Source organism: Pseudomonas sp. TR47 (assembly GCF_044143025.1).
Classification (GTDB): domain Bacteria; phylum Pseudomonadota; class Gammaproteobacteria; order Pseudomonadales; family Pseudomonadaceae; genus Aquipseudomonas; species Aquipseudomonas putida_E.
Genome location: NZ_JBHFCS010000003.1, coordinates 1 through 57671, shown reverse-complemented (window position 1 = coordinate 57671; position 57671 = coordinate 1). Strand labels below are relative to the sequence as shown.

Sequence of the window (57671 nt, the reverse complement as noted above, 5' to 3'; positions counted from 1 at the left end):
GAACGCGGCACCATGATGTCGCGTACCTGCAGGTCGGCGACCTGGATGGCGCCTTCGACGATGGTCAGCGCTTCGCTGTCGAGCAGCTTGTTCTGATGGGCTTCGCGCAGCAGCTCGAGGAGCTCCTGGCGGTTTTTCGGCTCATGGGCAAAAGCCTGGGTCAGTTTACCCAGCCAGGACTTCTGCCCGTTGCTCGATCGATCTTCGCTCATGGCGTTTCTCGTGATCCTTGCAGTATCAGTGTGTGATTGAATCGTTTTCATCATCGGCATACGGGTCGGGGTGACCCAGTTCTGCCAGCAATTCCCGTTCCAGCGCTTCCATTTCCTCGGCCTCATCGTCTTCGATGTGGTCGTAGCCAAGCAGGTGCAGGCAGCCGTGGATGACCAGGTGCGCCCAATGCGCTTGCAGCGATTTGCCCTGTTCGGCAGCCTCGCGCTCGACCACCGGCACGCAGATCACCAGGTCGCCCAGCAGCGGGATATCGAGCAGTTCATCGGGCACATCGGCCGGGAACGACAGCACGTTGGTCGCGTAGTCTTTGTGCCGGTAGGTGTGGTTGAGCTCGCGGCCTTCGGCTTCGTCGACCAGACGGATGGTCATTTCCGAGTCGGCGCTGCGCTGGCGCAAGGCCAGTTCGCACCAGGCGCGCAAAGCGGCATCGTCAGGGGTGGCGGCATCCGTGGCGCGCTGCAGGTCAAGTTCAAGCATCTTTGCCGGGCGCCTCGGGCTTGGCCTGGCGGGCATCGAAGCGGTCATAGGCCTCGACAATGCGCTGCACCAGTGGGTGACGAACCACATCTTTGGGTTGGAAGTGGGTAAAACTGATACCCGGAACGTCCTTGAGCACCTCGATCACATGAGCCAGGCCCGACTTGGTGCCACGCGGCAGGTCGACCTGGGTGATGTCGCCGGTGATCACCGCAGTGGAGCCGAAGCCGATACGGGTCAGGAACATTTTCATCTGCTCGAGCGTGGTGTTCTGGCTCTCGTCGAGGATGATGAAACTGTTGTTCAAGGTACGGCCGCGCATGTAGGCCAGCGGGGCGATCTCGATCACCTGGCGCTCGATCAGCTTGGCCACGTGCTCGAAGCCGAGCATTTCGTACAGGGCGTCGTACAGCGGGCGCAGGTACGGGTCGATCTTCTGGGCCAGGTCGCCAGGCAGGAAGCCAAGCTTTTCGCCGGCCTCGACCGCCGGGCGCACCAGCAGGATGCGTCGCACCTGCTCGCGCTCCAGGGCATCGACGGCGCAGGCCACGGCCAGGTAAGTCTTGCCGGTACCGGCCGGGCCTACGCCGAAGTTGATGTCGTTGGCCAGGATTTCCTTGACGTAGCGCTGCTGGTTGACGCCGCGTGGGCGAATGTTGCCCTTGCGCGTGCGCAGGGAAACGCTGACCTCGTTGACTGCCGGGTTTTCGATGTTCTCGACGGTCGACTCCTGCAGGTACAGGTGCACGGTTTCCGGCGACAGCTCGGTGGCCTTGGCCTCGCGATAGAGGCGGCGCAGCAGTTGCTCGGCAGCAGAGGTTGTCTTGGGTTCGCCGATCAGCTCGAATTGATTGCCGCGGTTGCGGATTTCGATAGCCAGGCGTTGTTCGATCAGGCGCAAGTGCTCGTCGAACTGGCCGCACAGGTTGGCGAAGCGGTGGGCCTCGAAGGGTTCGAGGATGAAGCGATGAGGTTGTATGGGTGCGTTCAAGGTCGTTTTTAGCCGCTCGACGGCAATAATGGTGAACTCAAGAATAACCCTTGAAGGGCAGGGGCGAAAGCACTGAAACGTTCAACGGTATCGGCGGCACAGATCAACGGGCCTGTCTGTTATGATGCGCGCCTTTTCTTACGCATGTGTTATCCCGGCAAACATGAGCAAACGCGAACCCGCCATCTATAAAGTGATCTTCCTCAATCAGGGGCAGGTCTTCGAGATGTATGCCAAACAGATCTATCAGAGCGACCTGTGGGGCTTCCTGGAAATCGAGGAATTCGTTTTTGGGGAGCGCACCCAGATCGTGGTCGACCCGAGCGAAGAGAAGCTCAAGAACCAGTTCGAAGGTGTGATCCGCAGCTTCGTGCCGATGCACTCGATCGTGCGTATCGACGAGGTCGAGCGCCTGGGCACGGCCAAGATCAGCGAGGCCAAGGGAAGTGGCAATGTGATGCCGTTCCCTATGCCGATGCCAGAGAAGTAAAGCGAATCAGGGGAGCGGCGAGAACGGCGTGCGCCCTTCGGCGCTTTGCAGTTCCAGCAGGTATTTGCGGAAGATCTGGCCGAGCACCTGGGTGGCATGCTCCAGTTCATCGCGGGGCATCTGCTCGGTGACTTCGTCGGCCATGTCCAGCGCATCTTCGGCGCCGTTGACCGCCGCCATTTTCAGCAGGATATAGGCCTGTACGTTGTTGGCCGTGACCCCTTCACCATGAAAGAACATGCCGCCAAGGCGATACTGGGCTTGTGCATGGCCTTGCAGCGAGGCTTTTTCGAACCAGTCCAAGGCCATTTTCAGGTCTTTGGGGGTTTGCGCGTAGTAGTACTCACCCAGTTCGTACTGCGCCTGGGCGTCCCCGGTCGCCGCCATCTGCTCGCAAGCCTTGAGGGCGTTTTGCTGGTCCTCTGGCTGGACATTGAGCGTGCAGCGCCCCGTTGCAGGAATCAGCAACGAGTTACCGCCCTCCGCCAGTGCCAGCAGGGGCTGAAGAAGCAACAGGCAGCCCAGGGCAAGGGCGCGGCCGGTGCGGTTCATGGGGATCGACTTACCTCTGCAAAGCTACGGCCAATGTCTCTGGTGGCACATTATGGGATAAGCAGCGCCAACCTTACAAAGTTTTACTCGAATTTATGTACCGGTGGGAAAAGTTACTGGTGATGGACGGGCATTTATCGCCAGAGCTCTTCGCGGGTTTACCCGGCGAAGAGCTCTGACCGCGCTTTACTTCAGTGCGGCAAATGCCCGCTCAGCCGCATCCAGGGTGATCTGCAGCTCCTTGTCACCGTGTGCGATCGAGGTAAAGCCGGCCTCGAACGCGCTAGGTGCCAGGTAGACGCCACCGTCGAGCATCAGGTGGAAGAAGCGCTTGAAGCGCTCGGCATCGCTGGCCATCACGTCATCGAAGGTGACGATATCGTCGGCGCCGCTGAAGTACAGGCCGAACATGGCACCTGCCTGGGTTGTCACGAACGGCACGCCAGCGGCATCTGCGCGCTGCTGCAGGCCGTCGAGCATGCGGCTGGTGAAGTCGCTCAGCTCGTCGTGGAAGCCCGGGCGGCTGATCAGCTTCAGCGTGGTCAGGCCTGCGGCCATGGCCAGCGGGTTACCCGACAGGGTACCGGCCTGATACACAGGGCCCAGCGGAGCGATGCAGCCCATGATCTCGCGCTTGCCGCCGAAACAGCCGACCGGCATGCCGCCGCCGACGATCTTGCCGAAGGTCGACAGGTCCGGCGTGATGCCGTAGTAGCCTTGGGCGCCGCCCAGCGAGACGCGAAAGCCCGTCATCACTTCGTCGAAGATCAGCACTACGCCGTGCTTGTCGCACTGCTCGCGCAGGCCTTCGAGGAAGCCAGGCGCTGGCGGTACGCAATTCATGTTGCCGGCCACTGGCTCGACGATGATGCAGGCTACGGTCTGGCCGACTTCGGCCAGGGTCTTCTCGACTGCAGCGATGTCGTTGAACGGCAGGGTCAGGGTGTGCTTGGCGAAGTCCGCCGGCACGCCTGCCGAGCTTGGCACGCCCTGGGTCAGCAAACCGGAACCGGCCTTGACCAGCAAGCTGTCGGAGTGGCCGTGGTAGCAGCCTTCGAACTTGATGATGGCGTCGCGGCCGGTGTAACCCCGGGCCAGGCGAATCGCGCTCATGGTGGCTTCGGTGCCGGAGCTGACCATGCGTACCATTTCCATGGACGGCACCAGCGAGCAGACAAGGTCTGCCATCTCGGTTTCCATGGCGGTCGGCGCGCCGTAGGACAAGCCGTGCTGCAACTGGTTGCGCACCGCGTCGAGCACCTGTGGGTGGCCGTGGCCGAGGATCATCGGGCCCCACGAACCCACGTAGTCAACATAGCGCTTGTCGTCTTCGTCGACGACATAGGCGCCTTCGGCATGCTTGAAGAACAGCGGGGTGCCGCCGACGCTCTTGAAGGCGCGGACCGGCGAGTTGACGCCACCTGGGATGTGCTTCTGGGCTTGGGCGAACAGGGATTCGGAACGGGACATGGGATCTTCTCTTGAAATCAGGAAGCGAACAGGGCGTTGAAGGCGCGGGCGCGGCGGGTGACTTCCTGCGCGCTGTCGGCACCGAACAGGCCATGGATCACCGCCAGCAGGTCGGCACCGTGGGCGACCAGCGGAGCGGCGTTGTCGAGGGTGATGCCGCCGATCACGGCGAGCGGCAGTTTGACCTGGGCCCGGGCCTGCGCCAGCAGGCCAACATCGGCAGCGGGTGCACCGGGCTTGGTCACGGAATTGAAGAAACGGCCAAAGGCGACATAACTGGCGCCTTCGCTGGCGGCCTGGGCGGCCAGGTCGAGGCTGGCGTGGCAGGTCGAGCCAATGATGGCCTGGCGGCCCAGCAGCGCACGCGCCGGGGTCAATGGGCCGTCGGTCTGCCCCAGATGCACACCGACGCCCAGGCGCGCAGCCAGTTCGGCGTCGTCGTTGATGACCAGCTCGGTGCCGTAGCGTTCGCAGAGCTTGAGAAGCGCTTGGGCTTCACGCAGTCGACGGGCGTCATCATCGCTTTTATCGCGGTACTGCAGCAGGCGCACGCCGCCTTCCAGTGCCGCCTCGACATGGGACAGGAAACGGCCGGCGAGCAGCTGGCTGTCGGTGATTGCATACAGACCGCGTAGCTTCATCAGAAAGCCTCGTATCAGGAGCAGAAGTCCAGGGGCAGGCGGCGCGGGACGAACTGGCCCTTGCCCAACTGCTCGGCGTCACGCAGGGTGCGCCAGGTGTAGTCGAGTGCACTGCGCACGGCGCTTTGCAGGGCTTCGCCCAAGGCCAGGCGGCCGGCCAACGTGCTGGCCAGGGTACAACCCGAGCCGTGGTAGCTGCCAGGCAGGCGCTGGCAGGTCCAGGTATGACGCTGGCCATCGCGGCTGTACAGGCGGTTGTGGATTTCGTCTTCGTCGCCGTGGCCACCGGTAATCAGCAGGTGTTTGCAGAACGGCAACAATTTTTCGGCACACTCGTCTGCCGTACCTTCGGGCAGTTCGGCAAGAATGCGGGCCTCGGGCAGGTTCGGGGTGGCGATGGCCGCCAGCGGCAACAGGCGCTCGCGCAGGGCATAGCCGACCTCGTCCTTGCCCAGCCGGCCACCGCCACCGGCGCGCAGCACCGGGTCGCAGACCACCGGCAGGTGCGGGTGGGCACTGAGCAGTTCGGCGACGGTATCGACCATTTCGATCGAGCCGAGCATGCCCAGCTTGACCGCGGCTACCGTGGAGTCGGCCAGTACGGCATTGGCCTGGGCCAGCACCCACTCGCGGTCGAGCACGCGGAAGTCGGAAACATTGACGGTATCCTGCACGGTCAGGGCGGTCACCGCAGGTGCGGCGTGACAGCCTTGGGCGATCAGGGCTTCGATATCTGCCTGCAAGCCGGCACCGCCACTTGGGTCGTGGCCGGATAGACAGAGGACAACGGGGCGGGAGCTGTAGGTATTCATGGTCGGCGAGCTTACCACCAAACCCTTTTGTACGGATCGTCCTACAAACGGGTTTTGTTGATCGATGGGTCAGCTTTATGCTTTTCACTGGCATGAAAGCACTGATCTAGAGCCTTTTAAGCTTAAATCAAGATGGCCCGTTGCCAGCCTTCAAAGCTATGCTAGAGTGCTCGGATAACTCGATAAACGGGCTTTACCGGAATTCGTCGTCTCATAGGGATAGGGGGCCATTGCGACGTGTCCGGGCACGCCATGCTGGGGCCGTATGCGCTATTTGCTGATTTTGCTTCTGGGCTGCTTGCCCGTGCTGGCCACTGCGGTCGATTTCGACGACACCACCCGGTACCTTTCGCTGGGCAGCACCATGCAGGTCTATGAAGACCGCGAGGGCAGCGCCAGCATCGCCCAGGTTACCGCGCCCACCTTCGCCAAGCGTTTTCGCCTGCACCGTGAACAAGTGCTGAATGCCGGCTATTCGACTTCGGTGTTCTGGCTCAAGGTCGATTTGCGCTACCTGGCCTCGGCCAACCCCGCACCGCGCCAATGGTTGCTGGAGCTGGCGTACCCGCCGCTGGATCACCTCGAGCTCTATCTGCCGGGCGCCGATGGTACCTACCGCCTGGCACAGCGTACCGGCGATGCCTTGCCCTACGACAGCCGGCAGATCCGCCAGAACAACTACCTGTTCGAACTGCCGCTGCAGCCCAATCAGGCGACCACCGTCTACCTGCGCCTGCACAGCCAGGGCTCGGTGCAGGCGCCGTTGGCGCTGTGGTCTGCCGAGGCCTACATGGAAGAGCAGCCCACGCGCCTGTATGTACTGGGGATGATCTACGGGGTGTTGCTGGTGATGCTGGTGTACAACCTGTTCATCTTCCTCAGCGTTCGGGACGTCAGTTACCTCTATTACATCCTCTATATTGCCTCGTTCGGCTTCTACCAGGTGTCGGTCAACGGCGCAGGGGTGGCGTACTTCTGGCCGAACAGCCCCTGGTGGGCGAATGCCGCCACGCCCTTGTTCATCGGTGCTGCCGGCTTGTTCGGTTGCCAGTTCGCCCGCCACTTCCTGCGCCTGGGCACGATCAGCCGAGGGTTCGATCGGCTGTTGCAACTGTTGATGCTCGGGGCAGTGCTGGTGATGCTGCTGGCGGTGAGCATGCCCTATGGCATTGCCTTGCGCATGGCCACTGTGCTGGCCCTGCTGTTCACCGTCAGCATTTTCACTGCGGGGCTATACGCCTGGGTGCGCGGTCTGCGCGTGGCTCGCTGGTTCATCATTGCCTGGACGGCGTTCCTGCTGGGCGGGCTGGTCAATACCCTGATGGTGCTGGGGTACCTGCCCAATGTGTTCCTGACCATGTATGCCAGCCAGCTCGGTGCGGCGCTGGAAGTGGCGTTGTTGTCCCTGGCCCTGGCCGACCGTATCAACAGCATGCGCGAACAGCAGGCGCAGACCCTGCGTGATACCGGGCGGACGCTGGAACAACTGAACCAGCAGCTGGCCAGGAGCAACCACCTCAAGGATGAATTCCTCGCCACGATCACCCATGAACTGCGCACCCCGATGAACGGTGTTATCGGCTCGCTGGAGCTGATGCACACGTTGCCGCTGAGCGCCGAGATGGCCCAGTACCATCGCACGGCGGTGGGCTCTGCGCAGAACATGATGGACATGGTCGACGATATTCTTACCCTCACCGAGCTGCAGGCAGGTCGCCTGCGCGCGCAGCCGGTGCCGTTCAGCTTGCGCCGCACGCTTCAGGACCTGCGTGCCGGCTACGCTGGAACGGCCCTTGGCAAAGGGCTTTACCTGAGCCTGGACATTCCCGCAGAGCTGCCGGACGAACTGCTTGGCGATGCGCATAAGTTGACGCGCTGCCTGGGTTGCCTGGTGGACAATGGCCTGAAGTTCACCCACCAGGGCGGTGTGATGGTTCAGGTGCGCGGCCGTCGGCTTGGGCCCGACAGCCTGGCGCTGACCTTCACCGTCAGTGACAGCGGCATCGGCTTCGATGACCTGGACCAGGCGATCCTGTATCAGCGCTTCTTCCAGGTCGATGGCTCGATGACCCGGCGCTACGGTGGGCTGGGCATCGGCCTGTCGATCTGCCGGCAGTTGGGCGAGGTGCTGGGGGGCACGTTGATGCATGAGTCTACGCGGGGGTTGGGCAGCCGTTTCGAGTTGACGCTGAATGTGGCGATAGCGCAGGTGCAGGTAACGGCGGGCAGGGCGGCTTCGGGGGTTACCCGGTTCTGAAGGCTGCCGGGCGCATGCCACGATGGTGTGCGTTGCCACCTGTTTAGTCATTATTGGCACTTTGACTGGCCCACAGGGAGTGCTTCACTGGGGCTTTCATGCATACCCGGCCCCAGGAGCTCCCGATGAACCTGCACCAGTACGCTGAAACCCACGAAGTCACCAATCAGCCACCGTCCCTCGACGGCGCCAACCTGTACCGCCTGGACCTGCCGCTGCAGGAGTGGTCGCGGCGTTTCGGTGCCGGCTGGGCCGAATCGCGGATCGATGCCTACGGTGCCTTGGCCGGTGGGCCCCTGATGGCCGCAGGCTTTCTGGCCAACGCGCACAAACCAGCGTTCAGCAGCCATGACCGTTACGGGCACCGCATCGACCTGGTGGAGTTCCACCCCGCCTACCACGAGCTGATGCGTACGGCCGTCGAACACGGCCTGCCGTCGTTGCCCTGGGCCGAGCCGCGCCCCGGCGCCCATGTAGCCCGGGCATCGATGACTTACCTGCACAGCCAGGCAGAAGCCGGTACCGGTTGCCCGCTGACCATGACCTTTGCCGCTGTCCCCGCACTCAGGCTGCAGCCTGAGCTGGCCGAGTACTGGTTGCCGAAGATTCTCGCCCGCGAGTACGACCCCCGCAACGTCGGCGATCAGCACAAGGCGGGCGTGACCATCGGCATGGCCATGACAGAAAAGCAGGGCGGTACCGATGTACGCGCCAACACCACTCGCGCCTATCCTGTCGGCAGCCCGGGGCCGGGCCAGGCCTACGAGCTGGTTGGGCATAAATGGTTCTGTTCGGCGCCGATGTGCGACGCCTTCCTGACACTGGCGCAGACCGACAAAGGCTTGAGCTGTTTCCTGTTGCCACGCCATCGCCCGGATGACAGCTGTAACCAGTTCTACATCCAGCGCCTGAAGAACAAGCTTGGCAACAGCTCCAATGCTTCCAGCGAGGTGGAGCTGCGTGGCGCTCTGGCCTGGATGGTCGGCGAGGAGGGGCGGGGAGTGCCAACCATCATCGAGATGGTGGCCATGACCCGCTTCGACTGCATGGTCGGCTCAAGCGCCCTGATGCGCCAGGCCTTGACCCAGGCTACCCACCACTGCGCGCACCGCAAGGTCGGCGGCCGGGTGCTGAGCGAGCAGCCGCTGATGCAGAACGTGCTGGCCGATCTGGCACTGGAAAGCGAAGCGGCCCTGGCCCTGAGCCTGCGCATGGGGCAAGCGCTAGAGCAACTCGATGACCCGCAGCAGGCGCACTTCGCCCGGTTGGTCACGGCGGTGGGCAAGTACTGGATCTGCAAGCGCGCGCCCGCGATGATCAACGAAGCTGCCGAATGCCTGGGCGGCGCCGGTTATGTCGAGGACAGCATCCTGCCGCGCTTGTACCGCGAAGCACCGGTCAATTCCACTTGGGAGGGGTCGGGCAACGTCCAGTGCCTGGACGTACTGCGTGCCTTGTCCAAGGAGCCGGGTGTGCTCGATGCGCTGTTCGCTGAACTGGGCGATGGCCATGGCGATCCACGGCTGGCGGCGCACATCGGCAATCTCAAGGGCGCGTTCGCCGACACGGGCGACATTCAGTATCGTGCCCGGCAGCTGACCGAGGACATCGCCCTGGCCCTGCAGGCCAAGCTGTTGCTGGAAGCGGGCAACACCTCAGTCAGCGATGCCTTCATCGGCAGCCGGCTGGCCGGCGGCGGCCGCGTTTACGGGGCATTGCCGCGCGGCGCCGATGTCCAGGCGCTGGTGGCACGGGCCACGCCGGTCTGGCCCGGCTGACAGGGGGTGTTTTTACCGGCGAAGGCAGGCAAGATGGCTGACATGCATGTCCAGACAGGAAGCACAGTGTGAGCCAAGCCTTTGTAGTCGTTGATACCCCCGAACAGGCCGTCGACCGTCTGGCGGCCTTGCATGAACAGGCCACCGGGGCCCTCAGCCAGGCCCTCAAGCGTTACCTGAAGGACCGCACCGAGCCGGACGCCGACGAGCGCGCCGTTTACCGCTACCCGGCCTTGCGCCTGACCTATTACAGCCACGGCGAAGTCGCCGCCACCACCCGTGCCTATGCCAAGGTACAGGTGGCGGGCACCTACAGCGTCACAGTCACCCAGCCTGCGGCATTTCGGGGTTATCTGCTCGAGCAGTTGCGCCCCTTGATGCACGACTACACCGTGACCGTCGAGGTAGGCGTCAGCGAGCAGAACATCCCGTACCCTTACGTGGTCGACCAGGGCGATGAACTGGCGGGCAGCGGCATCACTGCCGCCGAGCTGGCGCGGGTATTCCCCAGTACCGACCTGTCCGCCGCCACCGACAACATCGCCGACGGGCTGTGTGACTGGGGCAGTGCCGAAACCCTCCCGCTGGCGCTGTTCGACGCCGCCCGCGTGGACTTCTCGCTGCGCCGCCTGGTGCATTACACCGGCAGCGACTGGCGCCATGTGCAGCCTTGGATCCTGCTGACCAACTACCACCGTTATGTCGACCAGTTCATCAGCCATGGCCTTGAACAGCTGCGTGACGACCCACGTTTCGTGCGCATGGTGCTGCCGGGCAACGTGGCGATCGAAAAGGGCATGGACCATGGTGAGGCCCAAGCCCTGGTGGCCAGCGTGGTCTGGCACCGCTATCAGATGCCGGCGTATCACCTGATCGCCGCCGACGGTGATGGTGTCACCCTGGTCAACATCGGCGTCGGCCCGTCCAACGCCAAGAACATCACCGACCACCTGGCCGTGCTGCGTCCGCATTGCTGGCTGATGATCGGCCACTGCGGGGGCCTGCGTCAGTCGCAGACCATCGGGGACTATGTGCTGGCGCACGCTTACATGCGCCGCGACGGTATCCTTGACCGGGTGGTGCCGCCGAACATCCCGATCCCGGCCCTGGCCGAGGTGCAACTGGCGTTGCAGGAGGCGGCAGCCCAGGTTACCGGCGAACGTGGCGAGGAATTGAAGAAGCGCCTGCGCACCGGCACCGTGCTGACGTACGACGACCGTAACTGGGAGCTGCGCTGGGCCCAGGAACGGCCACTGATCAACCTGTCGCGGGCCGTCGCGGTAGACATGGAGAGCGGCACCATCGCCGCCCAGGGTTATCGCCTGCGAGTGCCATATGGCACCTTGCTGTGTGTGTCCGATAAACCGCTGCACAGCGAAATCAAGCTGCCTGGGTCGGCCAACGCCTTCTACAACCGCGCGGTCAGCCAGCACTTGAAGATCGGTATCGCCGCCCTCGACCTGCTGCGCACCGAGCTCAATTCGCTGCACTCGCGTAAACTGCGCAGCTTCGATGAGCCGCCGTTCCGCTGAGGATCCATGCCACTGCCACCCCGTTCCAAGCCGCGCCACCCTAAGGCGCGGCCTGCCGGCCCAAAGCGCCAGCCCAAGGCGCCACCGGCCGAGCCTCGCCTGATCCTGTTCAACAAGCCATTCGATGTGCTTACCCAGTTCAGCGACAGCGATGGCCGTGCCACGCTCAAGGATTACATCGATATTCCTGGCATTTACCCGGCCGGGCGGCTGGACCGTGACAGTGAAGGGTTGCTGTTGCTGACCAACGACGGCGGTTTGCAGGCGCGCATCGCCGACCCCAGGCACAAGCTGGCCAAGACGTACTGGGTACAGGTGGAAGGCGAGCCGAGCGATGAGCAGCTAACGCGTTTGCGCGAGGGCGTGCAGCTCAATGACGGGCCGACCTTGCCTGCCGAAGCACGGCGCCTCGATGAGCCTGAGCTGTGGCCGCGCAACCCGCCGGTACGCTTTCGCAAGAGCGTGCCGACCAGTTGGCTGGAGTTGGTGATTCGCGAGGGGCGTAACCGCCAGGTGCGGCGCATGACAGCGGCGGTGGGCTTGCCGACTTTGCGCCTGGTGCGGGTGCGGATCGGTGATTGGGCGCTGGATGGGTTGGAGCAGGGGTGTTGGCGCGAGGTGCCGGCCAAGTTGTAATGCTCGCTGGCTTCATCGCCGGCAAGCCGGGCCCACAGAAAATGCGCAGGCCTTTGCATTTGTGGGGCCGCCTTGCCGGTGATGAGGCTTGAGAGGGCGCTACACCCCTTCCAGAAACCCCACGACCACAGTCTTGATGATAAAGGCCAGCACCCCCAGCCCTAGCACGAAGAACAGGATCATCGTGCCAAAGCGCCCGGCCTTGGATTTCTTTGCCAAGTCCCAGACGATGAAGCCCATGAAACCGATCAGCACGGTGACCAGGATGATCATCATCCATTCTTCAAATACAGCCGGATCCATCTGTGTGTTCTCCAGGCAAGCTCAGCAGCCAATCAACGAAGGTGGGTCAGGGGCAGTTCGGTACTCGCCAGCACCTGATTGAGCACAAAGCTCGAGCGCACGCTGGTGACGCCTTCGATGCGGGTCAGGCTGCCCAATAGCAGTTTCTGGTAGTGATCCATGTCCGGTACCACCACCTTGAGCTGATAGTCGGCATCCATGCCGGTTACAAGGCTGCATTCGAGCACCTGTGGCAAGTTGCGGATGGCCGCCTCGAAGGTCTCGAAGCGCTCCGGGGTGTGCCGGTCCATGCCGATCAGCACGTAAGCCGTCAGGCTCAGGCCAAGCTTTTTGCGGTCGAGCAGGGCGACTTGCCGTGAGATATAGCCGTCGTCTTCCAGTTGCTTGACCCGACGAGAGCAGGGTGAGGGCGACAGGCCAATACGTTCGGCCAGCTCCTGGTTGGAAATGCGCGCATCGCGCTGCAATTCGGCGAGGATGCTCAGGTCGTAGCGGTCAAGCTTGCTCATGGAAAAGGCCTTTTCTGATCAGATTGCGGTGAATTATCGATCCAGGGTTAAAAATTGCGCAAGTGCTATTTATCTGAGCAATCTTCGCAATCCGCTGCCGCCCCCTGTCCCGTATCTTTATCAACAGAATCACTGCCCGGACATCAGTCCACGGCGACGCGCCCTAGGCGGGCGGTCGCGGCCAGCCATCCAACAGGATCCGCCAGGCCCCCGGGCTACGTACCTCCACAAGAGCGTATGAGGTGAGCCGGCGCCACAAGTGCCGAGCACGGACGACAATTCTCAAAGGGAGGCCTCAAGGCCTCCCTTTTTTCATGGCCGCGATTTCATCTGTTTGTCCGTTACAGGCACGGTAGACTGGCAGCGTGCCGTTATCTTGACCGTGAGGAACAAAATGAAGTCGCGCATCTGGCAGTTGGCAGGTGTTGGTTTGCTTGGCGTGAGCATCTGCCTGGGGGCGATGGCCCAGGGCCCTGACGACGGGCATGGGGGCAATGGCCGGCAGGATCCCAACGGTAGTTACGAAGGCCGTTCGCCGCTCAACTCGCGCGATGAAGTGCACCAGACCCAGCCCGCCCGCCAGGGCTACTACCAGGATATTCCCCGGCGCAATGCCGATTACCGGCACTGGGAGGCTGGCGGCCCTGGTCAACGGCCTGGTGGCGACTGGCAGGGGCGGCCGGATGGCCATGGCAATGGCTGGGGGCCGGGGCCGCAGTATCGTCCCGGGCACAGCATCGACCATTTCCCGGACCGCTACTGGAAAGTGCCCTACCGTGGGCAGGACTATTTTTACTCAGGTGGTTACTGGTACCGCCCGCATGGCGGCAGCTACATCGTGGTAGCCCCGCCTTACGGGGTGCGGGTCGGCTATCTGCCATCCTATGCACGTGAAGTGTGGGTGGGGGGTGCCTTGCTCTTCCTGGTGGCCGATACGTATTACCAGTACCTGGCAGACAGCCAGGAGTACGTGGTGGTCAGCCCGCCCGCGGTTGCACCGGCACCGGTGCCCGTGGCGCAAGCCCCTTCAGGCAACGCATACGATGTGGTGGCCTACCCGATGCATGGGCAAGGCCAGGAGCAGCAGGACCAGGACCGCTACCAGTGTCACCGTTGGGCGGTGAGCCAGTCCAACTTCGACCCTGCAACCGCCCCCAGCGCACCGCCGGCCAATGTTGCAGACAACTACCGGCGGGCGCTGGGGGCGTGTTTCAGTGGCCGGGGCTACAGTATCAATTGAGCCTCAGACGGGGTCGGCATGCACCATCACATCGGCCTGTGGATAACGCTGGCGGATGACTTCAGAGGCCTGGACGCACAGGGCATGTGCTTCGTGCAACGGCAACTGCCCCGGCAGCTCCAGATGCAGTTGCACGAACCACTGATTGCCCGACACCCTGGTGCGCAGGTCATGCACACCTTTGACCCCGGCGATGCCCAGCACCAGTTCGACCATGCCCTCGCCGATGTCGCCGGGCAGTTCCTTGTCCATCAGGATTGCCGTGCTTTCCCGGGCGATCTGCAGTGCACTCCACAGGATGTACAGCGCGATACCCAGGCCAAACAGCGCATCCAGCTGCGGCCAGCCGTAGCGCGCCAGCAGCAAGGCCAGCAGGATGCTGCCATTTAGCAGCAGGTCAGAGCGATAATGCAGCGAGTCGGCACGCACCGCCGTTGAGCCTGTCACACGTACCACCTTGCGTTGCAGCGCCAGCAAGGCCAGCGTCAGCACCAGCGACAGCAGCATCACGCCGATACCGATTGCAGTATCACCCAAGGGCTGTGGCGATTGCAGGCGCTCGGCGGCCTGAACCCCGATCAGTACCGCACTCACGCCGATGAACACTGCCTGGGCCATGCCTGCCAAGGCTTCTGCCTTGCCGTGGCCGAAGCGATGGTCATCATCAGCCGGGCGTAGCGCATAGTGCACTGCGAGCAGGTTGAGGAACGAGGCGACCGCGTCCAGCGCCGAATCGGTCAGCCCGGCCAGCAGGCTGACCGAGCCACTCAGCCACCAGGCCACGGCCTTGCTCAGCACGAGGATGCTGGCCACCGCGAGCGACGCGCGGGTGGCCAGGCGTAGCAGGCGCTGGTGTTCAGCCGAGGTGATCATGCCGAGGGTGGTTTCCTTGCAGGTTTCAGGCTGTCGGCACCAGGCCGAACGCTGCCAGTTGCTCGACGCTGCCGCGATGCTGGATCAACCGCGGGTCGTCCAGCGGCAGGCGCTGGCCCAGTTCGCTTTCGAGAATGGCCTGCAGCTTGAGGTTGTCGACCTTGCCATCGGGCTTGATGGCCTCGCGCAGTTTCTCTGGCGCTACTTGTGCCGTGGTGCCCCCAGGGTAGTAGATGGCGCCGGTGGCGAAGTCGACGCCAAAGGCAATCAGGCCAGGGATCACGTAGAACAGAATACCGATGGCATCGAGGGCGACGATTACCGGGTCGACCTTGCCCTCGATCTGCCCGCGGCGTTCGGGGTAGAACAGCGTGCCGCAGGCCGTCAGCTGGGTCAGCAAGGTGGCGATGAGGGCGCCACCGATGACGCGGGATGGGATGCGCATTTGAATCTCCGAAGAAAGTTGCCTCAAGGTGGGGCGATACGCCGGCACCTGATGCTAAGACCATGATAGAGCAGGCTGGGTTCGCCGTTATACTCGCCAGACTGTTCGAGGACCACCATGATTTCCTTACCGATCGATGCTGCCCTGCCGGCTTTACGCCATGCCTTGGAAAACCGTCACGAAGCGGTGCTCGAGGCGCCGCCCGGCGCAGGCAAGACCACCCGTGTACCGCTGGCACTGTTGAATGAACCCTGGCTGGCCGGGCAGACCATCGTGATGCTGGAGCCGCGCAGGTTGGCGGCGCGTGCGGCGGCCGAACGGCTGGCCAGCGAGCTGGGCGAAAAAGTCGGCGAAACCGTGGGTTACCGCATTCGTTTGGACAGCAAGGTCGGGCCCAATACCCGTATCGAAGTAGTCACCGAAGGCATCCTGACCCGCCGGTTGCAGGCAGACCCTGCGCTGGAGGGAGTAGGGCTGCTGATCTTCGACGAGTTTCACGAGCGCAGCCTGGATGCCGACCTGGCCCTGGCGCTGAGTCTCAATGGCCGGGAGCTGCTGCGCGACGACCCGCCGCTGAAAATTTTGCTGATGTCCGCAACCCTGGAGGGCGAGCGCCTGTCCCGGCTGCTCGACGACGCGCCGGTGATCAGCAGCGAAGGCCGCATGTACCCGGTTGATATTCGTTGGGGCCGGCCGTTCCAGCCTGGGGAATTCATCGAGCCACGGGTGGTGGACAGTGTGCTGCAGGCCTTGGCCGATCAACCCGGCAGTGTGCTGGTGTTCCTCCCAGGCCAGGCTGAGATCCGCAGGGTTCACCAACGTTTGCAGGAATCATTGGCCGAGCGCCCGGGCATTCTGCTGTGCCCCTTGCATGGCGAACTCGACCTCAATGCCCAGCGTGCCGCCATCGATCCGGCGCCCCAGGGCCTGCGCAAGGTCGTGCTGGCCACAAACATCGCCGAGACCAGCCTGACCATCGACGGCGTGCGCGTGGTCATCGATGCCGGCCTTGCCCGGGTACCGCGTTTCGACCCCGGCAGCGGCATGACGCGCCTGGACACCCAGCGCATCTCCCGTGCCAGCGCCACCCAGCGGGCTGGCCGTGCCGGGCGCCTGGAGCCGGGCGTGTGCTACCGCTTGTGGTCAGAGGCGCAGCACGACCAGCTGGCAGCGCATGGCAGTGCCGAAATCCTCCAGGCAGACCTTGCTGGCCTGGCGCTGCAACTTGGCCGATGGGGTGTTACGCCTGACCAGTTGCGTTGGCTGGACCAGCCTCCAGCGGCGGCATTTTCCCAGGCGCGGGACCTGCTGGCGCGGCTTGGCGCTTTCAAGCTGGGCAGCCGCGACAACCTCAGTGAAGACGGCCAGGCCATGGCCGAGCTTCCGGCTCACCCGCGAATCGCTCACCTGCTGCTGCGCGGCCAGGACCTGGGCTTGGCCGCGATGGCTTGCGATGTTGCCGCCTTGTTGGGCGAGCGCGACATCCAGCGCGCAGGTGGCGCCGACCTGCATGACCGGCTGGCGCTGATCAGCGGTGACAGCAAGGCCAGCCGTGGCGGCCAGGGCGGTGTGCAGCGTGCCCGGCAGTTGGCCCGCCAGTATCGGGGGCTGTTGCGCGGCAAGGCCGGTGCGGCGGTTGCCGATCCTGAGCATCCACGCTGGCTCGGCGCCCTGCTGGCGTTGGCCTATCCCGACCGGGTTGCCCAGCAGCGTCGCGAAGGCGGGGCCGAGTACCGCCTGGCCAACGGCCGTGCCGCTTTGTTCGCCGAGGCCGATGCGCTGATGAAATGCCCGTGGTTGGTCATCGCCGACCTGGGCAGCCGCCAGGGGCAGCGGGAAGAGCGGATTTACCTGGCTGCCGAGTTCGACCCGGCGCTGCTCGACGATGTGCTGGCCGAACAGGTCGAGCGCGTCGACATTCTCGACTGGGACGAGCGCGAGCAGGTGTTGCGTGCCGAGCGTCAGACCAAGGTCGGCGAACTGGTACTCAGCCGTGAACCGTTGCCTGGGCTGGATGATGACGCCCGCGCCCAGGCACTGCTCGGCCTGGTGCGGCGCAAAGGCCTGAACCTGCTGAGCTGGACGCCAGAGCTACGCCAGTGGCAGGCGCGGATAGCGCTGTTGCGCCAGCTTGACCTGGAAAAAGACGGCCACAGCGAGTGGCCCGACCTGGGCGATGAGGCGCTGCTGGCCAGCCTGGAACACTGGCTGCAGCCTTATCTGGGCAAAGTGTCCCGGCTGAGCCATTTCGCCGCCCTGGACCTGCCTTCGATCTTGCGTAATCTGTTGCCCTGGCCGCTGCCCCAGCGCCTGGACGAATGGGCGCCAGCGCACCTGGCTGTGCCGTCGGGCTCCAGTATCCGCCTCGACTACAGTGAAAACCCGCCGATCCTCGCCGTGCGCCTGCAAGAGCTGTTCGGCCTGGCTGACACGCCGCGCATCGCCCAAGGTCGCCAGCAGGTCAAGCTGCACCTGCTGTCGCCAGCGCGGCGGCCAGTGCAGGTGACGCAGGACTTGGCCAACTTCTGGCGCACCACCTATGCAGAGGTGAAGAAGGACCTCAAGGGTAGATACCCCAAGCATTACTGGCCGGACGACCCGCTGGTGGCGGAGGCCACCGCGCGGGCCAAACCGCGCGGTACCTGACTGGGAGGCAGTTCAGGCGTCGTTCTTGCTCTCCAGCAGCATGAACAGGCGATACAGCACCACGGTGCTGAACAACTGCAGGAAGCCGAGCAGGCTGGCCATGGCCAGCTCCAGGGCGGGGGCAGGCTCGGGGAAGGCGATCAGCAGCAGCCCGTCGATCAGCCAGATCGGTGCGAGCACGGCAAGTACGCAGAGCATGATGCGCATGAAGTGCCCGGTGGTCATGCGTGCGCTTTCGCGCATCGACTGCACCACCGGCAGGCCGCGCAGCACCAGCAGATACTCGGCGAACACCAGGTTGATCATGATCCATACCCCCGGGAAGACCAGCAGCGCCAGCCCCGCCATGATCAGTAGCGAGCTGATCATGATCAGCAGCGCCAGCTGCGGCCATAGCTGCATGGCGCGGGCGAACAGGTTGCGTTTGGGGATGTCCTGGCCGTTGCTGCGGGTGTCGAGATAAAGAATCAGCGCTGCACTGTAGAGCGGGTAGAACAGCAGGCTCACCAGCATGCTGTAGGCCGGTGATGCCTGGTCGCCCAACTGCTGGTACAACAGTTGGGTTATCAGGGCTTCGAGTACGACCAGCGGCAAGCACAGCGGGATGATGTTTGCCAGGTGGCGGCGGAAGAAGTAGAGGGAGTCGCGCAAAACGCTCAGCGGATTCATCGGTCAACATCGCATGGCAGTAAAAGCAGGGGCCTAACTTTAGCCCAGAGCAGTCAATTGCTGAAAAAAGTTTCACCAGGCCAGTGATTGAATCCGCCGCCTGCGCGCCCCATCTTTGACACGTCCGATGTCCCGCTTCCCACGAGGTAGCCCATGAACACTGAAGAACAAACCCTGATCGATGGCCTGTTTGGCCGCATCAAACAAGCCGAAGACCCCAGCCAGCCGCGTGATGCACAGGCCCAGGCGCGCATCGAGGAACACCTGCGCGAACAGCCGGCGGCGCCTTACTACATGGCCCAGGCAATTTTGGTACAGGAGGCTGCGCTCAAGCGCCTGGACGAACAGAACAAGCAACTGGAAGCAGAGCTCAAACAGGCTCGTGCCCAGGTCGAGGCTTCCCGCACCAGCAGCACCAGCAGTGGTGGCTTCCTCTCCAGCATCTTTGGCGCCAGTGGGCGTAATGCGCAGCCTGCCCAACCATCACAGCAGCCCCAGCGGCCTGCCACGCCGGTCGCGTCGGCAGGCGGTTGGCGTGAGCCGAGTGCCCCGGGCTTCTCCCAGCCGCAGGCGGCGCAACCTGGTTTCGGCGCCGCGCCGGGTCGGGGTGGTGCCAGCAGCTTCCTGGGCGGCGCAATGCAGACCGCTGCCGGTGTGGCCGGTGGTGTGTTGCTGGCACAAGGCATCAGCAGCCTGTTCAACCACCACTCGCAGCCGGAAGAGGTGGTTGAGGTGATCAAGGAAGAACCGGCCCCGGCCAGTGATACCGCTGGCTGGAACGACGAGGGCGCGCAGCCGCAGGTGGCCGACAATGGTGGCTGGGGCGCTGACCAGGGTGGTTTCGCTGACAGCGATTATGGCAGCGATGATGGCGGCTTCTTCTCGGACGACGACACCTTCGTCTGATCGGTCTGGCATACTGCTGGCATTTTCGGGGGCGCATTGCGCCCCTTCAGCCGAGGGTATGTAGTGAAGAAAATCGCACTGTTCGCCGATGTGCAGAACCTCTACTACACCGTGCGCCAGGCCCATGGCTGTCACTTCAACTACACCGCGCTGTGGTCTGAAGTCAGCCGCGAGGGTGAGATCGTCGAGGCCGTGGCGTATGCCATCGACCGTGGGGACAGCAAACAGCAGCAGTTCCAGCAGATCCTGCGCAACCTTGGTTTCGATGTGCGCCTCAAGCCGTTCATCCAGCGCAGCGATGGTTCGGCCAAAGGTGACTGGGATGTGGGGATAACCCTGGATGTGATCGATGCAGCCAGCCGTGTCGATCAGGTAGTACTGGCTTCGGGCGATGGTGATTTCGACCTGCTGCTGGAGCGGGTGATACAGCGTCATGGCGCCGAGGCGGTGGTCTACGGTGTGCCGGGGTTGACCGCCATGTCGCTGATCCGAGCGGCCAGCCGCTATGTGCCGATCGAAGGGCGTCTGTTGTTGAAGCATTGAGGCTCGGCGGCGCTTGATTGCCATTGCGCCGGATACCCAGCCATTACGCAAATTGTGCCGCCCAATTAATCCGGTTTTGTAACTTAATCTTGGCGGCGAGGCTCCCTAAACTCATTTCCCCGTAAACGGATTTCGAGTTTTGCCATGCCTGCCTCCCGCCGCTTCCCGTTATTGCTGATTGGTGCCTTTCTGGCCTTGTACCTGGTCTGGGGCTCGACCTACCTGTTCATTCGCATCGGTGTGGAGTCCTGGCCGCCGATGCTGATGGCCGGGGTGCGATTCCTTATCGCCGGCGGCCTGCTCTATGGGTTTTTGCGCTGGCGCGGGGTGCCGGCACCGACCTGGCCGCAATGGCGTGCAGCAGGGGCTGTCGGTTTTCTGCTGCTCAGTTGCGGCAATGGTGGCGTGACGGTTGCAGAGCATGCTGGCGTTGCCTCTGGCGTCGCTGCGCTGGCGGTGGCTACGGTGCCGCTGTTTACCTTGGTGTTTGGTCTGCTGTTCGGCCATCGCAATTCGCGCCTGGAGTGGGCGGGCATCTTCCTTGGGCTGGTTGGCATCGGCCTGCTCAACCTCGGCTCTAACCTGCAGGCCAGCCCCATCGGTGCGGCGCTGATCCTGTTTGCGGCTGCCGCGTGGGCGTTCGGGTCGGTCTGGAGCAAGAGCCTGCCGTTACCCCAAGGCCCCATGGCCAGTGCGGCCGAGATGCTGGTCGGTGGTGCGGTATTGCTGCTGGGCAGCGCCCTGTCGGGTGAGCGCCTGACTCAGATGCCCACTGCGGCAGGCTGGGGCGCATTGGCTTATCTGGTCTTGTTCGGCTCGATCCTGGCATTCAGCGCCTACATGTACCTGCTCAAGCATGTGCGCCCGGCGGCGGCCACCAGCTACGCCTATGTCAACCCGGCGGTTGCAGTGTTGCTTGGTATCGTCTTTGCCGGCGAGCAGATCGGCGCAGAGGAATGCCTGGCGATGGCGGTGATCATCAGTGCCGTGGTGCTGATCGGCCTGCCGCAGTGGCGCAGGCCGGCGCAGCCCACTGCATCGCTCGAGGGCGAAACCTGCAAGTAGGCCGGGGTGTTGCGGTAAACTTGCCGCCTTCGCTGAACCCCCTGACGGTATTGCCATGAATTTCGCCAAACTCGGCCTGATCGAACCGTTGCTGCGTACCCTGCAGCAGCTGGACTACACCACCCCGACCCCGGTTCAGGCCCAGGCCATCCCCGCCGTGCTGGCCGGCCGCGACCTGATGGCCGCAGCCCAGACCGGCACCGGCAAGACTGCCGGTTTTGCGCTGCCTGTGCTGCAGCGCCTTGCCCTGGAAGGGGAAAAGGTCGCCAGCAACTCGATCCGTGCGCTGGTGTTGGTACCGACCCGCGAATTGGCCGAGCAGGTGCACAACAACGTGCGCGAATACGCCGAAAACCTGCCGCTCAGCACGTACGCGGTGTATGGCGGGGTCAGCATCAACCCGCAAATGATGCGCCTGCGTCGTGGCGTCGACCTGCTGGTGGCCACCCCGGGGCGCTTGCTCGACCTGTTCCGCCAGAACGCGGTGAAGTTCAACCAGGTGCAGACCCTGGTGCTCGACGAAGCCGACCGCATGCTCGACCTGGGTTTTGCCGAAGAGCTGCAGTCGGTATACGCGGCCCTGCCGCGCAAGCGCCAGACGCTGCTGTTTTCCGCTACTTTCTCCGACCAGATCCGCATGCTGGCAGGGCTGGCGCTCAATGACCCGCTGAGCATCGAGGTCAGCCCGCGCAACGCGGCTGCCACCACGGTCAAGCAGTGGCTGGTGCCGGTGGACAAGAAGCGCAAGGTCGACCTGTTCTGCCACCTGCTGCGCAAGCAGCGCTGGAAGCAGGTACTGGTGTTTGCCAAGACTCGCAATGGCGTAGACCAGTTGGTCGAGCGGCTGCTGGGCGAGGGCGTGAACGCCGATGGCATTCACGGTGACCGCCCGCAAGCCACGCGCCAGCGCGCGCTGGACAGCTTCAAGGCCCGTGAGATCCAGGTACTGGTCGCCACCGACGTTGCCGCCCGCGGCCTGGACATCGACGACCTGCCGTTGGTGGTCAACCTCGACCTGCCGATCGTGGCCGAGGATTATGTGCACCGTATTGGTCGCACGGGCCGTGCCGGCAATAAAGGCGAGGCGATCTCGCTGGTGTGCGCGGATGAAGTTCAGCAGTTGGCCACGATCGAGACGCTGATTCGCCAGACCTTGCCGCGCCATGAAGAACCGGACTTCATCCCCGATCACCGGGTGCCGATGACCGATGCCAGTGGCCAGGTGATCAAGAAGCCGAAAAAGCCCAAGAAGCCGAAAGAGAACAGTGCCAAGCGCGGGCTGGGGCGCTGGATGGACAGTGGCGACGAGGCTCCGGTCAAGTCGGTGCGCAAAGTGCCCAGCTTCAATACCGGGCCGAAGAAGCGCAAGCCTTGAGGTTTTGGGGCTGCTTTGCAGCCCTTTCGCGACACGAGGCCGCTCGGGCGGTCGCGAAAGGGTCGCAAAGCGGCCCCCGCATCCTGTCAGGAAGACCGCGCCAGCCAATCCGCCGCCGCCCGCCCGGCCCGCAACCCGCTGGCAAAGCACGCCGTCAATAGATACCCCCCTGTCGGCGCCTCCCAGTCCAGCATCTCGCCGGCACAGAACACCCCGGGCATGCCCTTGAGCATCAACCCCTCATCCAGCCCCTCGAAGCGCACGCCACCGGCACTGCTGATCGCCTCGTCCAGCGGCCGGGTGCGTACCAGCGTGATCGGCAGCGCCTTGATCGCCCGTGCTAGCGCGGCCATATCGGCAAACGTCGCCTGATCCGTCAGTTCACGCAGCAGTGCCGCCTTCGCCCCGTCGATGCCCAGTTGGCTGTGCAGGTGCTTGGCCATCGACCGCGAACCACGCGGCTTGGCCAGGGCCTGGGCAATCTTGTCCACAGGCTTGTCCGGCAGCAGGTCGAGCAGCAGCGTTGCCTGGCCGTCGCGGTTGATGGCCTCGCGCAACGGTGCAGACCAGGCATACACCAGGCTGCCCTCGACACCCTGGGCGGTAAGGATGAACTCACCTTTGCGCGTTGCCGTGCCTGGCATGCCCAGGGCGATGTTCTTCAGTGGCGCGCCGGCGAACTTGTCCTTGAGCAGCGCACTCCAGCCTGCGACTTCAAACCCGCAGTTGCTCGCTTGCAAGGGGGAGATATCCACAGCCCGTTCGGCCAGCACAGGTTGCCAGGCGCCGTCGGAGCCCAGCCTGGCCCAACTGCCGCCCCCCAAGGCCAACACAACAACATCAGCCTTTACCTGCAGTTCGCCCTGTGGATAAGCGATTTGCAAGGCGCCGTCGGCGTGCCAGCCCAGCCAGCGATGGCGGGTGTGGATAACCACGCCGCTGTCGCGCAGGCGTTTGAGCCAGGCGCGCAGCAACGGCGCGGCTTTCATGTCGGTCGGGAAGACTCGGCCCGAAGTGCCCACGAAGGTTTCGATGCCCAAGCCGTGAATCCACTGGCGCAGGGCATCGGCATCGAAGTCGCCCAGCAGCCGCTTTATCTCGCTTTCGCGTTCGGCATAGCGCGCCACGAACTGGGGATAGGGCTCGGAATGGGTAATGTTCATGCCGCCGACGCCCGCCAGCAGAAACTTGCGGCCCACCGACGGCATGGCGTCGAACACCTGCACTGCCAGGCCCGCCTGGGCCAGGGCTTCGGCGGCCATCAGGCCGGCGGGGCCGGCGCCGATGACGACAGCCAGGGGAGGGGATGCGGGGCGTAGATCGGACATGGTGGTCAGCAGGCTGTGGAAAAGACCGCGCATTCTAACGCAGCAGGGGCCATGCAAGCACTGAGCAAAAAATGATCAGTATGCTGCAGGGCACGGTGGTAAAGGGCTGTAGCGGCTTTCCAGCAGGTTATCCACAGGCGGTTCCACAGTCATTGTGAACAACTGATGACCTTCGCCGCGCTGTGGTGGAGGATGCCGTGGCGCCGCGCCAGGGCTTCCCTGTCCTTGCTGTAGCCGCCGCCGATCACGCCGACCACCGGGATATCCCGCCCCAGGCAGTGGCGCATGACATGCTCGTCGCGCGCAGCCAAGCCGGCATCGGTCAGTTGCAGGTAGCCGAGGGCATCGTCCTTATGTACGTCCACACCGGCGTCGTACAGCACCAGGTCGGGTTGATACAGCGGCAACAGGTAGTTGAGCGCATCTTCCACCACTTTCAGGTAGGCGGCGTCACCCATGCCCCGCGGCAGCGGAATGTCCCAGTCGCTGTGGGCCTTGCGCGCCGGGAAGTTCTGTTCGCAGTGCAACGATACGGTGATGGCGTCCGGGGTGTCCTGCAGGATGCGCGCGGTGCCATCGCCCTGGTGCACGTCGCAATCGAAGATCAGCACCCGGTGCACCCGCCCGGCTTCGAGCAGGTAGCGGCTGATCACGGCCAGGTCGTTGAAGATGCAGAAACCGGCTGGGTGGTCATAGTGGGCGTGGTGGGTACCGCCGGCCAGGTGGCAGGCCAGGCCGTGCTGCAGCGCCATTTCGGCAGCCAGCAGCGAGCCGCCCACCGCACGCACGGTGCGCCGCGCCAAGGCCTCGCTCCAGGGCAAGCCCAGGCGGCGCTGGTCCTCGCGCGACAGCTCGCCGTGCATGTAGCGCGCGATGTAGTCGCGGTCGTGGGCCAGGGCGAGGATGTCGTTGGGGCAGATTTGCGGGCGCAGCAAAGCCTGGTCGGTGGTCAGCCCGCTCTCGACCAGGTGGTCGCGCAGCAAGCGGAACTTGTCCATGGGGAAACGATGCTCGGGTGGGAACTCCGGGCTGTAGTCATCGTGGTAGATCAGCGGCAACGGCATGGTGGGTTCGCAATCGGGGCCAGTGCTGATCTTGCCAGTTGTTGGGTTGTGGGTAAAAGTACTGCGCCGCGCCTACGCTGAACCTGTAGCACGGCAAAACCGGAGCACGCCCCATGACCCCCATCCTTGAACTGGAAAGCGCCCGCCTGGTGTTGCGCCAATGGCATGACGACGACCTGCGCGAGTTCGCCGCCATGAGCGCCGACCCGCAGGTGATGCGTTACTTTCCTGCCCCCATGACGCGGCTGGAGGCGGCGGCACTGATCGGCAGGATCCGCGGCCATTTCAACGAATACGGCTTCGGCCTGTGGGCCCTGGAACGCAAGGACAGCGGCGCCTTCATCGGCATGACCGGCCTGCTCAACGTCAACTTCGATGCGCCGTTCGCGCCGGCCGTGGAAATCGGCTGGCGCCTTGCCCGGCGGCACTGGGGCCTGGGCTTTGCCAGCGAGGCGGCGTGGACCTGCCTGCGTTGTGCTTTCGCCCAATTGCGCCTGGAGGAGGTGGTGTCGTTCACTACCGAGGCCAACCTGCCGTCGCAGAAGGTCATGCAGGCCATCGGCATGGAGCAGGACCTGCAAGGCAGTTTCGAGCACCCGCGCCTGCCCGCCGGGCACCCGCTGCGGCCCCACGTGCTGTACCGCATCGACCGGCCCCGCTGGGAGCAGACCTTGCGCGCTGAATGAGCGGTCATGCGCGGTGCCGATGACAAACCCTGTATCATTTGCCTTCATGAAAGCGCCGTAGAGCTGTGATGCCTTGCTAGGAGAACCCCCGATGAGTCATGTGTTGGACGACCTGGTCGACCTGTTGAGCCTCGAATCGATCGAGGAGAACCTGTTCCGTGGACGCAGCCAGGACCTGGGCTTCCGCCAGCTGTACGGTGGCCAGGTGCTGGGCCAGTCACTGTCGGCGGCCAGCCAGACGGTCGAAGACGCGCGCCATGTGCATTCGCTGCACGGCTACTTCCTGCGCCCGGGCGATGCCAGCCTGCCGGTGGTCTATTCGGTCGACCGTGTGCGCGATGGCGGCAGCTTCAGTACCCGGCGCGTGACGGCCATCCAGAAGGGCCAGACCATTTTCACTTGCAGTGCGTCGTTCCAGTACGACGAGGAAGGTTTCGAGCATCAGGCGCAGATGCCTGATGTGGTCGGGCCGGAGAACCTGCCGAGCGAGGTCGAACTGGCCCGCGCCATGGCCGATCACCTGCCTGAGCGCATTCGTGACAAGGTGCTGTGTGCCAAACCGATCGAGATACGCCCGGTCACCGAGCGTGACCCGTTCAACCCCAAGCCCGGCGACCCGGTGAAGTACACTTGGTTCCGCGCCGACGGCACCCTGCCGGACGTGCCCGCGCTGCACAAGTACCTGCTGGCCTATGCCTCGGACTTCGGCCTGCTGACCACCTCGCTGCTGCCCCACGGCAAATCGGTGTGGCAGCGCGACATGCAGATCGCCAGCCTCGACCACTCGTTGTGGTTCCACGGCAACCTGCGCGCCGATGAGTGGCTGCTGTACGCCACCGACAGCCCATGGGCCGGCAATGCCCGTGGTTTCTGCCGGGGCAGTATCTACAACCGTGCGGGGCAGCTGGTGGCGTCGTCTTCGCAGGAAGGCTTGATCCGTCACCGCAAGGACTGGGCATGAGCCTGGCCGATATCCGCAACTGGGTGTTCGACATGGACGGCACCCTCACCGTGGCAGTGCATGATTTTGCCGCCATTCGTGAGGCACTGGAGATTCCGCCCGAGGACGACATCCTCACCCACCTGGCGGCATTGCCTGCAGCACAAGCGGCCGCCAAGCATGCCTGGCTGCTGGAGCACGAGCGCGACCTGGCGGTTGCCTCGACTGCAGCTACCGGTGCTGTGGAGCTGGTGCGGGAGCTGGCCGGGCGTGGCTGCCGGTTGGGCATCCTTACCCGTAATGCGCGTGAGCTGGCGCATGTCACGCTGGAGGCGATCGGCCTGGCGGATTGCTTTGCCGTCGAGCACGTGCTCGGTCGTGACGAGGCGGCGCCCAAGCCCAACCCCGATGGCCTGCTGAAGATCGCCAGTGCCTGGGGTGTGGCGCCGAGCGAACTGGTGATGGTGGGTGACTACCGCTTCGACCTGGATTGCGGCCGAGCGGCCGGGGCGCGCACAGTGCTGGTGAACCTGCCGGATAACCCATGGCCGGAACTGGTGGACTGGCATGCGGTGGACTGCCGGGCTTTGCGGGCGTTGCTGGGCTGAGTTTTCGGTAGCCTGCGCTTGCCCTGCCGCCGGCAAGTTGATCACCGCTGCTCAAGGCTGCCCGAGCACCTGTGGGAGCCAGCTTGCCGGCGATAGGGCCGTTACTGTCTATGCTCACCCCCAGTCTTTTCCCCAAATGGAGAACCAGCCATGACCCATAAAGCCATCTACGTGCAACCCGGCGGCGGCTACGACAAGGTCGAAGTCGGCACCTGCGAGGCTGCTGCGCCCAAGCCCGGCGAGATCACCGTACGCCTGCACGCCAGCTCCCTCAACTACCACGACTTTGCCGTGGTCAGCGGCATGTGGGGGCCGAGCGAGCGGCGCATTCCCATGGCCGATGGCGCCGGCGAAGTGACTGCTGTCGGGGCGGGCGTCAGTGAGTTCAAGGTAGGCGACAGCGTGGTCAGCACCTTCTTCCCGGACTGGCTCGATGGCCAGGCATTGGTCGAAGGCTTCGCCAGCGTGCCGGGCGATGGCATCGATGGTTACGCGCGTGAACGGGTCACCGCCCGCGCCACCTCCTTCACCTTGGCGCCCAAGGGCTACAGCCACGCCGAGGCCGCCACCCTGACGACCGCCGGCCTCACGGCCTGGCGTGCGCTGATGAGCGACGATCACCTCAAGCCCGGTGACACCGTACTGGTACAGGGCACCGGCGGCGTGTCGATCTTCGCCCTGCAGTTCGCCAAACTGGCAGGCGCCACGGTAATCGCCACCTCGTCCAGCGATGCCAAGCTCGAACGCCTCAAGGCCCTGGGCGCCGATCACCTGATCAACTACAAGAGCACCCCGGCCTGGGGCGAGAAGGTGCGTGAACTCACCGGCAACCGTGGCGTCGATCATGTGATCGAGGTAGGCGGGCCGGCGACGCTGGAGCAGTCGATGATTGCCGCACGGATCGGTGGCCATGTGTCATTGATCGGCATCCTTACCGGTGTCGCCGGGCAGTTGCCGCTGGTTCAGGCGCTGGTTCGGCAGATCCGGCTGCAGGGTGTGCTGGTGGGTAGCCGCGCGCAGCAGCAGGCGATGGTCCGGGCGATCGACGCCAACGGCTTGCTGCCTGTGGTGGACAAGCATTTCGAACTGGAGCAGATCGTCGAAGCGTTCCGCTACCAGGAGAGCAACCGGCATTTCGGCAAGATCTGCCTGACCTGGTAATCGCCAGCCTCAGTCCGGCAACAAGCGGTCCCGGCTGTTGGACAGATGCAGGCAGATCGCCGCCCGCGCCGCATCCGGGTCCTGCCGGCCAATGGCATTGAGAATCGCCTCATGCTCCAGGTTGGCCAGGTAGGCATGCCGGGCCAGGTTGGCCCCGGCGCGTTCTGCGATGGCCATGCGGTTGCGTGGAATCAGGCCATTGCCCAGCTGCGCCATCATCTCGCTGAAGTACAGGTTGCCGGTGGCCTCGGCGATCAGCAGGTGAAAGCGGCGGTCCGCTTCGATGCAACTGTCACCGGCGGCGGCGAGGTCCTGATAATCGTCCAGCGCCTGGCGCATGCGTGCCAGGTGGTGTTCGTTGCGGCGCACGGCGGCGAGGGCGGCTGCCTGGCCTTCGAGGCCGATGCGCAGTTCCAGCAGGTCGCGCACGCTTGCGGCATTCTCCACTCCCACCCGTAACCCGGCCTGCGCCGGGCGCGCCATCACGAAGGTACCAATCCCGTGGCGCGGTTCTACCAGGCCGGAGGCCTGCAGTTTCGACAGGGCTTCACGCACCACGGTGCGGCTGACACCGTGCTCGCGCACCAGGGTGTTTTCCGACGGCAGTTTGTCGCCCGGCTTGATGGTGCCCAGCAGGATCTGCTGGGTCAGGCTGGAGACCAGGTCGTGGGCACGGCTGTGGCCTGTTTTGCGGGGCTGCTGGGGCATGGGCCGCTCCGGTTGGCGAGTTAGCTTGTACGACAAGTTAGTCGATAAAAATATTTTCTGCCTGTTTTTTCGCAGCGCCGGGCAACCTGAAAAGTGAACTTATTAGCTTTATCGCCGCTTTTATACGATCTATAAGCTTGTATTTTGTGTTTTTAACGACAATCGCCATCTTGTCGTACAACTTCGCCGCGCATATGCTCTGCCCACTGTCATGTCAGACCACCTCGACCCGCACAAAAACAATTAGTGGGAGATACACAAGTGAACGACACCCTCGATCCGTCTGCCCGTAACGGCGGCGACGTGCTGGCCAGCGCCGTGGCCAAGGTCAAGCGCCACGTCCTGCCGCTGTTCGTGATCATGTTCATCGTCAACTACCTCGACCGCGTCAACATCGGCTTCGTCCGGCCACACCTGGAAAGCGACCTGGGTATCAGCGCTGCGGCCTATGGTTTTGGTGCCGGGTTGTTCTTCATCGGCTATGCGCTGTTCGAAGTGCCCTCGAACATGCTGTTGCAGCGCGTCGGCGCCCGCCTGTGGCTGACCCGCATCATGTTCACCTGGGGGCTGGTGGCCACGGCCATGGCCTTCGTGCAGAACGAAACCCAGTTCTACGTGCTGCGCTTTTTGCTCGGTGTTGCCGAGGCCGGCTTCTTCCCTGGGGTGATCTACTACTTCACCCGCTGGCTGCCAGGTGCCGAACGCGGCAAGGCGATTGCCATCTTCCTCAGCGGCTCGGCGCTGGCCTCGCTGATCTCCGGCCCCCTGGCCGGCGCGCTGATGCAGATCCAGGGCCTGGGCATGCATGGCTGGCAGTGGATGTTGTTCATCGAGGGCATGGCCTCGGTCACGCTGTGCTTCTTCGTGTTCTTCTGGCTCGACTCCAAACCGCACGACGCCAAGTGGCTGAGCAAGGCCGAGCAGGATGCGCTGGTCGATACCATCGACCGCGAGCAACGTGAGCGCGAAGCCACCGGCGCCGTCAAGGTATCGTCCTGGAGCCTGCTCAAGGACCGCCAGATCGTGCTGTTCTGCCTGATCTACTTCTGCATCCAGCTGACCATCTACGCTGCGACCTTCTGGTTGCCTAGCATCATCAAACGCATGGGTGACCTGAGCGACCTGCAGGTCGGCTTCTTCAACTCCATCCCATGGCTGATCTCGATCCTGGCCATGTATGCCTTCGCCGCTGGCTCCTCACGCTGGAAGTTCCAGCAGGCCTGGGTGGCTGCTGCCCTGGTGATCGCGGCCATCGGCATGTTCATGTCGACCACGGGCGGGCCGGTGTTCGCCTTTGTCGCGGTGTGCTTTGCCGCCATCGGTTTCAAGTCGGCTTCGTCACTGTTCTGGCCGATCCCCCAAGGCTATCTGGACGCGCGTATCGCTGCGGCGGTGATCGCCCTGATCAACTCGGTGGGCAACCTGGGCGGCTTCGTCGCACCCACCACCTTCGGCCTGCTCGAGCAGCAGACCGGGTCGATCCAGGGTGGCCTGTACGGCCTGGCCGTGACCTCGGTGCTGGCGGCCATTGCGGTGTTCTTCGTGCGCACTCGCCCAAAGGGCGTCCCCTCCAATGACCTCAAGGCCCCTTCGGCCTTGGGCCAGACCCACTGATGACTGCGAGACAACAACCATGAACATGCAGACGACTCCCGCACTCCACACCAGCACCCCCGTGGTCACCGACCTGCGCGTGATCCCGGTAGCCGGCCATGACAGCATGCTGCTCAACCTCAGTGGCGCCCATGGCCCGTTCTTCACCCGTAACGTTGTGGTGCTGCGTGACAGCGCCGGCAACACCGGCCTGGGCGAAGTGCCCGGCGGCGAGAAGATCCGCCAGACCCTGGAAGATGCCCGCAGCCTGGTGGTCGGCCAGCCGATCGGCCACTACCAGCGTGTGCTCAATGCCATGCGCCAGACCTTCGCCAACCGCGATGCTGGCGGGCGTGGCCTGCAGACCTTCGACCTGCGCATTACCGTGCATGCGGTGACGGCCATCGAATCGGCGCTGCTGGACTTGCTCGGCCAGCACCTCAATGTGCCCATGGCCGCGCTGCTCGGCGAAGGCCAGCAGCGCGACGCGGTGAAAATGCTCGGCTACCTGTTCTATATCGGTGACCGCCAGCAGACTGACCTGGCTTACCGCAACGAGGCCGACGCCGATGATGACTGGTTCCGCCTGCGTCACGAGAAGGCACTGACCCCTGAGGCCGTGGTGCGCCTGGCTGAAGCCGCCAAGCAGCGCTATGGCTTCAGCGACTTCAAGCTCAAGGGCGGCGTGCTGCGTGGCGAAGAGGAGATGGAGGCGGTGACGGCGCTGGCCGAGCGCTTCCCCGAAGCGCGTATCACGCTAGACCCCAATGGCGCCTGGTCATTGCAAGAGGCCATTGCCCTGTGCCGTGACAAGCACCACGTGCTGGCCTACGCCGAAGACCCGTGCGGTGCCGAAAACGGCTATTCGGGCCGTGAGGTGATGGCCGAGTTCCGCCGTGCCACCGGCTTGCCCACCGCCACCAACATGATCGCCACCGACTGGCGCCAGATGGGCCATGCGATCCAGTTGCAATCGGTGGACATCCCCTTGGCCGACCCACACTTCTGGACCTTGCAGGGCTCGGTACGGGTGGCGCAGATGTGCAACGACTGGGGCCTGACCTGGGGTTCGCATTCGAACAACCACTTCGATATTTCATTGGCGATGTTCACCCAGGTAGCTGCGGCGGCGCCGGGTGAGATCACGGCGATCGACACCCACTGGATCTGGCAGGACGGCCAGCGTCTTACCCGCGAGCCGCTGCGCATCGTCGACGGCCATGTGCGCGTGCCAGAGCGCCCAGGGCTGGGGGTGGAGCTGGATGAAGACCAACTGGCCAAGGCCCATGAGTGCTACCGCAGCATGGGGCTGGGAGCGCGGGATGACGGTGTGGCGATGCAGTTCCTGATCCCCGGCTGGACGTTCGATAACAAGCGGCCTTGCCTGGTGCGTTGAAGCCCGGTGCCCTATCGCCGGCAAGCCGGCTCCCCCTGGGTTTACGCTGAGCTTGAGAGCAGCGGGGTACCTGTGGGAGCCAGCTTGCTGGCGATTGGGCTGCGCAGCAGCCCCCTTACCCCGCCTCAAAAAATGCCCGAGCCATCGCCACAAACGCGCCCAGCACTGGGTTCGGATTATCCCGGCAATACGCCAGAAAGATCTCCGCCTGCTGGTCCGTCCCCACCATTGGCTTGAACACCACCTGCTCCAGCCGCAGCGCCTGCGCCGATGCCGGCACCACCGCACAGCCCAGCCCGACATTGACCAACCCCAGAATCGAATGCGTCTGCCCCAGTTGGTGCAGATAACGCGGCTGCACCTCGTGGCGGGCAAACAGATTGGCGATGCGGTCATGGAAGTAGCGCCCCTCGTTGGCGCTGTACATCACGAACGGCTGCTGATCGAAATCGGTCGGCTTGAGCCGCTCGCGCGCTGCCAGTGCATGGCCGGCGGGCAGGGCAGCGACGAAGGGCTCGCGGTGGATCGGCAGGTACTCCACGCGCGCGCTGGGCAGTACCTGGCGCACCAGACCGACATCGATCAGCCCAGCCTCCAGGTCATGCACCTGGGTTGCGGAGATGCGCTCGCTGAGCACCAGTTCGATGTCGGGTACGGTCTTGGCGGCGTGCACCAGCAGGCGCGGGATCATGCTGTAGGCCCCGACCGCTGTGAAGCCCAGCGTCAGTCGGCCAGCCTCGCCATGGGCAATGCGCCGGGCCGACTGGCTGGCCGATTCGGCAATCTGCAGTATGCGCCGGGCATCTTCCAGAAAGCTCTGCCCGGCGAGCGTGAGCCGCGCCTGGCGGTTGTTGCGCTCGAGCAGCAGCACCCCCAGCGAATGCTCCAACAGCTGGATCTGCCGGCTCAACGGCGGCTGGGTCATGTGCAGGCGGCTGGCGGCACGGCCGAAATGCAGCTCCTCGGCAACCGCTACGAAGCAGCGCAGCTGGTGCAGCTCCATGATTCAATTCCTGAATTATTCGATCCACCATCTATATTAGACCTGTATCGCATGCCGGCCTAGCATCGAGTCACACCTTTGAAGTTGCCGGATATCAACGATGAACAACGACAACACCGCAGCCGTCGAGCTGCTGCTCACCCAGCCGGTACCGGATGCCATCGATACGCAACTGGTCAGTGCCTACCAGGTGCATCGGCTGTATCGACATGACAATCCTCAACAACTGCTCGATGAAGTCGGCCCTCGTATTCGTGGGGTGGTCACCGGTGGCGCCAAAGGCTTGGCCAATGCGCTGATGGATCAACTGCCCGCGCTGCAGATCATCGCCATCAGTGGCATCGGCACCGACGCTGTCGACCTGCACCACGCGGCGAAGCGCGGCATACATGTCACCACGACACCGGGGGTGCTCACCGATGACGTGGCCGATATGGCCATGGGGTTGATCATCAACACACTGCGCCGCCTGGGCGAAGGTGAACGTCTGGTGCGTGATGGCTTGTGGGGCACGGTCAACCTGCCGTTGGCGCGCAAGGTCAGTGGTAGTGCGCTGGGCATCGTTGGCTTGGGGCAAGTCGGCAAGGCCATCGCCCGCCGTGCTGCCGCCTTCGACATGCACATTGCCTACAACGGCCGCCGCGAACAGCACGGCTGTGGCTACCGCTTCGTCGCTGACCTGGTCGAACTGGCGCGTTCTGTGGATGTGCTGGTGGTGGCGGCCTCGGCTGATGGCGGCAAGGTGCTGGTGAGCGCCGAGGTGCTCGACGCGCTGGGCCCGCAGGGCTACCTGATCAACGTGGCGCGCGGCAAGTTGGTGGATGAAGGCGCACTGGTCGAGGCCTTGCGCGAACGGCGCATTGCCGGTGCCGGGCTGGATGTGTTCGTCGATGAACCCCATGTGCCACCGGCTTTGTGTGACCTCAACCAGGTCAGCCTGCAGCCGCACCGAGGCAGCGCCACCCTGCAGACCCGCCTGGAAATGGGGCAAATGGTGCTGGACAACCTCGCTGCCTGTTTCCGCGGCGAGGTGCCACCGAACTGCGCGTAGCCCCTATCGCCGGCAAGCCGGCTTCCACTGGGAGCCCACTGCTTTGCAGCCCGGTGATGTACCTGTAGGCGCCGGCTTTCCGGCGATAGGGCCACTAGCGACACCACAAGGCCACACCTTCTCTGCACAAGAACAATCGCTTCCATCGAGAAGCAAGAGGGTACACATGAACAGCAAATCCGCCGTCGCCGCACCGCAGGCCGTCGCCGCAATCGGCCGCCATCGCTTCCTTGTCCTGGCGCTGATCTTTGTCATCACGGTCATCAACTATGCCGACCGCGCCACCCTGTCGATCACTGGCACCGAGGTACTCAAGGACCTCGGCCTGGACCCGGTCATGCTCGGCATGATCTTCTCTGCCTTCGCCTGGGCCTACGCCCTCGGCCAGGTACCCGGCGGCTGGTTGCTGGACCGCTTCGGTGCACGCCGCGTGTATGGCATCAGCCTGATTCTCTGGTCGCTGTTCACCCTGCTGCAAGGCACAGTGGGCTGGCTGGGCTTGGCCGGTGTGTCGGCTGCGGTGGCGTTGTTCTCCATGCGTTTCATGCTCGGCCTGGTGGAGTCACCGGCATTCCCGGCCAACTCGCGCATCGTCAGTTGCTGGTTCCCCACCCGCGAGCGCGGTACCGCATCGGCGCTGTTCAACTCGGCGCAGTACATGGCAGTGGTGGTGTTCGCGCCGCTGATGGCGTGGATGACCCACACGATGAGCTGGGAGCAGGTATTCATCTGGATGGGCGTGCTCGGCCTGCTGCTGAGCGTGGTGTGGTTCCGCCTTTACCATGAGCCGCACAGCGCACCAGGGTTGAGCCGTGAAGAGTTCGACTACATGCGTGAAGGCGGAGCGCTGGTCGACCTGGAAAAAGAGCGCAAGACGGCCAAGAGCAAACCGACCCGCGCGGAGCTTGCGCAGCTGTTCACCAGCCGCAACCTGTGGGCGGTCTACCTGGGGCAGTACTGCATTACCGCGCTCACCTATTTCTTCATCACCTGGTTCCCGATCTACCTGATCAAGGGCCGTGGCATGACCATCATGGAGGCCGGCTGGGTGGCCGCGTTGCCGGCCATCTGCGGCTTTACCGGCGGCATTCTTGGGGGCTTCGTGTCCGACTGGCTGATCCGCCGCGGCGTGCACCCGTCCAGGGCGCGCAAGACGCCGTTCGTGATCGGCATGGCGTTGTCCACCACCTTGGTGCTGGCCAATTACGTGGATGGCAACGCGGCGGTAATCGCCCTGATGACCTTGGCATTCTTCGGCAAGGGCCTGGCAGCGGTGGGTTGGGCGGTGCTGTCGGATGTGGCACCGAAGAAAATGGTCGGCCTGTGCGGTGGCGTGTTCAACGGCATCGGCAACATTGCCGGCATCGTCACCCCGCTGGTGATCGGCTACGTAGTGGCCAGCACCGGCTCCTTCGACAACGCACTTTGGTTCGTGGCCGCCCATGGCGTGCTGGGGATCTTCGCTTACCTGTTGCTGGCCCGGCGCTTCGAACGGACGGGGCAGGCGTAGGCAGACGCCTGAGCAACAGAGGCCCCGGGAGACCGGGGCTTTTTTGTACCTGTTACGCATACCCAGATGAAAAACAAAACCCTCAAATGGCCATCAGGCGTGTCTGGACATGCCATTCACGACATCTGACGTTTATGGAAAAGCGCTGTCGTGATCGAACAGTTGCGAGGCGTTCTCGTGTAATTTCCTGCAGCCTCAGCCGGCTTAAATGAACCCCGAACCGCACTGACGCCCTGCTTTGTGACGCGCGCCAAAGATCAACAACAGCGCGCCAGCAAGGTGTCGACTCATTGAATCCAAAGGAGATATTTTCGCCTACGCCTGCCCGTCCTTCCTTGTGTCAGCAAAAAGAGAACAACATCAATGAACACCGTGGGAACTGATGGCAACCTTGCACAAGGTTTCAAGCCACGTCATGTAACGATGCTGTCCATCGCGGGCATCATCGGCGCCGGTCTTTTCGTCGGCTCCGGGCACGCCATCGCGGCAGCCGGGCCAGCCACCATTGTTTCTTACTTCGTGGCCGGGACCCTGGTGGTGCTGGTCATGCGCATGCTCGGCGAAATGGCCGTGGCGCACCCCGACACCGGTTCGTTCTCCACCTATGCCGACCAGGCCATCGGCCGTTGGGCCGGCTACACCATCGGCTGGCTGTACTGGTGGTTCTGGGTGCTGGTGATCCCGATCGAAGCACTGGCCGCCGGGCATGTGCTCAACGCCTGGTTCCCACAGGTGGACAGCTGGATCTTCGCCCTCGCTTCCGTACTGCTACTGGCGTGCACCAACCTGTTCAGCGTGGCCAAGTACGGTGAGTTCGAGTTCTGGTTCGCCATTCTCAAAGTCACGGCAATCCTTTGTTTCATCGGCTTGGGCTTTGCGGCCCTGATGGGCTGGTTGCCCAACCGCGAAGTCAGCGGGTTGAGCGGCTTGATGAGCGCCTACGGCGGCTTTGCGCCCAACGGCTGGTCTGCCGTGATCGGCGCATTCATCACTGTGATGTTCAGCTTCATCGGCACCGAAGCGGTGACCATTGCCGCCTCCGAATCCAGCGACCCGTCGCGTAACATCGCCAAGGCCACGCGCTCGGTGATCTGGCGTATCAGTACCTTCTACATCCTGTCGATCTTCGTGATCATCTCGATCGTGCCGTGGAACGACCCGCAGCTTGCGGTGGTGGGTTCTTACCAGCGTGCGCTGGAAATCATGAACATCCCCAATGCCGCCTTCATGGTCGACCTGGTGGTGCTGGTGGCCGTAACTAGCTGCATGAACTCGTCGATCTATATCGCTTCGCGGATGATGTACTCACTGGCCAAGCGCGGTGATGCACCGGCCTTCCTCAACAAGACCTCCAAGGTCGGCGTGCCACGTGCTGCCGTGTTCGGCAGCACCCTGATCGGCGCGGCCATCGCCATCCTCAACTATTTCGCACCCAAGGGTGTGTTCGAGTTCCTGCTGGCCAGCTCCGGCGCCATTGCGCTGCTGGTTTACATGGTCATCGCCATCTCCCAGCTGCGCATGCGCCGCCGCCTGGAGCGCGAAAACGCGGAACTGAAATTCCGCATGTGGCTGTTCCCTTGGCTGACCTGGGCGGTGATCATTTTCATTGGCGGGGCGCTGGCGGTGATGATGTATACGCCTGAGCACCGGGTGGAGGTGAGTTCGACCTTGGGGTTGGCGATCGTGATTTCCTTCCTTGGGATTGTCACTTCGCGGGGGCATGAACGACAGGCGGCGGTGGTGCGCTCGCTCGGTTGAGCGGCGGCTGTGACGCCTCCATGGTGGCCGGGTTGATCGGCCACCATGGCCCGATCGGCGTGATGTATCCGTGCCATCACTTTTTTCGTACACTCCGGTCTCCTAGCTTGCAAGGGAGTGTGCAACATGTGTCGTGGGATTCGACTGGCCTTGGCCTTGAGTATGTTGCACCTGCCACTGGCGCTGGCCAATGAAGCACCAGGCGACCCGCTGCTGGACACGCCGAGCGTCGGCAATACGGATGCCGAGCACAGCGCCCGTGGCGTGTTGCGCGCGCGTCACCAGGCAGTGCTGGCCAGTGAGCTGGCCGGGCGTATCGTCGAGATGCCTTATGCTGATGGCGAGGCCTTCAAGAAGGGCAGCACCCTGGCGCGCTTCGACTGCTCGGCCTACCAGGCCCAGCTCAATGCCGCTCAAGCGGCGGTGCGCGCAAGCCGCGAAGAGCTCAACCACAACCGTCAACTGGCCGCATTGAAATCGGTGGGGCAGTTCGAGGTATCGCTGGCTGAGGCCAAGCAAGCCCAGGCCCAGGCCGAAGCCCAGGTCTACCAAGTGCAGGTCAAGCGCTGTGTGGTCACCGCCCCGTTCGACGGGCGAGTGGTACAACGCCGTGCCCAGCCCCACGAAAGCGTCGCCAACGGCGCACCGCTGGTGGAGGTGGTGGACAATCGTTCGCTGGAAATCCAGCTGCTGGTGCCTTCGCTGGCTGGCCAGGCTCAAGCCTGGGCAAAGCTTTCAGTTCACCCCGGATGAAACCGGTCAGCCGCTGGGCGCCACGGTCAAGCGTGTGGGCGCGCGAATCGATGAAGGCAGCCAGACGCTGCTGCTGATCGGCGAACTGCCCGCAGATGCTCACGGTTTGCTGGCGGGCATGAGCGGTACGGCCAGCTTTGCGCAGCAGCCATGACCGCCGCTGCCCATGGTACGGCGGAACGGGCCTTCGCCTTGTTTCTGGGGCTGCAGCGCCAGGCGCGCCAGGCCACCAGTACCGAGCAGCTGGCGTATGCCATGGTCAACGACGGCCAGGCGATGTTTGGTTTTCGCCATGCCGCGTTACTGATCGCCGGCAAGGTGCAGGCGTTGACAGGCATCAGCGTGGTGGAAGCCAATGCACCGTTCGTGGCCTTTGTCGAACGTGCCGTGGGCAAGTTGCAGGCAGCGGGTGTCGCCGGGCAGGCCGGCGAGGTGGAGCCAAGCGTGCTGGATGCCCAGACCCTCGCCGACTGGCAGGCGTTGTCGGCAGGGCAAGCCTTCTGGTTGCCATTGCACGACCGCCAGGGTGAGGCCTTCGGCGGCTTGTGGCTGGCCCGCGAGCAGGCGTTCAACGCCGCCGAGCAGGCCTTGCTGGTGCAGTTGGGGGAAACTTATGCGCATGCCTGGCAGGCGCTGAACCCGGTGCGCCCATGGCGCCTGCGCTGGCCGCGGCGGCGCTTGCTGGCGGTGCTGGCGGCAGCGCTGCTGTTGCTGTTGCTGCCGGTGCGCCAGTCGGTGCTGGCGCCGGCCGAGGTGGTGCCGCGCGGTGGCTGGGTGGTGGCGGCGCCGCTGGACGGGGTGGTGGCCGAGTTCCTGGTCAAACCCAACCAGCGTGTGGCGGCGGGGGATTTGCTGGTGCGCTTCGATGCCACCGCCCTCAAGGCCCAGGCCGATGTTGCCGCACGCACCTTGGGCGTGGCTGAGGCCGAACTCAAGGTCAGTACCCAGCGTGCCTTTACCGATGCCGACTCCAGCGCGCGCCTGGACTTGCTGGCCGCACGCGTGGAACAGAAACGCGCCGAACTCGACTATGCCCACCAGTTGCTGGCGCGCAGCGAAATCCGCGCCGAACGTGACGGCATCGCGGTGTTCGCCGATGCCGAGCGCTGGACTGGCAAACCGGTGCAGACCGGCGAGCGGCTGATGCAACTGGCCGACCCAGTGCAGGCCGAACTGCGCCTGGAATTGCCGGTCGGCGATGCCATCGCCCTGCAGCCGGGGGCCGAGGTGGCGCTGTTCCTTGACAGTGACCCACTGCATCGGCACGTGGCGCAGCTTGAACGTGCTGCCTACGAGGCGCAAACCACCGCCGCCGGGCAGCTTGCCTACCGGCTGGATGCGACCTTCGTCGAGGCCTCACCACGCATCGGCCTGCGCGGTACGGCAAAGCTGTACGGCGAACGCGCGCCATTGGCCTATTACCTGCTGCGCCGGCCTTTGGCGGCCCTGCGCCAAGGGCTGGGCCTGTAATGTTGCCGGCGCTGCGTGCGGACCTGCAGCTCTCGCCAGCGGCACCGGCGTTGGACGGTGCCCCGCAATGGACCTTGGCCGACCCGTTGCGCGGCCGTTATTTCAAGCTTGGCGCGGCAGCGGTGCGTTTGCTCCGCCACTGGCCGCTGGGTGAGCCGCAACGGGTGCTGGCAGCTGCCAATGCCGAGCCGGGCCTGCCTCTGGATACTCAGGCGGTAGAGGACCTACTGGCGTTTCTCGGCCACCACGACCTGCTTAGCGCCAAGGACCCGGGGCAGCGCCAGAGCTATGCCGTGAAGGCCGCCGCCAGCCAACAGGGGCTGTGGCACAAAGCATTGCACCAGTACCTGTTCTTCCGCATCCCGCTGTGGCGCCCGGATGCCTTTCTCAACCGTACCTGGCCGCTGCTCGAGCGCCATGGTGGCTGGCTGCTGCGCGTTGGCCTGCCGGTGCTGCTGGTACTTGGCCTGTTCCTGGTGATTCGTGACTGGTCGCGCTTCATCGCCACGTTCCCGCACCTGTTCAGCCTCGGCGGCATGCTCGCCTTTGGCCTGGCCCTGGCTTTCGCCAAGCTTTGCCACGAGTTCGGCCATGCCTACATGGCCAAGCGCGCGGGCTGTCGTGTGCAGAGCATGGGGTTGGCGTTCATGGTGCTGCTGCCTATGTTCTACACCGATGTCAGCGATGCCTGGCGCGTCAGCGACCGGCGCTCACGGCTGCTGATAGATGCAGGTGGCGTATTCGCCGAGCTGGTACTGGCGGTGGTGGCACTGCTGGCCTGGTCGCTGCTGCCCGATGGGCCGCTGCGCACCGCGGCGTTCATGCTGGCCAGTGCCACGTGGATCACCACCTTGCTGGTCAACCTCAACCCGTTCATGCGCTTTGACGGGTACTTTCTGGTCAGTGACCTGTTAGGCGTGGAAAACCTGCAGCAACGCGCGTTTGCACTGTGCCGGTGGCGCTTGCGCGAGGCGTTGTTCGGCTATGGCGAGACGATGCCCGAGCCGTGGCCACCGGTGATGCGCCAGCGCCTGCTGCTATGGGGCTATGGCGCCTGGCTCTGGCGTGCGCTGTTGTTCTTTGGTATCGCCCTGGCGGTGTATCACCTGTTCTTCAAGGTGCTGGGCATCTTCCTCATGCTGGTGGAACTGGTGTGGTTCATCGGCTTGCCGGTATGCAAGGAGCTGCAGCAGTGGTGGCTGCGCCGTGACCAGGCCCAGCCGCGCAAGGCGCTGGGGCTTGGCCTGGGGTTGATGCTGCTGCTGGCGCTGCTGGCCGTGCCTTGGCGCGGTGCAGTGGAGGTGCCGGCGATGCTCGAGGCGTCGCGGGTGAGTGCCTTGCATGCACCTGTGGCGGCGCGAGTGAAGCAGTTGCAGGTGCACGATGGCCAGGCGGTCGCTCGGGGGCAGTTGCTGCTGGAGCTGGAATCGCCGGACCTGGATTCGCGCCTGAAGATCGTGCGCCGCGAAATAGAAATTCTGCAGTTGCTGTTACGCCGTCAGTCCGGGCGCAGCGCTACCGCCAGCGATGCCGGGGTGCTCGAGCAGCAACTGGCCGAGGCAGTGGCCGAGTACCGTGGCCTTGCCGCGCAGCGTGAACGCTTGCAATTGCGCGCGCCGGCGGCGGGAGTTTGGCGCGACATGCCCAGGGACCTGCAGGCCGGGCAGTGGGTCAATACCGGCCAGGCCCTGGGGCGGGTCGTCGAACCGGGGGTGCGCCTGCGTGGTTACTTGGGCGAGGCCGATCTGTGGCGCGTGGCGGCTGGCAGTGAAGGGCGCTTCATTGCCGATGACCCGGCGCGGGCGGCGTTGCCCGTGCGCGTGGAGCAGGTGGATGCTACCGGGGTTGCCGCGCTGGAACTGCAGGCGCTGGCGTCTGACCGGCATGGCCCGGTGGCCGTGCGCCGCGATGGCCAACAGCGGGCCCAGCCGCTGCAGGCGCAGTACGGGGTGCGCCTGAGCCCGCTGACGGATGTGGCTGATGTGGCCCAGCCGTTGCGTGGGGTGGTGGTGCTCGAGGGTGCCCGCGAATCGCTGCTGGGCGCTGCCTGGCGCCGGTTGGCGGCCTTGGGCGTGCGTGAGAGTGGTTTCTAGTGCGAATTCACTGCAAGGAGCAGCCATGAGCGAAGTCTCGCTGCCGCTATGTTCCCGACTGCCCCTTGCCATGGACCTGCCGGCATTGCTGCAGGCTTTGGCACGGGTGGAGGCAGGGGCCTGGCAGGCGCATTTCAACCGCGGTTATCACGAGGGCGACTGGAGCGGTGTGGCGCTGGTCAGTGCCGAGGATGCTCCTGTGCCGCTTGCACCGGGCCGGGGCGCGCCCGTGAGGCAGGACTGGTGGCGCCATGAGACGGCGTGGCAGGCCGCGTTGGCGCCATTTCGCGCATCCCTGCAGGCCGCCCGTCTGCTGCGCCTGGGCGAGGGCGCGCGGATTCACGAGCACCGCGACCCGGACCTAGGGCGCCCTGGAGGCTGCCTGCGCCTGCATGTGCCCCTGCTGAGCCCACCGGGCGTCGAGTTTATCGTCGACGGCCTGCAGGTCCCCATGCAGGCTGGCGAGTGCTGGTTCGTCGACCTGTCACGTGCGCATCGGGTGCACAACCCCGGCCCCGGTGAGCGTATCCACCTGGTGCTCGACTGCTTGGCCGACAACTGGCTGCTCGGGTTGATCGAACAGGGGCGGGCACGAACCCCGTCATTGAGCCCAGGGCGGGCAGGGCAGGCATTCGAGCGCTTTCGTGAGCAAGTGGCGCATACCCCTGCACTGGCAGCCAGGCTGCAGACACTGGACGATCCACGGGCATTCGTGGCCGCGGCCATTGCCCTCGGTGCAACCATGGGCCTGGTGTTTTCCGAAGCCGAGGTGCTGAGTGCCATGCGCCAAGGCAAGCAAGCATGGAGCGATCAATGGCGAATCTGAATGCGTCAGGCGGTTTTCACGGCTGGATGCCCATTCGCCTGTGGCGTGACAAGGCTGAGTGGCGCCTGGACTGGTGCTGGTTTGGCCAGCAGCCCCTGACCAGGCCGTTTTTCCGAGACGACGTCGATCAGGCCTTACGCCTGCCGTTCAACCAGGCCCTGCGCCGCGACACCAACTTGCAGGCACTGTTGGACTGGCAAGTGCGCAGCCCAGGCCTGGCACCTTCGGTGCTGGTGTTCCATGCCTCGCGATGTGGCTCCACGCTGATCGCACAACTGTTGGCCAGCCAGGCGCGCAACATCGTGCTCAGCGAGCCGCCACCCCTGGACAACCTGCTGAGGGCATCGCTGCAGGACCCAGGCGCCAAGGACTGGCAGGCCGAAGGCGTGCGCGCACTGCTTTCAGCCTACGGCCAGCGGCGCCAGGGCGATGAGCGCCAGTTGGTGATCAAGCTTGATGCCTGGAACGTGTTCGAGGCGCCCTTACTGGCCGAACTGTACCCCGAAGTGCCGAGGATCTTCCTCTATCGCGACCCACTGGAGATCGTTGTCTCGCAGTTGCGCCAGGCCGGCATGCACCGGGTGCCGGGCCTGCTTGGCGCCTCGCTGCTGGACACCTTGCTGGGCAGCGGCAAGGGCATGGATACGGTGCAATACACCTGCCGGGTGGTAGGCGAGATCCTCAAGGCCGGCCTGCAGCTATGCCGGGAACACGGCGGCATTGCCGTCAACTACAGTGAACTGCCTGAGGCCATCTGGGGGCGCCTGGCCCCAGTGTTCGGGGTGATGCCCAGCGATGTGCCGAGGTTGCGTGAAGTGGCAGCGTTCGACGCCAAGCAACCGGGCATGAACTTCAGTGCTGACAGCCAGCGCAAGCGCGAGGAAGCCAGCGAGCAAGTACTTGAAGGTGTGCGTAAATGGGCGCTAGAACCCTATAAGTGCTTGGAATTCATACGCTTGCATAACGACTGAAAACTGGCGCCAAAAGGCTTCGAACACCTGTTTGAGGAAACTGTGTAAATCGCCCGACACAGTGGTGGCGATTTGCCTCGTCAATCGACTACGCTCTACGCCATCGTGTAGGACAATCCACTTGGAAGTGCTCCCCCACCATGGGGTAACTACAGCAGGGAAGCGTGACCCGATGTCGACCTCTGAAGTGCTTCTCCGTCCCGTGGTGGACGCTGACCAAGTGTTTCTGCGCGCCTTGTACGGTACCACCCGGGCCGCCGAAATGGCCGCGCTGGCGTGGGACCAGGCAACGATCGAGCATTTTCTCGACCAGCAGTGGCGTGCCCAGCACTTGCATTACCAGGCGCATTACCCCGACGCCTGCTTTCTGATCATCGAAACCGCCAACGAACGTATCGGCCGTGCTTCCCTGCAATGGGCCGACAGCCACCTGCAGATCATTGATATGGCAATTTTGCCCGCCTGGCAGGGCCAGGGTATCGGCTCTCGTCTGCTGCGCCAGTGGCTGGCACAGGCTGACCGCCAGGGCCTGAGCGCCGGTTTGCACGTCACTTCGCACAGCCCGGCAGTGCGCCTGTATCGGCGCAGTGGCTTCGCGGTTGTCGAGGACAATGGTCTGTACCTGAAGATGCATCGTTCCTGAACCCATTTCGCGGGCCACCAGGTCCGCCTTGCAGGTAGTCATAGGAGAGCAGCAAATGGATCCGTTTCTCGGTGAGATCAAGATGTTCGCAGGCAACTTCGCGCCTCGCGGTTGGGCATTCTGCCAAGGTCAGCTGATGAGCATTGCCCAGAACAACGCGTTGTTCGCACTGCTTGGCACTACGTATGGCGGTGATGGCAAGACCACTTTCGCCCTGCCAGACCTGCGCGGTCGCGGGCCAATCGGTTTCGGCACCGGGCCAGGCCTGGCCGATGTGGTGCAGGGCGAAGCTGGCGGTGTCAACGATGTCACGCTGTTGCAGTCGAACATGCCGATGCAGCAGGCGGTGATCCCTGCCCAGACCGTTTCGGTGGCCATACCGGCGGTGGAAGGCGATGCCAACGCTGCGGCACCTTCGTCTGGCAACGTGCTGGCCAAGTCCTTTGACAGTTCGGGGGCAGGGGCGGCGGCGGATATCTATTCCAGTGACGTGCCTAATACCAGCCTGAAGCCGTTCAACGTCACGGTGCCTCAAACCAGCGTCAACCTGGGTGGTGCCTCGCTGCCCGTTTCTGTGCAAAACCCCTACCTGGGCATGAACTTCATCATCGCCCTGGAAGGCATCTTCCCGAGCCGTAACTGAGTCAAGGCAAGCAGTGCAGTTCATCGCGGGGGGCATGTCGGCTCCCCGCGGTGCGTCAGGATTCTCGACAAGGATGCGCCATTGCCTGGCGCAGTTACAGGATCAACCAGCCCAAGGGCTGAATGAGGTCGGCATGGCATTCTGGAAGCGAAACAAGAAGAACCAAAACCCCAGCGTTTCCATGAGCCGGCCGAGCCTGATTCAGGCCTTGGAACCCCGCATGATGTTCGATGCTTCGGTGGCCGTAGTCGCCGACCAGGGCGCCCAGGCCACGGAGGTAGCCGCTGCCACGGCCACCAGCAAGGACACCGCTACCGCCAGCGATACGTCCAGTACCCAGGACAGCGCGAGCCATGAAAGCGCGCAGCAGGCCGCACCCGCTACGGCGCCGGCTACCCTGGCTGCCGAGCGCCACGAAGTGGTGTTCGTCGATTCCGCCGTCAGTGACTATCAAAAGCTCATCGCCGGCCTGCCCGCCGGCGTCGAGGTGGTGGTGCTGGAGAACGGCAAGGACGGTTTCAAGCAGATCGCTGATTACCTCGACGGCCGTACCGATGTCACTTCCATCGATATCATCAGCCACGGTGACAGCGGCTATGTGTACCTGGCCGGCAACGCCATCTGGGCCAACCAGCTGGCCAGCCATCAGGCCGACCTGGCGCGCATCGGCGCCAGCCTGGCCGAGGGTGGCGACATCCGCTTTTTCGCCTGCAACACCGGCGAGGGAAGTGATGGTCAGCTGTTCGTCGATGAGGTGGCACGGCTGAGCGGTGCCGATGTAGGCGCGTCTTCCGACTCGACCGGCAACCGCGCGGGCGAGGACTGGGAACTGGAAACCGTCTCCGGCGTGGTCGCTACGGGCGTTGGTGTGCAGCGTGGTGACCTGACGGCATTCAACACGTCGCTGGCGACCATCACGGTGACCGACACCAATGCCTCGTCCACTGCGGTTGATAGCTTTGTCTCGCTGGCCGAGGCGATCCAGGCCGCCAACACCGACACATCGGTGAACGGCTCCGCCGCCGGCAGTGGCAGCGACATCATCGTGTTCCATCAATCGCTGAGTGGCCAGACCATCCGCTGGTCCACCGCTTCGGCCTTGCTGGTCACCAGCAACATCACCATCAACGGTGATGTGGATGGCGACGGCCGAGGCGATATCATCCTCAGTGGCGACGTCAACAACAACGGCGTACGTGATGCGACCGAGGCGTCGGGGCTGCAGAGCAACAGCGGCGGCGTGCTGACGGTGCGCAACCTCGACTTCCGTGACTTCTCGGGCAACCTCACCGGTGGCGCGATCCGTGCCAACGGTGGCTCGATCACCGTTGAAGATTCGAACTTCCAGAACAACGCCGGTGCGGTGATCAACTCGGCGCTAAGTGTCGGCTCCACGGTAGTGGTGCGCAACACCACCATTCATGACAACAGCGCCAGTATCGTCGGAGGCACCGCGATGTCATCGCTGGTGCGCCTGGGTGGCGCCAATAACCATGTGTTGGAAAACGTGGCGATCTACAACAACACCGGCATCTACAGTTTTACCGGCACCATCGCCGGGGGCGCGGTGATCGTCCTGAGCAACGTGGGCGGCTCGGTGAACATCGTCAACAGCACCATTGCCAATAACGTGTTTCTCAATACCGGTAGCGGCAGCATCACCTCCGCCGGCCTTGGCTGGGCCAGCGGCCAGGTCGGCACGATCACGGTGCAGAACTCCATCCTCACCGGCAATACCGTCAACGGTGCTGCCGCCGATGCAGCCACGGGCAGCAGCTACACCAGCACCACCAACCTGATCGGCACCACGGTCAATTTCGTCGATGCTGCCGGGGGTGATTACCGCCTGGCTTCCACGGCCAGCAACGCCATCGACCAGGGCACCAGCAGTGGCGCCCCGGCCACCGACCTGCGCGGTTTCGAGCGGCCACGCGGTGGCGGTGTGGATATCGGTGCCTACGAGGTACTGTATTCGGCACCACCAGTGGTCGACCTGGACACCACTACTGGCAGCAACGACAGCACGGTCAACTTCAGCGGCGCCGCAGTGGCGATCGTGCCGAACATCTCCCTCACCCAGACTGACGGCGACACCCAGGTGAGCGGTGCCTCCCTGGCGTTGAGCGGTGTGGTTGATGGCGCCAACGAAACCCTCTCGCTCACCGCTGCGCAGATCGCCACGGCCGCCGGCTTCGGCATTACTGTGAGCGGCTCGGGCAGCGCGGTGCTGACCCTGAGCGGTGTCGCCACCCTGGCCCAGTACCGGGCGATTCTTGCATCGGTGGCCTATGGCAACGCGGCGGCTGCCTATACCACTGGCACGCGCAGCGTGACCGTCAGCGTCAACGATGACATGGGCAGTACTACGCGTACCGCTTCGGTGGTCGTGCTGGCGCAGAACAGCGCACCGGTGATCGGCAACCTCAACGGCGACAGCACGGCATTCACCCAGGGCAATGGCGCGATACTGATCGACGCGAACGGCAATGCCACGGTCAGCGACAGTGACTCGGCCGACTTCGGCGGTGGCAACCTAACGGCCTCGGTCAGCGCCAATGGCGTAGCCGGGGAAGATACCCTGGGCATCCTCAGCGTGGGTAACGGCGCCGGGCAGATCAGCCTCAGCGGCAATACGGTGAGTTACGGCGGGGTTGCCATCGGCACCGTTGCCGGCGGCACCGGCGGCGCCAGCCTGGTGGTGACGTTCAACGCCAATGCCACGGCCGCGTCGGTACAGGCGCTGGTGCGCAGTATCACGTATGACAACGGTAATGCCGGCAATGGCATCGGCCAGGCCAGCCGATCAGTTTCGGTAACCGTCAGCGACGGCGATGGCGCCACCTCCAGTACCGCCACGGTGCAGGTCAGTGTCCGCGAGACGGTGCCGCCGACCGCTACCATCAGCCTCAGTGACACCGCACTGAGAGTCGGCGACACATCGAACGTGACCATCACCTTCAGCGAAGCGGTGGCTGGCTTCAGCAATGCTGACCTCACGGTGATGGGCGGTACGTTGTCGGCAGTGAGCAGCAGTGATGGTGGCCTCACTTGGAGTGCGACCTTTACCCCCTCCGCCAACACCACTGTCGCCAGTGCGACGATCACCCTGAACAATGCCGGCGTCTCTGACCTGGCGGGCAATGCTGGCAGTGGCGCCACAGTGTCGCCGAGCTACAGCATCGACACGCAGCGCCCCACCGCTACTATCGTGGTCGCCGACAATGCCTTGCGCATCGGCGAAACCAGCCTGGTGACGATCACGTTCAGCGAGGCGGTGACCGGCTTGAGCAATGCCGACCTGACCGTGGCCAACGGTACTATGAGCGCGATAAGCAGCAGCGATGGCGGCATCACCTGGACCGGGACGTTCACGCCGACCAGCAACATTACCGATGCGACCAACCTCATCACCCTGGACAACACGGGGGTGACTGACAGTGCTGGCAACGCCGGCTCCGGCACTACCAACTCGAACAACTACAGCCTCGATACCCAACGCCCGGTAGCGACAATCGTCGTCGCTGACACCGCCTTGCGCATTGGCGAAACGAGCCTGGTGACCATCACCTTCAGCGAGGCGGTGAGCGGATTCAGCAATGCCGACCTGACCGTGGCCAATGGAACCCTCAGCGCGGTGAGCAGCAGCGATGGCGGCATTACCTGGACCGCCACCTTCACGCCCGCCAGCACTGTCACTGACGCCACCAACCTGATCACCCTGGATAACGCCGGCGTGGCCGACGCTGCCGGCAATAGCGGTAGCGGCACCACCGACTCCAATAATTACGCTGTTGACACCGTACGGCCGACCGCGACCATCGTGGTCGCCGACAACAGCCTGGCCATTGGCGAAACCAGCACCGTCACCATCGTTTTCAACGAACCCGTCACCGGCCTGACCCTGGCCGACTTCACGGTACAGAACGGCACGCTCAGCGGCCTGAGCACCAGCGACAACATCAACTGGACCGCCACCTTCACGCCCGCCGGCAATGTCACCGATGCCAGCAACCTGATCACCTTGGACAATACCGGCGTGATGGACACGGCTGGCAACGCCGGCACCGGTAGCACCGATTCGAACAACTACGCCATCGACAGCCAGCGGCCAACTGCGGCCATCGTGATGGCCGACACGACGCTAACCGTGGGTGAAAGCACCACGGTGACCATCACCTTCAGCGAAGCGGTGACCGGCTTCACCCTGGCCGACCTGTCAGCGCCGAACGGCAGCCTGAGCGGGCTGACCAGCAGCGACGGCGGCATCACCTGGACGGCCACCTTCACGCCGTCGATCAACGTGCAGGACGCCAGCAACGTCATTTCCCTGGCCAACACGGGCATCGCCGACCTTGCCGGCAACGTTGGCAGCGGCAGCACCGACTCCAGCAACTACACGGTCAACACCCTGCAACCCACGGCGACGATCGTGATGAGCGATGCGGCCCTGCGTATCGGCGAGACCAGTCAGGTGACCATTACCTTCAGCGAGGCGGTGGCCGGCTTCACCACTGCTGACCTGACAGTGGCCAACGGCACCCTGAGCACGCTTGCCAGTGCAGACGGCGGCATCACCTGGACCGCCACCTTCACACCCACCAGCAATGTCACCGATGCCTCCAACCTGATCACCCTCGACAACAGCGGTGTGGTGGGCCAGAGCAGTGGCAACGCGGGCTTCGGCACCACCAGTTCGAACAACTACGCCATCGACACCCAGCGCCCGACGGCAACCATCGTGGTAGCCGACAGCCAACTGGCGATTGGCGAGACGTCGCTGGTGACCATCACCTTCAGCGAGGCGGTGGTCGGCCTCAGCAATGCCGACCTGAGCGTGGCCAACGGTACCCTCAGCGCGCTCTCCAGCGTTGACGGCGGCGTGACCTGGACTGCGACACTGACGCCCACAGTTGGCATCAGCGATACCAGCAACCTGATCACCTTGGACAATACCGGCGTGATGGACACGGCTGGCAACGCCGGCACCGGTAGCACCGACTCGAACAATTACGCCATCGACAGCCTGCGCCCGACCGCCACCATCGTGGTCGCTGACAGCAACCTGACCGTGGGCGAAACCAGCCTGGTGACCATCACCTTCAGCGAAGCAGTGGCCGGCTTCACCCTGGCCGACCTGTCGGCGCCGAACGGCAGCCTGAGCGGGCTGACCAGCAGCGACGGCGGCATCACCTGGACGGCCACCTTCACGCCGTCGAGCAATGTGCAGGATGCCAGCAACGTCATCACCTTGAGCAACACAGGGGTGGCTGATCTGGCCGGCAACACTGGCAGCGGCACCACTTCCTCGGGCAACTACGTGGTCGACACCATCGTCCCCACAGCAACCATCGTGGTGGCCGACACTGCGTTGCGCCTTGGTGAGACGTCGCTGGTGACCATTACCTTCAGTGAGGCGGTGTCCGGCTTCAGCAATGCCGACCTGACCGTGGCCAACGGAACCCTCAGCGCGGTGAGCAGCAGCGATGGCGGCATTACCTGGACCGCCACCTTCACGCCCGCCAGCAATGTCACCGATGCCACCAACCTGATCAGCCTGGACAATACCGGCGTGGTCGGCCAGGGCGGCAACGCCGGTGTCGGCACCACCGATTCGAACAACTACGCCATCGACACCCAGCGCCCGACAGCAACCATCGTGGTGGCCGACAGCCAACTGGCGGCAGGCGAGACATCGCTGGTGACCATCACCTTCAACGAGGCGGTGGTCGGCTTCAGCAATGCCGACCTGAGCGTGGCCAACGGTACCCTCAGCGCCCTCTCCAGCGGTGACGGCGGCGTGACCTGGACTGCGACATTGACACCCTCAGCTGGTATCAGCGATACCAGCAACCTGATCACCCTGGACAACACCGGCGTGGCGGACTTGGCTGGCAACGCAGTTACCGGCAGTACCGACTCGAACAACTACGCCATCGACAGCCAACGCCCGACCGCTACGATCGTGGTCGCCGACAGCAACCTGACCGTGGGCGAAACCAGCCAGGTGACCATCACCTTCAGCGAAGCGGTGACGGGCTTCAGCAATGCCGACCTGACGGTGGCCAACGGCACCTTGAGCGCGCTTTCCAGTGCCGACGGCGGCATCACCTGGACAGCCACCTTCACCCCGGCCGTGGGTGTGCGCGATACCAGCAATGTCATCACCCTGGCCAACACCGGCATCGCCGACCTTGCCGGCAACACTGGCAGCGGCACCACCTCGTCGGGCAACTTCTCGGTCGACACCATTGTCCCCACGGCAACCATCGTGGTGGCCGACACTGCGTTGCGCCTTGGTGAGACGTCGCTGGTGACCATTACCTTCAGTGAGGCGGTGTCCGGCTTCAACAATGCCGACCTGACGGTGAATAACGGCACCCTGAGCATGGTTTCCAGTACCGATGGCGGCATCACCTGGACCGCCACCTTCACGCCCACCAGCAATATCACCGATGCCTCCAACCTGATCACCCTGGACAATACCGGCGTGGTCGGCCAGGGCGGCAACGCCGGTGTCGGCACCACCGATTCGAACAACTACGCCATTGACACCCAGCGCCCGACGGCAACCATCGCGGTGGCCGACAGCCAACTGGCGGCAGGCGAGACATCGCTGGTGACCATCACCTTCAACGAGGCAGTGGTCGGCCTCAGCCTGGCCGACCTGAGCGTGGCCAACGGTACCCTCAGCGGGCTCGCCAGCGGTGACGGCGGTTTGACCTGGACCGCGACACTGACACCCACAGTTGGCATCAGCGACACCAGCAACCTGGTCACCCTGGACAACACCGGCGTGGCGGACTTGGCTGGCAACGCCGGCACCGGTAGCACCGACTCGAACAATTACGCCATCGACAGCCTACGCCCGACCGCCACCATCGTGGTCGCTGACAGCAACCTGACCGTGGGCGAAACCAGCCAGGTGACCATCACCTTCAGCGAAGCGGTGACGGGCTTCAGCAACGCCGACCTGACGGTTGCCAATGGCACCTTGAGCGCGCTTTCCAGTGCCGACGGCGGCATCACCTGGACAGCCACCTTCACCCCGGCCGTGGGTGTGCGCGATACCAGCAATGTCATCACCCTGGCCAACACGGGCATCGCCGACCTTGCCGGCAACACTGGAAGCGGCACTACCTCGTCGGGCAACTACGCGGTCGACACCATTGTCCCTACCGCGACCATCGTGGTGGCCGACAACGCGTTGCGGGCGGGCGAGTCTAGCCTGGTGACCATCACGTTCAGCGAAGCGGTCAGCGGGTTTACCTTGGCTGACATGAGCGCGGCCAATGGTGTACTGACCAATCTGAGCAGCCTGGACGGTGGCATCACCTGGACCGCAACGCTGACACCGACCAGCAATGTCGAAGACACCAGTAACCTTGTTTCTCTGGACAACAGTGGCGTAGTTGCCACGGCCTCTGGCAACGCCGGTGTGGGTAGCAGCATTTCTAACAACTACACCATCGACACACGCGTCCCTAGCGTGACCAGTGTCGGTGGGCCGGCGGGCGTTTCCTACAACGCCGGCGATGCGCTGGTGTTCGTGGTCAATGCCAGTGAAGCAGTGCAGGTGGCCGGTTCGCCACGCCTGGCCCTGGACGTCGGCGGGCGCACGGTGTTCGCCGAGTTGATGGCGGGTGCTGGCACGCCGACGCTGGTGTTCCAGTACATCGTCCAGGCCGGCGACAATGACAGCGACGGCATCCGCGTGACCGGCCTGTCGGCCAATGGAGCCACCCTGAGCGATGCCCAAGGTAATGCAATGAACCTGGCCTTGAATGGCGTCGCCGACACTAGCAAGGTGCTGGTCGATACACTGGCACCTGCAGCCGTCGGCATCGTCACCCTCGACCCATCCCCGAGCAACGCGCAGAGCGTGCGCTTCACCGTCACCTTCAGCGAACGGGTCAACGGCGTTGACCTGGCCGACTTCAGCCTGGTCACCAGCGGTACCGCCAGCGCTACGCTCAGTGGCCTGCGCCAGATAAGCGATGGCGTCTACGAGATCACCGCCAGCGGTGTCAGCGGCACCGGTACCCTGGGCTTGAACCTGAAGGCCGCTGGCACCGCTATCAGCGATGTGGCCGGCAACCTGCTGACGGGTGGCCTGACCGGCGCGGTGTACAACATCGACCATGACGCCCCCACGGTGAATAGCGTCAGCGTGCCGGTGGGAGTGCATTACAACACCGGCGATACGCTGACCTTCGTGGTCGATACCAGCGAAGCGGTGATCGTCGATGGCGCCCCGCAACTGGCACTGGATGTGGGTGGGCGTACGGTGTATGCCGATTTCGTCGCTGGCTCCGGCACGCCGACGCTGGTGTTCCAGTACCGCATCCAGGCTGGCGACAACGATGCCGACGGCATTCAGGTAGTGGGGCTGGCAGCCAATGGCGCGGCCTTGCACGACGCTGCCGGCAATGCCTTGCAGCCAGGGCTGGGGGCGGTTGGCGACAGCACTGGAATCATCGTCGATACACGCTTGCCGAGCGTCGAGTCGATCGTGCCGACGCCAGTCAATGGCAACGGCAGCCAGGGGTTCACCGTGACCTTCAGTGAAGAGGTTCGCGGCGTTGATTTGAGCGACTTCCAACTGGTATCGAGCGGCAACGCCAGCGGCACCCTGCAATCACTGGTGCAGCTCGACAGCCGTACCTGGCAGGTGAATATCGCCGGGGTTGCCGGCAGCGGCAGCCTGGCATTGGCCTTGAACACCAGCGGCACGGCTATCAGTGACATGGCTGGCAACGGGCTGGAGGGCGGTTTCGTCGGCCAGGGCAGTGTGCTGCAGAGCACGGGCGGTGACCCGCAGTTCCTGGCCTACCCGGCCGCGCCGCCAAGTCTGGCCGGCCAGCCTCTACCACTGCCCGGTACACCTGCACCAGCGTTCTCGGCGTTCCAGTCACCTTTGCTGCCAGTACCGTTGTTCGAAGTGCCCAGTGCTGGCGGTGGGCTGCCGCCGCTGGGCAGCATCTTTATCCGTGAGGGGGGCCTGGCGCCTAGCTACCTTGCCCAGGTGTTCGCAGGTCAGCAGGGCGGCTCCGCCATCGGCAACGGCACCGGGGCGGGTTTCCTCGGCTTTGGCGGTGGTGATGCCAGCGTGTTCGGCGCCAGCAGCCTGGCCAATATTTTCGACAAGACGCTGCCGGACGATGGCGGCCAGTATGAGCTCAGCGGTGGTAAACCCTGGCGCCAGGGTGGCGAAGGGCAGCCAGGTGCGCCGACGCTGGGGCAGCAGTTGCAGGCATTCAAGGAGGGCGAGCAGCGCCAGGTCAGGGAGCTGGCGCTGGCGCTCGGGCAGATCAATACACCCGTGCCCGAGGCGTGAGCCAGAGCCATGGCGGATAACAACACAATGGATATCAAAAAGCAGTACCAGGGGGCGGTGGGGATGAGCAAGGCATCAAGGATATTTGCGATCAGCATGTTGGCACTGACAGTGACCGGTTGTGCGGTCAAGACCCAGCCGATCGAGCGCAGCGTCAGCGAACAGCGCGCGCGTGACGACCTGGCCAGCATGTTCAAGGGCCAGGAGGCACTGCAAGGTCCGCTGACCCTGCACCAGGCAATGGCCCGCGCGGTCAAGTACAACCTGGAGGCGCGCCTGAAGGTGATGGAAGAAGCCTTGGCCCAGCGCCAGGTAGACCTGGCCACGTTCGACATGCTGCCACGCATGGCGATGTCGGCGGGGTATGCAGGGCGCAGCAACACCAGCGCCGCCAGCAGCCGCAGCGTGCTGACCAACACCCAGTCGCTGGAACCCTCCACCTCCCAGGACCGCGACCGCGACGTGGCGGACCTGACCATGGTGTGGAACGTGCTGGACTTCGGTGTCAGCTATGTCAGCGCCAAACAGCAGGGCGACCAGCGCCTGATCGTGCAGGAGCGCCGGCGCAAGGTGGTGCAGACCATCATCCAGGACGTGCGCTCGGCCTACTGGCGGGCGGTTGCCGCTGAACGCCTGCTCAAGCAGATTGATGCGCTGATGGTGCGGGTTGAGCAGGCGCGTGACAACAGCGAGCGTATGGGCGAGCAGCGCATTGGCGACCAGATCCAGGCGCTCAACTACCAGCGTTCGCTGATAGAAGCCACACGCCAGCTGGAGGAACAGCGCCGCGCCTTGTCGCTGGCCAAGACCGAATTGGGCGCGCTGATCAACTTGCCGCCGGGCACCGAGCTGACCCTGGCGGCCAGCGACGACTACAGCGTGCCCGAGCTCAAGGTCGGGCTGGACAGCCTTGAGCAGCAGGCGCTTGCCTCACGCCCCGAGCTGCGCGAACAGGACTACCAGGCACGCATCAGCGCCGCCGAGGTGCGCAAGGCGATGCTGCGCATGTTGCCGGGCCTGGAGTTCTCCGCTGGCGGGCATTACGACAGCAACAGCTTCCTGACCAACCAGCACTGGGCCGACTATGGCGTGAAGGTCACCTGGAACCTGTTCAACGTGTTGTCCGGCCCGGCTTCGATCGATGTGGCCAAGGCCGGTGAGCAGGTGGTAGAGGCACGCCGCCAGGCCATGTCGATGGCCATTTTGGCCCAACTGTACGTGGCCAACGCCAACTACAGCGAGGCCCGTCGCCAGTTCGCCACCAGCCAGCAGATGGTTGCCCTTGATCAACAGATCGTCGAACAGCTGCGCAACCGCCACCAGGCCCAAGGTATTGGTGAGCTGGAACTGATCCAGGGTGAGCTCAACGCCTTGCAGGCAGACTTGCGCCGCGACCTGGCCTACGCCGAGTTGCGCAACAGCTACGGCCAACTGTTCGCCAGTGCCGGCCTTGATCCGCTGCCGGCAACCTTGCCGTCCGACAGGCTGGCCGACATCGCCCAGGCGCTGGGCAACAGCGAGGCCCGCTGGCAGCGTGGCGAGATCACGCCGGAGTCATGAGACCTTGGGGCGCCAGGACCTGCTTGAGGACATAACCCAACAGCAGGTCCTGCGCCGTTTGCAGTGTGGTGCCAGCGGTATCCACTACCAGTTCGGGGTGCAGCGGCGCTTCATAGGGTGCATCGATGCCGGTGAACCCCTTCAGCTCACCCGCCCGTGCCCGGCGGTATAGCCCCTTGGGGTCGCGCGCTTCGCAGGTGGCCAGGTCCGCTTTGACATGCACTTCATGAAACCCGGCCTTGCACGCCCGGCGCGCGGCTGCGCGGTCGGCGCGGTAAGGCGAAATGAGCGCGGCGATGCAGATCAGCCCGGCATCGGCGAACAGCGCTGCCACCTCGCCGGTACGGCGGTTGTTTTCATGACGGTCGGCGGGGGAGAAGCCAAGGTCGGAGTTCAGTCCGTGGCGCAGGGCGTCGCCGTCGAGAACGTAGCAGGGGTGGCCTAAATGGTTCAGGCGTAGGGCCAGGGCGTTTGCCAGGGAAGATTTGCCTGCGCCGGAGAGGCCGGTTAGCCAGATTACTGCGCCAGGGTGGTGGGGGGCGCTTCCTGCGTTGGGCACGGTTGGTTCTCCAAGGGGAGGGCGGGGGTGGGGGCTTGGATGGTTAGGATAGTTGGGGATGGGGTGGGGGATACGCCAAAGGTTTAGGTTCGGACATAAACATGGATTGGAGGCAGTCAAAAAAGACTTCCGGGGACGCTTGGATTGGTTGTTTGCTGGGCCGGGGGGATTTGAATTTCCAGGTCATTGCATTGATTTTAAGACCTATTCATTATTCTTTGCTGCTACGTGGAATACCGTCTGGAATGCCGTCTGCTCTGCGGACAAGGTAGAGGTCTCGTAGTCATTTATCTGATTTTCCGAATCATCTAGGTCGGATGCGAATTGATCAGGGTACCTAAATTGGTTTCCTGTCAAGGGGGTAGAAGTACGACACGTCCAAGAATAGAGCCTACCGTATCCACCAATTGAATTATCCAGCGGGTGAATTCTACGACCGCGGCTGACTCGTTATCTGTTTGGCTGAGGCGGATTACAGGTCGCGATTTAGATCGCTAGGCCAAAGCCGACAGCTTTTCCGCAATGAGTCACATACTTATTGCGACTTGTGGAGCAAGCGCACCTTCAACCGCTCTATCGTCCAGCGCCACTTGGGTGTGGTTGGGCGGCAGACGGTGTTTTGGTTGCCGAACAGACCGACTTCTTTGATGGCCTGTTCAACCGGCACGGTTTGCAGCCATTCCACGGGCACGAAGTACTCGCACAGCGCTGGGTCATCGCTGTATTCGGCGTGGTAGGTGCCGCGTGTTGCGGCTTGCAGCACCGGCGTATCGACGCCGTTGTGGGGCACGGTGAAGTCTGCGGCCGCTGTGGCCCGCCCGGTTACGCGGCCGACGCCGACGTAGCCCTGCTGCGGAATATTGACCCACACTCGGTCGCCGGGGGCGAGCATCTTCAGGCTGTTGCTATACCAAGTGCCGCCACCGCCACAGATAAAACCAAAGGTTTGCGCATCCAGCCAAGAACGCGTGGAACTGTGGCCAAACGAGCAATAGAACTCACCATTCCACGGCTCGCTCAGGCCATCGCTGCGGGTGTTGCTGGCATTGGCCTGGGTTTCAACAGGGTCAAGCAGCCAGGAGCGGCTGATCAGCTGTTGCGCGCCCTGCTGGAACACCTGAAAGCACAGCACGTTGATGGCGATATCCCGCTCGCTGAGGTACGCCACGATGCGCTCGGTGCTGGCGTCCAGCCCGGACGCGACGATGATGATCTGGTGGCTTTGGTTGAGCGCCTCTTCATCCAACGGCAGGCCGAAGTAGGCCTGAAAGTCCTTCGCAAAATCGGCGTTCTGGCGATAGCGTTTGTAGATGGCGGCAATATCCTCGGCGGCCAGTTTTTCCACCCACGAGGCATAGTCCAACGCCTGCGCCACCACATCACGCGGGGTACGGTCGCGCTTGAGTTCGATCAACACCAGGGAGGCATCCGGGGCGATGGCCAGCAGGTCAATCCGCCCGCCCAGCCCGGTGCTTTCCTGGCGGCCGATCAACATCCACTCTTCCGACAGCAGCCGTGGGGCGCTGACGATCATGTCTTCCAGCAACTGCTCGCTGGGCAAGATGCACT

The 57671-nt window shown here is 63.9% G+C and carries 46 protein-coding genes and 1 pseudogene (1 of these 47 running past the window's edge); 29 read left to right on the top strand and 18 right to left on the bottom strand.

Going from position 1 to position 57671, the window contains the following annotated elements:
• The 3 genes in view from ACEWE8_RS04370 to ACEWE8_RS04360 are tightly spaced (at most 25 nt apart) and all read right to left on the bottom strand, a layout consistent with a single transcriptional unit that may run on beyond the window.
• Positions 1-212 carry the beginning of an HlyC/CorC family transporter gene (locus ACEWE8_RS04370; RefSeq protein WP_046785138.1) on the bottom strand. The gene continues 628 nt to the left of window position 1, outside the view, so 212 of the gene's 840 nt are visible here — the first part of the coding sequence; its start codon is at positions 210-212; its stop codon lies off the left edge, out of view.
• A 25-nt stretch (positions 213-237) separates the two neighbouring features.
• Positions 238-711, bottom strand: coding sequence for an rRNA maturation RNase YbeY (gene ybeY / locus ACEWE8_RS04365; protein ID WP_012312569.1), 474 nt, complete (start codon positions 709-711; stop codon positions 238-240).
• The gene (locus ACEWE8_RS04360) at positions 704-1702 is read right to left on the bottom strand and encodes a PhoH family protein (RefSeq protein WP_039601873.1); all 999 of its coding nucleotides are present in this window, start codon (positions 1700-1702) and stop codon (positions 704-706) included. Before ACEWE8_RS04360 ends, ybeY begins: the two co-directional genes overlap by 8 nt.
• 163 nt (positions 1703-1865) lie before the next feature.
• Between ACEWE8_RS04360 and ACEWE8_RS04355 the strand changes: the two genes are divergently transcribed.
• The gene (locus ACEWE8_RS04355; RefSeq protein WP_039601874.1) at positions 1866-2192 is read left to right on the top strand and encodes a DUF1820 family protein; all 327 of its coding nucleotides are present in this window, start codon (positions 1866-1868) and stop codon (positions 2190-2192) included.
• Positions 2193-2198: 6 nt separating this feature from the next.
• Here the strand turns inward: ACEWE8_RS04355 and ACEWE8_RS04350 are convergent, their stop codons facing one another.
• The 4 genes from ACEWE8_RS04350 to ACEWE8_RS04335 all read right to left on the bottom strand — a co-directional run bounded on the left by ACEWE8_RS04350 (position 2199) and on the right by ACEWE8_RS04335 (position 5667).
• Positions 2199-2744 carry a tetratricopeptide repeat protein gene (locus ACEWE8_RS04350; protein ID WP_046785139.1) on the bottom strand — a complete coding sequence of 182 codons (546 nt, stop codon included), beginning with the start codon at positions 2742-2744 and terminating at the stop codon, positions 2199-2201.
• 186 nt (positions 2745-2930) lie between these two features.
• A complete protein-coding gene (gene hemL / locus ACEWE8_RS04345; RefSeq protein ID WP_012312573.1) occupies positions 2931-4214 on the bottom strand; it encodes a glutamate-1-semialdehyde 2,1-aminomutase in 1284 nt (427 codons plus the stop codon).
• A 17-nt stretch (positions 4215-4231) separates the two neighbouring features.
• A complete protein-coding gene (gene thiE / locus ACEWE8_RS04340) occupies positions 4232-4855 on the bottom strand; it encodes a thiamine phosphate synthase (RefSeq protein ID WP_046785140.1) in 624 nt (207 codons plus the stop codon).
• A gap of 14 nt (positions 4856-4869) precedes the next feature.
• Complete coding sequence (locus tag ACEWE8_RS04335) at positions 4870-5667, bottom strand: hydroxymethylpyrimidine/phosphomethylpyrimidine kinase (RefSeq protein WP_046785141.1); 798 nt, start codon at positions 5665-5667, stop codon at positions 4870-4872.
• Positions 5668-5932: 265 nt separating this feature from the next.
• On the opposite strand from ACEWE8_RS04335, the gene ACEWE8_RS04330 reads away from it, so the two are divergent.
• The 4 genes from ACEWE8_RS04330 (at position 5933) to ACEWE8_RS04315 (ending at position 11870) form a co-directional block, all read left to right on the top strand.
• Complete coding sequence (locus tag ACEWE8_RS04330) at positions 5933-7924, top strand: hybrid sensor histidine kinase/response regulator (RefSeq protein ID WP_046785142.1); 1992 nt, start codon at positions 5933-5935, stop codon at positions 7922-7924.
• A gap of 125 nt (positions 7925-8049) precedes the next feature.
• Positions 8050-9702, top strand: a complete 1653-nt coding sequence (locus ACEWE8_RS04325) for an acyl-CoA dehydrogenase family protein (RefSeq protein WP_046785143.1) — start codon at positions 8050-8052, stop codon at positions 9700-9702.
• 68 nt (positions 9703-9770) lie between these two features.
• Positions 9771-11234, top strand: coding sequence for an AMP nucleosidase (gene amn / locus ACEWE8_RS04320; RefSeq protein ID WP_046785144.1), 1464 nt, complete (start codon positions 9771-9773; stop codon positions 11232-11234).
• 6 nt (positions 11235-11240) lie between these two features.
• Positions 11241-11870, top strand: coding sequence for a pseudouridine synthase (locus ACEWE8_RS04315; RefSeq protein ID WP_046785145.1), 630 nt, complete (start codon positions 11241-11243; stop codon positions 11868-11870).
• 99 nt (positions 11871-11969) lie between these two features.
• Here ACEWE8_RS04315 and ACEWE8_RS04310 read toward each other — a convergent pair whose 3' ends face one another.
• Positions 11970-12173 carry a DUF2788 domain-containing protein gene (locus tag ACEWE8_RS04310; RefSeq protein ID WP_012312580.1) on the bottom strand — a complete coding sequence of 68 codons (204 nt, stop codon included), beginning with the start codon at positions 12171-12173 and terminating at the stop codon, positions 11970-11972.
• 32 nt (positions 12174-12205) lie between these two features.
• Complete coding sequence (locus ACEWE8_RS04305; protein WP_003249795.1) at positions 12206-12682, bottom strand: Lrp/AsnC family transcriptional regulator; 477 nt, start codon at positions 12680-12682, stop codon at positions 12206-12208.
• A 394-nt stretch (positions 12683-13076) separates the two neighbouring features.
• On the opposite strand from ACEWE8_RS04305, the gene ACEWE8_RS04300 reads away from it, so the two are divergent.
• On the top strand, positions 13077-13922 hold the full coding sequence (locus ACEWE8_RS04300) for a DUF6515 family protein (RefSeq protein WP_046785146.1): 846 nt from the start codon (positions 13077-13079) through the stop codon (positions 13920-13922).
• 3 nt (positions 13923-13925) lie between these two features.
• Here ACEWE8_RS04300 and ACEWE8_RS04295 read toward each other — a convergent pair whose 3' ends face one another.
• Together ACEWE8_RS04295 and ACEWE8_RS04290 are read right to left on the bottom strand one after the other, a co-directional pair.
• Entirely contained in the window at positions 13926-14795 is an 870-nt protein-coding gene (locus tag ACEWE8_RS04295) for a cation diffusion facilitator family transporter (protein WP_012312582.1), read from the bottom strand.
• 25 nt (positions 14796-14820) lie between these two features.
• Positions 14821-15240, bottom strand: coding sequence for a hypothetical protein (locus tag ACEWE8_RS04290; protein ID WP_012312583.1), 420 nt, complete (start codon positions 15238-15240; stop codon positions 14821-14823).
• A gap of 117 nt (positions 15241-15357) precedes the next feature.
• On the opposite strand from ACEWE8_RS04290, the gene hrpB reads away from it, so the two are divergent.
• Positions 15358-17886: an ATP-dependent helicase HrpB gene (hrpB, locus tag ACEWE8_RS04285; protein ID WP_046785147.1), complete on the top strand. Its 2529-nt coding sequence runs from the start codon at positions 15358-15360 to the stop codon at positions 17884-17886.
• 12 nt (positions 17887-17898) lie between these two features.
• Here the strand turns inward: hrpB and ACEWE8_RS04280 are convergent, their stop codons facing one another.
• Positions 17899-18555 carry a YciC family protein gene (locus tag ACEWE8_RS04280; protein WP_046785148.1) on the bottom strand — a complete coding sequence of 219 codons (657 nt, stop codon included), beginning with the start codon at positions 18553-18555 and terminating at the stop codon, positions 17899-17901.
• 153 nt (positions 18556-18708) lie between these two features.
• On the opposite strand from ACEWE8_RS04280, the gene ACEWE8_RS04275 reads away from it, so the two are divergent.
• The 4 genes from ACEWE8_RS04275 (at position 18709) to ACEWE8_RS04260 (ending at position 22444) form a co-directional block, all read left to right on the top strand.
• The gene (locus ACEWE8_RS04275) at positions 18709-19461 is read left to right on the top strand and encodes a DUF2076 domain-containing protein (protein WP_046785149.1); all 753 of its coding nucleotides are present in this window, start codon (positions 18709-18711) and stop codon (positions 19459-19461) included.
• A gap of 63 nt (positions 19462-19524) precedes the next feature.
• Entirely contained in the window at positions 19525-20004 is a 480-nt protein-coding gene (locus ACEWE8_RS04270) for an NYN domain-containing protein (RefSeq protein ID WP_012312588.1), read from the top strand.
• Between the two features lie 144 nt (positions 20005-20148).
• Positions 20149-21069 (top strand): drug/metabolite exporter YedA, encoded by a 921-nt coding sequence (gene yedA / locus ACEWE8_RS04265; RefSeq protein ID WP_046785150.1) that lies wholly within the window; start codon positions 20149-20151, stop codon positions 21067-21069.
• A gap of 55 nt (positions 21070-21124) precedes the next feature.
• A complete protein-coding gene (locus ACEWE8_RS04260) occupies positions 21125-22444 on the top strand; it encodes a DEAD/DEAH box helicase (RefSeq protein ID WP_012312590.1) in 1320 nt (439 codons plus the stop codon).
• 86 nt (positions 22445-22530) lie between these two features.
• Here ACEWE8_RS04260 and ACEWE8_RS04255 read toward each other — a convergent pair whose 3' ends face one another.
• Both ACEWE8_RS04255 and ACEWE8_RS04250 read right to left on the bottom strand, forming a co-directional pair.
• On the bottom strand, positions 22531-23772 hold the full coding sequence (locus tag ACEWE8_RS04255; protein WP_367903688.1) for a TIGR03862 family flavoprotein: 1242 nt from the start codon (positions 23770-23772) through the stop codon (positions 22531-22533).
• Between the two features lie 149 nt (positions 23773-23921).
• Positions 23922-24836: a histone deacetylase gene (locus tag ACEWE8_RS04250; protein ID WP_046785151.1), complete on the bottom strand. Its 915-nt coding sequence runs from the start codon at positions 24834-24836 to the stop codon at positions 23922-23924.
• 113 nt (positions 24837-24949) lie between these two features.
• Between ACEWE8_RS04250 and ACEWE8_RS04245 the strand changes: the two genes are divergently transcribed.
• From ACEWE8_RS04245 to ACEWE8_RS04230, 4 genes are all read left to right on the top strand, one after another.
• Entirely contained in the window at positions 24950-25522 is a 573-nt protein-coding gene (locus ACEWE8_RS04245) for a GNAT family N-acetyltransferase (RefSeq protein ID WP_046785152.1), read from the top strand.
• 91 nt (positions 25523-25613) lie between these two features.
• A complete protein-coding gene (tesB, locus tag ACEWE8_RS04240; RefSeq protein WP_012312594.1) occupies positions 25614-26483 on the top strand; it encodes an acyl-CoA thioesterase II in 870 nt (289 codons plus the stop codon).
• Positions 26480-27070 (top strand): HAD family hydrolase, encoded by a 591-nt coding sequence (locus tag ACEWE8_RS04235; RefSeq protein WP_012312595.1) that lies wholly within the window; start codon positions 26480-26482, stop codon positions 27068-27070. Before tesB ends, ACEWE8_RS04235 begins: the two co-directional genes overlap by 4 nt.
• Before the next feature lie 150 nt (positions 27071-27220).
• Positions 27221-28231, top strand: a complete 1011-nt coding sequence (locus ACEWE8_RS04230) for an NAD(P)-dependent alcohol dehydrogenase (RefSeq protein ID WP_367903689.1) — start codon at positions 27221-27223, stop codon at positions 28229-28231.
• Between the two features lie 9 nt (positions 28232-28240).
• On the opposite strand, the gene ACEWE8_RS04225 is transcribed toward ACEWE8_RS04230, so the two are convergent.
• Positions 28241-28939, bottom strand: a complete 699-nt coding sequence (locus ACEWE8_RS04225) for a FadR/GntR family transcriptional regulator (RefSeq protein ID WP_046785154.1) — start codon at positions 28937-28939, stop codon at positions 28241-28243.
• 261 nt (positions 28940-29200) lie between these two features.
• Here ACEWE8_RS04225 and ACEWE8_RS04220 point away from each other — a divergent pair, with 261 nt between their 5' ends.
• Together ACEWE8_RS04220 and gudD are read left to right on the top strand one after the other, a co-directional pair.
• Positions 29201-30553, top strand: coding sequence for an MFS transporter (locus ACEWE8_RS04220; RefSeq protein ID WP_046785155.1), 1353 nt, complete (start codon positions 29201-29203; stop codon positions 30551-30553).
• 19 nt (positions 30554-30572) lie between these two features.
• The gene (gudD, locus tag ACEWE8_RS04215) at positions 30573-31928 is read left to right on the top strand and encodes a glucarate dehydratase (RefSeq protein ID WP_012312599.1); all 1356 of its coding nucleotides are present in this window, start codon (positions 30573-30575) and stop codon (positions 31926-31928) included.
• A 115-nt stretch (positions 31929-32043) separates the two neighbouring features.
• Here gudD and ACEWE8_RS04210 read toward each other — a convergent pair whose 3' ends face one another.
• The gene (locus ACEWE8_RS04210; protein ID WP_080952079.1) at positions 32044-32931 is read right to left on the bottom strand and encodes a LysR substrate-binding domain-containing protein; all 888 of its coding nucleotides are present in this window, start codon (positions 32929-32931) and stop codon (positions 32044-32046) included.
• Positions 32932-33031: 100 nt separating this feature from the next.
• Here ACEWE8_RS04210 and ACEWE8_RS04205 point away from each other — a divergent pair, with 100 nt between their 5' ends.
• The 12 genes and pseudogenes from ACEWE8_RS04205 to ACEWE8_RS04150 all read left to right on the top strand — a co-directional run bounded on the left by ACEWE8_RS04205 (position 33032) and on the right by ACEWE8_RS04150 (position 55543).
• The gene (locus ACEWE8_RS04205) at positions 33032-33982 is read left to right on the top strand and encodes a 2-hydroxyacid dehydrogenase (RefSeq protein ID WP_046785157.1); all 951 of its coding nucleotides are present in this window, start codon (positions 33032-33034) and stop codon (positions 33980-33982) included.
• 166 nt (positions 33983-34148) lie between these two features.
• The gene (locus ACEWE8_RS04200) at positions 34149-35492 is read left to right on the top strand and encodes an MFS transporter (protein WP_046785158.1); all 1344 of its coding nucleotides are present in this window, start codon (positions 34149-34151) and stop codon (positions 35490-35492) included.
• A 363-nt stretch (positions 35493-35855) separates the two neighbouring features.
• Positions 35856-37250: a GABA permease gene (gene gabP, locus ACEWE8_RS04195; RefSeq protein ID WP_046785159.1), complete on the top strand. Its 1395-nt coding sequence runs from the start codon at positions 35856-35858 to the stop codon at positions 37248-37250.
• Between the two features lie 162 nt (positions 37251-37412).
• A pseudogene (locus tag ACEWE8_RS04190) lies at positions 37413-38157 on the top strand (efflux RND transporter periplasmic adaptor subunit).
• Positions 38154-39473 carry an efflux RND transporter periplasmic adaptor subunit gene (locus ACEWE8_RS04185; RefSeq protein WP_046785161.1) on the top strand — a complete coding sequence of 440 codons (1320 nt, stop codon included), beginning with the start codon at positions 38154-38156 and terminating at the stop codon, positions 39471-39473. The pseudogene ACEWE8_RS04190 and the gene ACEWE8_RS04185 overlap by 4 nt, the downstream one beginning before the upstream one ends.
• Complete coding sequence (locus ACEWE8_RS04180) at positions 39473-41566, top strand: biotin/lipoyl-binding protein (RefSeq protein ID WP_046785162.1); 2094 nt, start codon at positions 39473-39475, stop codon at positions 41564-41566. Before ACEWE8_RS04185 ends, ACEWE8_RS04180 begins: the two co-directional genes overlap by 1 nt.
• Before the next feature lie 25 nt (positions 41567-41591).
• Positions 41592-42392 (top strand): aspartyl/asparaginyl beta-hydroxylase domain-containing protein, encoded by an 801-nt coding sequence (locus ACEWE8_RS04175; protein WP_046785163.1) that lies wholly within the window; start codon positions 41592-41594, stop codon positions 42390-42392.
• Positions 42380-43363: an aspartyl beta-hydroxylase gene (locus ACEWE8_RS04170; RefSeq protein WP_046785164.1), complete on the top strand. Its 984-nt coding sequence runs from the start codon at positions 42380-42382 to the stop codon at positions 43361-43363. The genes ACEWE8_RS04175 and ACEWE8_RS04170 overlap by 13 nt, the downstream gene beginning before the upstream one ends.
• A gap of 172 nt (positions 43364-43535) precedes the next feature.
• Entirely contained in the window at positions 43536-44006 is a 471-nt protein-coding gene (locus ACEWE8_RS04165; RefSeq protein WP_046785165.1) for a GNAT family N-acetyltransferase, read from the top strand.
• A gap of 55 nt (positions 44007-44061) precedes the next feature.
• Positions 44062-44649, top strand: a complete 588-nt coding sequence (locus ACEWE8_RS04160) for a phage tail protein (protein WP_012312610.1) — start codon at positions 44062-44064, stop codon at positions 44647-44649.
• 133 nt (positions 44650-44782) lie between these two features.
• Positions 44783-53983, top strand: a complete 9201-nt coding sequence (locus ACEWE8_RS04155) for an Ig-like domain-containing protein (protein ID WP_395589225.1) — start codon at positions 44783-44785, stop codon at positions 53981-53983.
• Positions 53984-54046: 63 nt separating this feature from the next.
• Entirely contained in the window at positions 54047-55543 is a 1497-nt protein-coding gene (locus ACEWE8_RS04150) for a TolC family protein (RefSeq protein WP_046785182.1), read from the top strand.
• Here ACEWE8_RS04150 and cysC read toward each other — a convergent pair.
• The gene (gene cysC, locus ACEWE8_RS04145) at positions 55527-56102 is read right to left on the bottom strand and encodes an adenylyl-sulfate kinase (protein WP_046785166.1); all 576 of its coding nucleotides are present in this window, start codon (positions 56100-56102) and stop codon (positions 55527-55529) included. The two genes, ACEWE8_RS04150 and cysC, sit on opposite strands and share 17 nt — an antisense overlap.
• Positions 56103-56637: 535 nt before the next feature.
• Positions 56638-57666, bottom strand: coding sequence for an endonuclease NucS domain-containing protein (locus ACEWE8_RS04140; RefSeq protein WP_395589231.1), 1029 nt, complete (start codon positions 57664-57666; stop codon positions 56638-56640).
• Between the last annotated feature and the right edge of the window lie 5 nt (positions 57667-57671).

Excerpts from the sequence above, each read along its gene's own strand:
- ACEWE8_RS04250 (WP_046785151.1), bottom strand. The coding sequence starts at position 24,836 with ATGCCGTTGCCGCTGATCTACCACGATGACTACAGCCCGGAGTTCCCA.
- ACEWE8_RS04290 (WP_012312583.1), bottom strand. The coding sequence starts at position 15,240 with ATGCGCATCCCATCCCGCGTCATCGGTGGCGCCCTCATCGCCACCTTG.
- ACEWE8_RS04185 (WP_046785161.1), top strand. The coding sequence starts at position 38,154 with ATGACCGCCGCTGCCCATGGTACGGCGGAACGGGCCTTCGCCTTGTTT.
- tesB (WP_012312594.1), top strand. The coding sequence starts at position 25,614 with ATGAGTCATGTGTTGGACGACCTGGTCGACCTGTTGAGCCTCGAATCG.
- ACEWE8_RS04260 (WP_012312590.1), top strand. The coding sequence starts at position 21,125 with ATGAATTTCGCCAAACTCGGCCTGATCGAACCGTTGCTGCGTACCCTG.
- ACEWE8_RS04175 (WP_046785163.1), top strand. The coding sequence starts at position 41,592 with ATGAGCGAAGTCTCGCTGCCGCTATGTTCCCGACTGCCCCTTGCCATG.
- thiE (WP_046785140.1), bottom strand. The coding sequence starts at position 4,855 with ATGAAGCTACGCGGTCTGTATGCAATCACCGACAGCCAGCTGCTCGCC.
- ACEWE8_RS04235 (WP_012312595.1), top strand. The coding sequence starts at position 26,480 with ATGAGCCTGGCCGATATCCGCAACTGGGTGTTCGACATGGACGGCACC.
- ACEWE8_RS04255 (WP_367903688.1), bottom strand. The coding sequence starts at position 23,772 with ATGTCCGATCTACGCCCCGCATCCCCTCCCCTGGCTGTCGTCATCGGC.
- ACEWE8_RS04155 (WP_395589225.1), top strand. The coding sequence starts at position 44,783 with ATGGCATTCTGGAAGCGAAACAAGAAGAACCAAAACCCCAGCGTTTCC.
- ACEWE8_RS04210 (WP_080952079.1), bottom strand. The coding sequence starts at position 32,931 with ATGGAGCTGCACCAGCTGCGCTGCTTCGTAGCGGTTGCCGAGGAGCTG.
- ACEWE8_RS04225 (WP_046785154.1), bottom strand. The coding sequence starts at position 28,939 with ATGCCCCAGCAGCCCCGCAAAACAGGCCACAGCCGTGCCCACGACCTG.
- ACEWE8_RS04300 (WP_046785146.1), top strand. The coding sequence starts at position 13,077 with ATGAAGTCGCGCATCTGGCAGTTGGCAGGTGTTGGTTTGCTTGGCGTG.
- ACEWE8_RS04230 (WP_367903689.1), top strand. The coding sequence starts at position 27,221 with ATGACCCATAAAGCCATCTACGTGCAACCCGGCGGCGGCTACGACAAG.
- yedA (WP_046785150.1), top strand. The coding sequence starts at position 20,149 with ATGCCTGCCTCCCGCCGCTTCCCGTTATTGCTGATTGGTGCCTTTCTG.
- ACEWE8_RS04305 (WP_003249795.1), bottom strand. The coding sequence starts at position 12,682 with ATGAGCAAGCTTGACCGCTACGACCTGAGCATCCTCGCCGAATTGCAG.
- ACEWE8_RS04325 (WP_046785143.1), top strand. The coding sequence starts at position 8,050 with ATGAACCTGCACCAGTACGCTGAAACCCACGAAGTCACCAATCAGCCA.
- ACEWE8_RS04315 (WP_046785145.1), top strand. The coding sequence starts at position 11,241 with ATGCCACTGCCACCCCGTTCCAAGCCGCGCCACCCTAAGGCGCGGCCT.
- ACEWE8_RS04160 (WP_012312610.1), top strand. The coding sequence starts at position 44,062 with ATGGATCCGTTTCTCGGTGAGATCAAGATGTTCGCAGGCAACTTCGCG.
- ACEWE8_RS04150 (WP_046785182.1), top strand. The coding sequence starts at position 54,047 with ATGAGCAAGGCATCAAGGATATTTGCGATCAGCATGTTGGCACTGACA.
- ACEWE8_RS04200 (WP_046785158.1), top strand. The coding sequence starts at position 34,149 with ATGAACAGCAAATCCGCCGTCGCCGCACCGCAGGCCGTCGCCGCAATC.
- ACEWE8_RS04330 (WP_046785142.1), top strand. The coding sequence starts at position 5,933 with ATGCGCTATTTGCTGATTTTGCTTCTGGGCTGCTTGCCCGTGCTGGCC.
- ACEWE8_RS04335 (WP_046785141.1), bottom strand. The coding sequence starts at position 5,667 with ATGAATACCTACAGCTCCCGCCCCGTTGTCCTCTGTCTATCCGGCCAC.
- ACEWE8_RS04205 (WP_046785157.1), top strand. The coding sequence starts at position 33,032 with ATGAACAACGACAACACCGCAGCCGTCGAGCTGCTGCTCACCCAGCCG.
- ACEWE8_RS04170 (WP_046785164.1), top strand. The coding sequence starts at position 42,380 with ATGGCGAATCTGAATGCGTCAGGCGGTTTTCACGGCTGGATGCCCATT.
- ACEWE8_RS04165 (WP_046785165.1), top strand. The coding sequence starts at position 43,536 with ATGTCGACCTCTGAAGTGCTTCTCCGTCCCGTGGTGGACGCTGACCAA.
- ACEWE8_RS04180 (WP_046785162.1), top strand. The coding sequence starts at position 39,473 with ATGTTGCCGGCGCTGCGTGCGGACCTGCAGCTCTCGCCAGCGGCACCG.
- gudD (WP_012312599.1), top strand. The coding sequence starts at position 30,573 with ATGAACATGCAGACGACTCCCGCACTCCACACCAGCACCCCCGTGGTC.
- ACEWE8_RS04245 (WP_046785152.1), top strand. The coding sequence starts at position 24,950 with ATGACCCCCATCCTTGAACTGGAAAGCGCCCGCCTGGTGTTGCGCCAA.
- ACEWE8_RS04355 (WP_039601874.1), top strand. The coding sequence starts at position 1,866 with ATGAGCAAACGCGAACCCGCCATCTATAAAGTGATCTTCCTCAATCAG.
- ACEWE8_RS04295 (WP_012312582.1), bottom strand. The coding sequence starts at position 14,795 with ATGATCACCTCGGCTGAACACCAGCGCCTGCTACGCCTGGCCACCCGC.
- ACEWE8_RS04275 (WP_046785149.1), top strand. The coding sequence starts at position 18,709 with ATGAACACTGAAGAACAAACCCTGATCGATGGCCTGTTTGGCCGCATC.
- ACEWE8_RS04350 (WP_046785139.1), bottom strand. The coding sequence starts at position 2,744 with ATGAACCGCACCGGCCGCGCCCTTGCCCTGGGCTGCCTGTTGCTTCTT.
- hrpB (WP_046785147.1), top strand. The coding sequence starts at position 15,358 with ATGATTTCCTTACCGATCGATGCTGCCCTGCCGGCTTTACGCCATGCC.
- ACEWE8_RS04280 (WP_046785148.1), bottom strand. The coding sequence starts at position 18,555 with ATGAATCCGCTGAGCGTTTTGCGCGACTCCCTCTACTTCTTCCGCCGC.
- gabP (WP_046785159.1), top strand. The coding sequence starts at position 35,856 with ATGAACACCGTGGGAACTGATGGCAACCTTGCACAAGGTTTCAAGCCA.
- ybeY (WP_012312569.1), bottom strand. The coding sequence starts at position 711 with ATGCTTGAACTTGACCTGCAGCGCGCCACGGATGCCGCCACCCCTGAC.
- ACEWE8_RS04310 (WP_012312580.1), bottom strand. The coding sequence starts at position 12,173 with ATGGATCCGGCTGTATTTGAAGAATGGATGATGATCATCCTGGTCACC.
- hemL (WP_012312573.1), bottom strand. The coding sequence starts at position 4,214 with ATGTCCCGTTCCGAATCCCTGTTCGCCCAAGCCCAGAAGCACATCCCA.